The 49,750-nt window shown below is 67.4% G+C and carries 53 protein-coding genes and 1 pseudogene; 17 read left to right on the plus strand and 37 right to left on the minus strand.

Annotated elements, in window-relative coordinates; translation table 11 throughout:
- The 4 genes from ACCC94_RS05605 to ACCC94_RS05620 all read left to right on the plus strand — a co-directional run.
- Nucleotides 1-1,218: aldehyde dehydrogenase family protein (locus ACCC94_RS05605; protein ID WP_413348397.1), on the plus strand; the 1,218-nt coding region annotated here is incomplete at its 5' end.
- 32 nt (nucleotides 1,219-1,250) lie between these two features.
- On the plus strand, nucleotides 1,251-2,441 hold the full coding sequence (locus ACCC94_RS05610) for an MFS transporter (protein ID WP_413348398.1): 1,191 nt from the start codon (nucleotides 1,251-1,253) through the stop codon (nucleotides 2,439-2,441).
- A 302-nt stretch (nucleotides 2,442-2,743) separates the two neighbouring features.
- The gene (locus ACCC94_RS05615) at nucleotides 2,744-2,998 is read left to right on the plus strand and encodes a type II toxin-antitoxin system HicA family toxin (RefSeq protein ID WP_413348399.1); all 255 of its coding nucleotides are present in this window, start codon (nucleotides 2,744-2,746) and stop codon (nucleotides 2,996-2,998) included.
- Entirely contained in the window at nucleotides 2,995-3,339 is a 345-nt protein-coding gene (locus ACCC94_RS05620) for a type II toxin-antitoxin system HicB family antitoxin (RefSeq protein ID WP_413348400.1), read from the plus strand. Before ACCC94_RS05615 ends, ACCC94_RS05620 begins: the two co-directional genes overlap by 4 nt.
- A gap of 264 nt (nucleotides 3,340-3,603) precedes the next feature.
- Here ACCC94_RS05620 and ACCC94_RS05625 read toward each other — a convergent pair whose 3' ends face one another.
- On the minus strand, nucleotides 3,604-4,335 hold the full coding sequence (locus tag ACCC94_RS05625) for a class II aldolase/adducin family protein (RefSeq protein WP_413348401.1): 732 nt from the start codon (nucleotides 4,333-4,335) through the stop codon (nucleotides 3,604-3,606).
- 339 nt (nucleotides 4,336-4,674) lie between these two features.
- Here ACCC94_RS05625 and ACCC94_RS05630 point away from each other — a divergent pair, with 339 nt between their 5' ends.
- From ACCC94_RS05630 to ACCC94_RS05660, 7 genes are all read left to right on the plus strand, one after another.
- Entirely contained in the window at nucleotides 4,675-5,829 is a 1,155-nt protein-coding gene (locus tag ACCC94_RS05630) for an LLM class flavin-dependent oxidoreductase (protein ID WP_413348402.1), read from the plus strand.
- Nucleotides 5,830-5,846: 17 nt separating this feature from the next.
- A complete protein-coding gene (locus ACCC94_RS05635) occupies nucleotides 5,847-6,902 on the plus strand; it encodes an ABC transporter substrate-binding protein (RefSeq protein WP_413348403.1) in 1,056 nt (351 codons plus the stop codon).
- A gap of 85 nt (nucleotides 6,903-6,987) precedes the next feature.
- A complete protein-coding gene (locus ACCC94_RS05640) occupies nucleotides 6,988-8,043 on the plus strand; it encodes an ABC transporter substrate-binding protein (protein ID WP_413348404.1) in 1,056 nt (351 codons plus the stop codon).
- Complete coding sequence (locus ACCC94_RS05645) at nucleotides 8,030-9,241, plus strand: MFS transporter (RefSeq protein ID WP_413348405.1); 1,212 nt, start codon at nucleotides 8,030-8,032, stop codon at nucleotides 9,239-9,241. The genes ACCC94_RS05640 and ACCC94_RS05645 overlap by 14 nt, the downstream gene beginning before the upstream one ends.
- Nucleotides 9,242-10,003, plus strand: a complete 762-nt coding sequence (locus ACCC94_RS05650) for an ABC transporter permease (protein WP_413348406.1) — start codon at nucleotides 9,242-9,244, stop codon at nucleotides 10,001-10,003. It abuts the gene before it with no gap.
- Nucleotides 10,000-10,761: an ABC transporter permease gene (locus tag ACCC94_RS05655; RefSeq protein WP_413348407.1), complete on the plus strand. Its 762-nt coding sequence runs from the start codon at nucleotides 10,000-10,002 to the stop codon at nucleotides 10,759-10,761. The genes ACCC94_RS05650 and ACCC94_RS05655 overlap by 4 nt, the downstream gene beginning before the upstream one ends.
- Nucleotides 10,762-10,786: 25 nt before the next feature.
- Nucleotides 10,787-11,581 carry an ABC transporter ATP-binding protein gene (locus tag ACCC94_RS05660; RefSeq protein ID WP_413348444.1) on the plus strand — a complete coding sequence of 265 codons (795 nt, stop codon included), beginning with the start codon at nucleotides 10,787-10,789 and terminating at the stop codon, nucleotides 11,579-11,581.
- 181 nt (nucleotides 11,582-11,762) lie between these two features.
- Here the strand turns inward: ACCC94_RS05660 and ACCC94_RS05665 are convergent, their stop codons facing one another.
- The gene (locus ACCC94_RS05665) at nucleotides 11,763-13,421 is read right to left on the minus strand and encodes a SulP family inorganic anion transporter (RefSeq protein ID WP_413348408.1); all 1,659 of its coding nucleotides are present in this window, start codon (nucleotides 13,419-13,421) and stop codon (nucleotides 11,763-11,765) included.
- A 463-nt stretch (nucleotides 13,422-13,884) separates the two neighbouring features.
- Between ACCC94_RS05665 and ACCC94_RS05670 the strand changes: the two genes are divergently transcribed.
- Both ACCC94_RS05670 and mdtI read left to right on the plus strand, forming a co-directional pair.
- The gene (locus ACCC94_RS05670) at nucleotides 13,885-14,256 is read left to right on the plus strand and encodes an SMR family transporter (RefSeq protein ID WP_413348409.1); all 372 of its coding nucleotides are present in this window, start codon (nucleotides 13,885-13,887) and stop codon (nucleotides 14,254-14,256) included.
- Nucleotides 14,250-14,579, plus strand: a complete 330-nt coding sequence (mdtI, locus tag ACCC94_RS05675; protein ID WP_017521322.1) for a multidrug/spermidine efflux SMR transporter subunit MdtI — start codon at nucleotides 14,250-14,252, stop codon at nucleotides 14,577-14,579. Before ACCC94_RS05670 ends, mdtI begins: the two co-directional genes overlap by 7 nt.
- Nucleotides 14,580-15,026: 447 nt before the next feature.
- On the opposite strand, the pseudogene ACCC94_RS05680 reads toward mdtI, so the two are convergent.
- The 12 genes and pseudogenes from ACCC94_RS05680 to flgB form a co-directional block, all read right to left on the minus strand.
- Nucleotides 15,027-16,066 (minus strand): annotated as a pseudogene (locus ACCC94_RS05680) (hypothetical protein).
- Between the two features lie 139 nt (nucleotides 16,067-16,205).
- The gene (flgL, locus tag ACCC94_RS05685; RefSeq protein WP_413348410.1) at nucleotides 16,206-17,120 is read right to left on the minus strand and encodes a flagellar hook-associated protein FlgL; all 915 of its coding nucleotides are present in this window, start codon (nucleotides 17,118-17,120) and stop codon (nucleotides 16,206-16,208) included.
- 23 nt (nucleotides 17,121-17,143) lie between these two features.
- Complete coding sequence (gene flgK, locus ACCC94_RS05690; protein ID WP_413348411.1) at nucleotides 17,144-18,511, minus strand: flagellar hook-associated protein FlgK; 1,368 nt, start codon at nucleotides 18,509-18,511, stop codon at nucleotides 17,144-17,146.
- The gene (locus tag ACCC94_RS05695; RefSeq protein ID WP_413348412.1) at nucleotides 18,508-19,548 is read right to left on the minus strand and encodes a lytic transglycosylase domain-containing protein; all 1,041 of its coding nucleotides are present in this window, start codon (nucleotides 19,546-19,548) and stop codon (nucleotides 18,508-18,510) included. Before ACCC94_RS05695 ends, flgK begins: the two co-directional genes overlap by 4 nt.
- 3 nt (nucleotides 19,549-19,551) lie before the next feature.
- Complete coding sequence (locus ACCC94_RS05700; RefSeq protein WP_413348413.1) at nucleotides 19,552-20,655, minus strand: flagellar basal body P-ring protein FlgI; 1,104 nt, start codon at nucleotides 20,653-20,655, stop codon at nucleotides 19,552-19,554.
- A gap of 15 nt (nucleotides 20,656-20,670) precedes the next feature.
- Nucleotides 20,671-21,333, minus strand: coding sequence for a flagellar basal body L-ring protein FlgH (flgH, locus tag ACCC94_RS05705; RefSeq protein ID WP_413348414.1), 663 nt, complete (start codon nucleotides 21,331-21,333; stop codon nucleotides 20,671-20,673).
- Nucleotides 21,334-21,335: 2 nt separating this feature from the next.
- Nucleotides 21,336-22,121, minus strand: coding sequence for a flagellar basal-body rod protein FlgG (gene flgG, locus ACCC94_RS05710; protein WP_413348415.1), 786 nt, complete (start codon nucleotides 22,119-22,121; stop codon nucleotides 21,336-21,338).
- Nucleotides 22,122-22,148: 27 nt separating this feature from the next.
- Nucleotides 22,149-22,877: a flagellar basal-body rod protein FlgF gene (gene flgF / locus ACCC94_RS05715; protein ID WP_413348416.1), complete on the minus strand. Its 729-nt coding sequence runs from the start codon at nucleotides 22,875-22,877 to the stop codon at nucleotides 22,149-22,151.
- A 9-nt stretch (nucleotides 22,878-22,886) separates the two neighbouring features.
- Nucleotides 22,887-24,074, minus strand: a complete 1,188-nt coding sequence (gene flgE, locus ACCC94_RS05720; RefSeq protein ID WP_413348417.1) for a flagellar hook protein FlgE — start codon at nucleotides 24,072-24,074, stop codon at nucleotides 22,887-22,889.
- Between the two features lie 35 nt (nucleotides 24,075-24,109).
- Nucleotides 24,110-24,778 carry a flagellar hook capping FlgD N-terminal domain-containing protein gene (locus ACCC94_RS05725; RefSeq protein ID WP_413348418.1) on the minus strand — a complete coding sequence of 223 codons (669 nt, stop codon included), beginning with the start codon at nucleotides 24,776-24,778 and terminating at the stop codon, nucleotides 24,110-24,112.
- Nucleotides 24,778-25,206 (minus strand): flagellar basal body rod protein FlgC, encoded by a 429-nt coding sequence (gene flgC / locus ACCC94_RS05730; RefSeq protein WP_081518767.1) that lies wholly within the window; start codon nucleotides 25,204-25,206, stop codon nucleotides 24,778-24,780. The genes ACCC94_RS05725 and flgC overlap by 1 nt, the downstream gene beginning before the upstream one ends.
- Before the next feature lie 4 nt (nucleotides 25,207-25,210).
- On the minus strand, nucleotides 25,211-25,576 hold the full coding sequence (gene flgB / locus ACCC94_RS05735; protein ID WP_413348419.1) for a flagellar basal body rod protein FlgB: 366 nt from the start codon (nucleotides 25,574-25,576) through the stop codon (nucleotides 25,211-25,213).
- A 260-nt stretch (nucleotides 25,577-25,836) separates the two neighbouring features.
- Here flgB and flgA point away from each other — a divergent pair, with 260 nt between their 5' ends.
- Nucleotides 25,837-26,448: a flagellar basal body P-ring formation chaperone FlgA gene (flgA, locus tag ACCC94_RS05740; protein ID WP_413348420.1), complete on the plus strand. Its 612-nt coding sequence runs from the start codon at nucleotides 25,837-25,839 to the stop codon at nucleotides 26,446-26,448.
- 398 nt (nucleotides 26,449-26,846) lie between these two features.
- On the opposite strand, the gene ACCC94_RS05745 is transcribed toward flgA, so the two are convergent.
- The 7 genes from ACCC94_RS05745 to ACCC94_RS05775 form a co-directional block, all read right to left on the minus strand.
- Nucleotides 26,847-27,893, minus strand: coding sequence for an ATP-grasp domain-containing protein (locus ACCC94_RS05745; protein WP_413348421.1), 1,047 nt, complete (start codon nucleotides 27,891-27,893; stop codon nucleotides 26,847-26,849).
- A 164-nt stretch (nucleotides 27,894-28,057) separates the two neighbouring features.
- Nucleotides 28,058-28,987, minus strand: coding sequence for a phosphatidate cytidylyltransferase (locus ACCC94_RS05750; RefSeq protein WP_413348422.1), 930 nt, complete (start codon nucleotides 28,985-28,987; stop codon nucleotides 28,058-28,060).
- Between the two features lies 1 nt (nucleotide 28,988).
- Nucleotides 28,989-29,618 carry a lysophospholipid acyltransferase family protein gene (locus ACCC94_RS05755; protein ID WP_413348423.1) on the minus strand — a complete coding sequence of 210 codons (630 nt, stop codon included), beginning with the start codon at nucleotides 29,616-29,618 and terminating at the stop codon, nucleotides 28,989-28,991.
- 14 nt (nucleotides 29,619-29,632) lie between these two features.
- The gene (locus ACCC94_RS05760; protein ID WP_413348424.1) at nucleotides 29,633-30,079 is read right to left on the minus strand and encodes a hypothetical protein; all 447 of its coding nucleotides are present in this window, start codon (nucleotides 30,077-30,079) and stop codon (nucleotides 29,633-29,635) included.
- Entirely contained in the window at nucleotides 30,069-31,409 is a 1,341-nt protein-coding gene (locus ACCC94_RS05765; RefSeq protein ID WP_413348445.1) for a phosphatase PAP2/dual specificity phosphatase family protein, read from the minus strand. Before ACCC94_RS05765 ends, ACCC94_RS05760 begins: the two co-directional genes overlap by 11 nt.
- A gap of 8 nt (nucleotides 31,410-31,417) precedes the next feature.
- A complete protein-coding gene (locus ACCC94_RS05770) occupies nucleotides 31,418-33,175 on the minus strand; it encodes a bifunctional alpha/beta hydrolase/class I SAM-dependent methyltransferase (protein ID WP_413348425.1) in 1,758 nt (585 codons plus the stop codon).
- 63 nt (nucleotides 33,176-33,238) lie between these two features.
- Nucleotides 33,239-33,859: a CDP-alcohol phosphatidyltransferase family protein gene (locus ACCC94_RS05775; RefSeq protein ID WP_413348426.1), complete on the minus strand. Its 621-nt coding sequence runs from the start codon at nucleotides 33,857-33,859 to the stop codon at nucleotides 33,239-33,241.
- Nucleotides 33,860-34,179: 320 nt separating this feature from the next.
- On the opposite strand from ACCC94_RS05775, the gene lafA reads away from it, so the two are divergent.
- The 3 genes from lafA to ACCC94_RS05790 all read left to right on the plus strand — a co-directional run bounded on the left by lafA (nucleotide 34,180) and on the right by ACCC94_RS05790 (nucleotide 36,624).
- Nucleotides 34,180-35,019, plus strand: coding sequence for a lateral flagellin LafA (lafA, locus tag ACCC94_RS05780; RefSeq protein ID WP_413348427.1), 840 nt, complete (start codon nucleotides 34,180-34,182; stop codon nucleotides 35,017-35,019).
- Between the two features lie 289 nt (nucleotides 35,020-35,308).
- The gene (locus tag ACCC94_RS05785; RefSeq protein ID WP_413348428.1) at nucleotides 35,309-36,148 is read left to right on the plus strand and encodes a winged helix-turn-helix domain-containing protein; all 840 of its coding nucleotides are present in this window, start codon (nucleotides 35,309-35,311) and stop codon (nucleotides 36,146-36,148) included.
- On the plus strand, nucleotides 36,136-36,624 hold the full coding sequence (locus tag ACCC94_RS05790) for a hypothetical protein (RefSeq protein ID WP_413348429.1): 489 nt from the start codon (nucleotides 36,136-36,138) through the stop codon (nucleotides 36,622-36,624). Before ACCC94_RS05785 ends, ACCC94_RS05790 begins: the two co-directional genes overlap by 13 nt.
- A gap of 5 nt (nucleotides 36,625-36,629) precedes the next feature.
- Here ACCC94_RS05790 and ACCC94_RS05795 read toward each other — a convergent pair whose 3' ends face one another.
- The 16 genes from ACCC94_RS05795 to ACCC94_RS05870 all read right to left on the minus strand — a co-directional run.
- On the minus strand, nucleotides 36,630-37,694 hold the full coding sequence (locus tag ACCC94_RS05795) for an OmpA family protein (RefSeq protein WP_413348430.1): 1,065 nt from the start codon (nucleotides 37,692-37,694) through the stop codon (nucleotides 36,630-36,632).
- A complete protein-coding gene (motA, locus tag ACCC94_RS05800; protein WP_017521297.1) occupies nucleotides 37,691-38,563 on the minus strand; it encodes a flagellar motor stator protein MotA in 873 nt (290 codons plus the stop codon). The genes ACCC94_RS05795 and motA overlap by 4 nt, the downstream gene beginning before the upstream one ends.
- Before the next feature lie 13 nt (nucleotides 38,564-38,576).
- Nucleotides 38,577-39,347 carry a FliA/WhiG family RNA polymerase sigma factor gene (locus ACCC94_RS05805; protein ID WP_413348431.1) on the minus strand — a complete coding sequence of 257 codons (771 nt, stop codon included), beginning with the start codon at nucleotides 39,345-39,347 and terminating at the stop codon, nucleotides 38,577-38,579.
- Nucleotides 39,348-39,353: 6 nt separating this feature from the next.
- A complete protein-coding gene (locus ACCC94_RS05810; protein WP_413348432.1) occupies nucleotides 39,354-39,839 on the minus strand; it encodes a flagellar basal body-associated protein FliL in 486 nt (161 codons plus the stop codon).
- Nucleotides 39,840-39,883: 44 nt separating this feature from the next.
- The gene (locus ACCC94_RS05815) at nucleotides 39,884-41,035 is read right to left on the minus strand and encodes a flagellar hook-length control protein FliK (RefSeq protein ID WP_413348433.1); all 1,152 of its coding nucleotides are present in this window, start codon (nucleotides 41,033-41,035) and stop codon (nucleotides 39,884-39,886) included.
- A 3-nt stretch (nucleotides 41,036-41,038) separates the two neighbouring features.
- Nucleotides 41,039-41,356 (minus strand): hypothetical protein, encoded by a 318-nt coding sequence (locus tag ACCC94_RS05820; protein ID WP_413348434.1) that lies wholly within the window; start codon nucleotides 41,354-41,356, stop codon nucleotides 41,039-41,041.
- Complete coding sequence (gene fliS / locus ACCC94_RS05825; protein ID WP_413348435.1) at nucleotides 41,340-41,738, minus strand: flagellar export chaperone FliS; 399 nt, start codon at nucleotides 41,736-41,738, stop codon at nucleotides 41,340-41,342. The genes ACCC94_RS05820 and fliS overlap by 17 nt, the downstream gene beginning before the upstream one ends.
- A complete protein-coding gene (fliD, locus tag ACCC94_RS05830) occupies nucleotides 41,735-43,084 on the minus strand; it encodes a flagellar filament capping protein FliD (protein ID WP_413348436.1) in 1,350 nt (449 codons plus the stop codon). The genes fliS and fliD overlap by 4 nt, the downstream gene beginning before the upstream one ends.
- 338 nt (nucleotides 43,085-43,422) lie before the next feature.
- Nucleotides 43,423-43,863 carry a flagellar export chaperone FlgN gene (gene flgN, locus ACCC94_RS05835; RefSeq protein ID WP_413348437.1) on the minus strand — a complete coding sequence of 147 codons (441 nt, stop codon included), beginning with the start codon at nucleotides 43,861-43,863 and terminating at the stop codon, nucleotides 43,423-43,425.
- Nucleotides 43,860-44,144: a flagellar biosynthesis anti-sigma factor FlgM gene (gene flgM, locus ACCC94_RS05840; protein WP_413348438.1), complete on the minus strand. Its 285-nt coding sequence runs from the start codon at nucleotides 44,142-44,144 to the stop codon at nucleotides 43,860-43,862. The genes flgN and flgM overlap by 4 nt, the downstream gene beginning before the upstream one ends.
- Before the next feature lie 170 nt (nucleotides 44,145-44,314).
- The gene (locus ACCC94_RS05845; RefSeq protein ID WP_413348439.1) at nucleotides 44,315-44,737 is read right to left on the minus strand and encodes a flagellar FliJ family protein; all 423 of its coding nucleotides are present in this window, start codon (nucleotides 44,735-44,737) and stop codon (nucleotides 44,315-44,317) included.
- A complete protein-coding gene (fliI, locus tag ACCC94_RS05850) occupies nucleotides 44,737-46,068 on the minus strand; it encodes a flagellar protein export ATPase FliI (RefSeq protein ID WP_413348440.1) in 1,332 nt (443 codons plus the stop codon). The genes ACCC94_RS05845 and fliI overlap by 1 nt, the downstream gene beginning before the upstream one ends.
- Nucleotides 46,069-46,070: 2 nt before the next feature.
- A complete protein-coding gene (fliH, locus tag ACCC94_RS05855; protein ID WP_413348441.1) occupies nucleotides 46,071-46,769 on the minus strand; it encodes a flagellar assembly protein FliH in 699 nt (232 codons plus the stop codon).
- Between the two features lie 6 nt (nucleotides 46,770-46,775).
- Nucleotides 46,776-47,816: a FliG C-terminal domain-containing protein gene (locus tag ACCC94_RS05860; RefSeq protein WP_239744691.1), complete on the minus strand. Its 1,041-nt coding sequence runs from the start codon at nucleotides 47,814-47,816 to the stop codon at nucleotides 46,776-46,778.
- Nucleotides 47,794-49,500, minus strand: coding sequence for a flagellar basal-body MS-ring/collar protein FliF (gene fliF / locus ACCC94_RS05865; RefSeq protein ID WP_413348442.1), 1,707 nt, complete (start codon nucleotides 49,498-49,500; stop codon nucleotides 47,794-47,796). Before fliF ends, ACCC94_RS05860 begins: the two co-directional genes overlap by 23 nt.
- A 9-nt stretch (nucleotides 49,501-49,509) precedes the next feature.
- The coding region (locus ACCC94_RS05870) for a flagellar hook-basal body complex protein FliE (RefSeq protein WP_413348443.1) at nucleotides 49,510-49,750 on the minus strand (241 nt) is incomplete at its 5' end.

Consider the following 49,750-nt stretch of genomic DNA (forward strand, 5'->3'; position numbering starts at 1 on the left):
AGCCTCGCCCGCGCCGCCGAGCGCGTGCGCGAGAACGCCCAGGCGCTGGCCGAACTGATCACCCGCGAACAGGGCCGCCCGCTGCGCTCGACCCTGGAAGAGGTGGCCGGTGTGGCCGCCACTTTCGAGCACCACGCGCACCTCGACCTGCCCGCCGACACCTCGCTGCGCGACGACGGCGAGCGTCTGGTGAAGATCAGCCGCCGGCCACTGGGCGTGGTCGCCGCCATCACTCCATGGAACGTCCCGCTGATCCTGCTGGTGCTGAAGATCGCCCCGGCCCTGCACGCCGGCAACAGCGTGGTCGCCAAGCCGTCGGAGCACACGCCGCTGTCCACCCTGCTGCTGGCGCGCCTGCTGGCCGACGTCTTCCCGGCCGGCGTGCTGAACGTGATCTCCGGCGCAGGCGATGTCGGCGAACACCTCGTCCGTCATCCCGGCGTGCGCCACGTGACCTTCACCGGCAGCGTTGCCACCGGCAAGCGCCTGTACGCCCGCGCTGCGGACGATCTCAAGCGCCTGACCCTGGAGCTGGGCGGCAACGATGCGGCGCTGGTGCTGGAAAATGCCGACCTCGACGCCATCGTCGAACCGCTGTTCTGGGGCGCCTTCTGGAACAGCGGCCAGGTGTGCTTCGCGATCAAGCGCCTGTACGTCCACGAAAGCCTGTTCGCCCCCCTGCTCGCAGCCCTCGCCGAACGCGCGCAACGCACCCGCCTGGGCCATGGTCTGGACCCGCAAACCGAGCTTGGCCCGCTGACCAATCCCCAGCAACTGGAGCGGGTCATCGCCCTGGTGGAAGACGCCAGGCTACGCGGCGCGCGCATCCACAGCGGCGGCGTGCAACCGGAAGGCCCCGGCTACTTCTACCCACCAACCCTGATCAGCGGCATCGGCGCAGGTGTCGCGCTGGTCGACGAGGAGCAGTTTGGTCCGGTACTGCCGGTCATTGCTTTCCGCGACGTGGAACAAGCTATCGCACAGGCCAACGCCAGCCCGTACGGCCTCGGCGCCTCGGTCTGGACCCGCGACCTGGCGCACGGCGAAGCCATCGCCGCGCGGCTGGAGGCGGGCCTTGCCTGGGTCAACCAGCACGGCCACATCCAGCCCGGCGCGCCCAAGGGCGGGCACAAGTGGAGCGGCCTCGGCTACGAGGGCGGCCAGCGCGGCTACGAAGCCTTCAGCGAACTTCAGGTCCTGAACATCTCGCGGCGCTGAGGCGCCGCTTCCCCCTTCAAGAGGATTCCCCGATGCGTGCCGGAAGCTGGCCCTCGATCCTGCTCACCCTGGCCTTCGCCGTGATCATCGCGGCGTGCCACGGCAAGACCATCCTGCTGGTCGCCAACGTCGCCAACGCTTTCTCGGTCAGCCCCTCGCGGGCCAGCTGGGTGGTGTCGGCGGTGGCGGTGGTCGCCGCCCTCGCCTCGCCCTTTGTCACCTGGATAGTGGCCCAGGTCGGCGAGCGCCGCGCCATCGTCTTCGGGCTGTTGCTGGCCGCTGCGTGCAGCTACCTGGCCAGCCGCAGCGAAGACTTCGCGACCCTCATCGCCCTGCGCGTGGTCGAAGGCGCCGGCTACATCAGCGTGGTGCTCGCCGCGCTGGCGCTGCTGGTGCATACCACCGAAGGCCGCCGCCGCACCACGGCGCTGGCGTTCTGGTCGGTGGCCTCGCCCTTGGGCGGCGCCATCGCCATCTTCGCCGTGGCGCCCTATGTCGGCGGCCAGCACGGTGAATGGCGCACGGCGTTCAGCGGTCATGCGGCGGTGCTGCTGGTGCTCCTGCTGGCTACGCCACTGCTGCCGGCGGTCAACCTCGCCAGCCGCAGCGAGCGCCACTCCCTGCGCCAGACCCTGCGGCTCTATGCCGAACCCTCGGTGCTGCGCCTGGCGCTCGCCGTCGGCGCGCCGCTGACCGTCGCCCTGGGCCTGGTGACCATCACCCCGGACTACTTCATCCACAGCCTGGGCGTGGCGCCCTCGACCATCGGCGTGATCTCCACCATCGGCATCCTCTCCAGCGTGCTGGCCGGGTTGCTCGCTGGCTTCGTGCTCAACCTGCGCCTGCTCGGCCCGCTGGCCGTGGTCGGCGGCGCGCTGATCGGCGTGGTGCTGGAAGTGCTGGTGTTCATTCCCGGCATCGCGCCGAGCACCGCCATCGTGGCGAAGATCGTGCAGGGCTTCTTCGGCAGCTTCGTGGTCGCCTGGGTGTTCACCAGCATCCCGCGCATGAGCCGTGGCGGCGACGTGATGGGCGCCGGAGGCGTGGCCGAACAGGCGCTGTACCTGTCGATGTTCCTGGGTCCGGTGCTGCTGTTCCCGCTGTTCAGCCTGCCCTCGCGCCTGCCCTTCTTCGCCGTGCTGATCGTCGCCAGCCTGCTGCCGCTGTTCCTGCTTCCGCTGGGGTTGCGCTGGCGCGCGGCGGAGCCGCCGGTAGCCGCCTGACCGAGTCGGACTCCACAGGACGCTCACAATCGCGCTTTCCATAGGATGGGTGGAGCTTGCGATACCCATCACCCGTAGCCGGACGAAATGCGATGGGTATCGCTTCGCTCCACGCCATCCTGCAAAGGCGCGCCGGAAAGCCCGGTGTGTGAATGTATGCAGGAGCGAGTTTGCTCGCGAACAAACCCGCTGCGGGCTCGGTTCGCGAGCAAGCTCGCTCCTACAAAAGCATCCGAGGTGGCCGGCCCATCCCGAGGAAATGGCAACCACAGAGTGCTATCATATAGAGATAGCATTTGTGAATGCAGAGCCGCCACCGCAAAACCCTCGCCATGATCTTCCGCTCGCCAACCAGTGCATCGATAGTCTTTGCCGACATCGAAGCTCTGGTTCTGCATTTGGGCGGCACCGTGGACGAACGTGAGGGGTCACGAGTGAAATTGGTTCTGCATGGCCAGACCTGGCGCTGCCATCGCCCGCACCCGGGCAAGGAAGCCAAGCGCTACCAGGTCGAGGAAGCCCGCGAGTTCCTGCGCCGGGCGGGAGTGGAAACATGAGCCGCATGACCTACAAGGGCTACACCGCCCGCATCGAATTCGACGACCGCGACGACCTCTTCGTCGGCCGCCTGCTGGGCGTGAACGATATCATCAGCTTCCATGCCGACAGTGTCGGCGGACTGCATACCGCCTTGCAGGCAGCGGTCGAGGACTACCTCGCTGATTGTGCCGAGCGTGGCGTAGAGCCGGAGAAGCCCGCCTCCGGCAAGATCATGCTGCGCATCCGGCCGGAGGTGCATGCCGCCGCCGCGATTGCCGCAAAGGCATCCGGCAAGAGCCTGAATCAATGGGCAGAGCACGTGTTCGAGCGCGCCGCGCGCAGACGCAGCGGCGCTTGAGCGTAAACCCGTAGGAGCGGGTGTGGCGGAGCAGACTTGTGGGAGCGCCCATGGGCGGGATCACGGGCACGGCTTGCTCCTACCGGGCGTGCAATACGTGGCCGAATCTGTAGGAGCGAGCTCGCTCGCGAACAAACCCCGCTGCGGAATCTGTTCGCGAGCAAGCTCGCTCCTACAAAAGATGCGCAATGCGCGCGGCACTCGGAAGAATCCAGGCCAAAAGAAAAGCCCTCGCAAGAGGGCTTTTTTTCGTTCAGCGAAAACTCAGGCCGCCGCTTCCAGCAGCTTCTGACCCTGCTCCCACAGGCCGGTCATCTTCCACTGCTGCTCCAGCACGCCGGGGCCGAATTCCTGGGAGCCGCCCAGGCCTTCGGCGAGGCCCTGGAAGTAGGCGCCTTCCTCGATCAGCAGGATCAGCTTGGACGCCTTGATCAGGTCGTCGCCCCAGAAGGTCGCGCCGCCGTTGGCTTCGAGGATGGCCGGGGTGTTCGGGTTCTCGGCGAGCTTGTCGAGGATGAAAAGCGGTTCGGGCTGGCGGCGGTCGATGTAGATCGGCAGCTCGCGGGCCAGGGTCACGCGCTGCGAGGCGGCGTAGCGGATCGGCAGCACGCGATGGGCGCTGGCCCAGCCGCCCAGGTAGGGCGTGTGTACGTGGATCACCACGTTCACTTCCGGGCGCGCCTGGAAGATCGGCGCATAGCGCTTGCCGTTGCCACCCGCGCCACGGCCGCTGAGCGGGGTCGCGCCGGGAATGCTTTCGTCGAGGATCACCTCGCCGTCATAGGTCGCGACCACCGCGCGGATTTCCTGGTCGTCGGCCCAGGGGCTCGGCGCGTGGACGGCGATCACCTTGTCGCTGCCCGGCACGCGCACATAGGCCTGGTAAGTGTTGGTAGCGGTGAGGGTGCGGCTTTCCTTGAGTACGCGGAAGGCCTTGGCGAAGTCGCGGCGAACCTGTTCGAGCTGGCTGGCGAGTTGCGGGTCGAGGGTGGACATGGAATGCCTCCTGGCAGTCGGGGATGGATGAACCGCGTGGCGGTGTTCCACTGACTGAGCAGGACTTGTGCCACTCAAAAATATATCTACGAATCAACAAGTTAAAAGACATGCAAAGCATCAGCCGGGCTCCAACACTGGCGAAACGGCCGAAATTGCTGCCCGCCCAGCATCCCCTGCTGACCCACTGCTGCTGTACAGACAAACGCCCTGCTGCCACAGCAGCACGCCGCCCTGAAAGCCGCGCCCCGCCTGGCCTGCAGCCTTTGGGCACAGCCCTTGCTCAAGACCCTGCACGAGCAGCACGACGCTGCCCCCGCAAAGCAAAGGAGCATGGCCATGAGCACCGAATTCTTCTGGCGACTGCCGCTGGGCAGCGACGGTCCCTATCTCGCCTCTGACAAGAACAACCGCGGCAGCCACATCGAGCGCCCCGGCAACATTGCCCCGGGCCGCCTGCCCAACGGCGAGCCGGACGGCTTCACCTACATCGACTACATCGCCCAGGTGGCCAAGGCCGCCGAGATCGCCGGCTTCGAGGGCGCGCTGCTGCCCACCGGGCCGGAACCGTGGATCGCCGCCGCCGCCCTGGCCCGCGAGACCCGCCGGATCAAGTTCCTGATCGCCTTCCAGGCTGCCTGGACCCTGCCGGCCTATGCCGCGCAGCAGGCGGCGATCCTCCAGCACCTGTCCCGCGACCGCCTGGAGTGGAACATCATCACCGGCGGCAACCCGGCCGGCCAGCGCGCCAACGGCGACTTCCTCGAACACGACAAGCGCTACCAGCGCACCGGCGAGTTCCTCGACATCATCGACGGCCTGTGGAAGAACGAGCAGTTCTCCTACCAGGGCGAGATCTACCAGCTGGAAAACGGCTCGCTGCCCATCGCGCTGCGTAACGTGCGCAAGCCCGGCGTGTATTTCTCCGGCTTCTCCGATCCGGCGCTGGACGTCGCGGCCAAGCACGCCGACGTCTACCTGAACTGGGCCGAACCCATCGACAAGCTCAAGCCGCATCTCGAGCGGGTGCGCGAGCTGGCGGACAAGCAGGGTCGCGAAATCCGCTTCGGCATCCGCATCGACCTGTTCGCCCGCGAGACCGAAGAAGCCGCCTGGAGCGAGTTGCGCCGCCAGTACGAGCGCATCGACGCACGCACCAGCGCCTTCATCAAGAACTTCGCCACCGGCTCGGATTCCGTCGGCGCCGCGCGGCAGACCGCGTATCACCAGAACGTCGAGCGCTTCGACGACCTGATCATCGGCCCCAACCTCTGGGCCGGCTTCGGCAAGGCCAAGCCGGGGCCGACCATCGGCCTGGTGGGCAGCCACGAGAACGTCGCCGAGCGCCTCGCCGAATACCGCGACGCCGGTTTCTCCACCTTCATCCTCGCCGGCAACCCGCACCTGGAAGAAGCCCTGCGCATCGGCCAGGAAGTCCTGCCGCTGGTGCAGGGCAAACGCGCCGACATCCACGAACTCAAGGCCCGTGCCTGAGCCACAAGGAGCTGAACATGTCCCGTCCCCTCGATACCCTCTGGTACACCCGCTGCCCGGTGCCCACCGGCCTCGGCATCGCCGTGCAGAAAGGCTGGCTGGAAGAAGCCCTCGCCGAGCAGGGCACCCAGATCAAGTCGCTGCGCGAATCCGCCGACCAGGCGGTGCGCGAGTCGCACTTCGACCACACCCTGCAGAACTCGGTGCGCCACGGCGGCAATATCCCGGCCATCTGGGCCCGCGCCAGCGGCCGCGAGACCCGCGTGATCGGCCTGTCCTGGGCCGATGAGGCGCAGCTGATCCTGACCACCGAACAGAGCGGCATCCGCACCGTGCGCGACTTGAAAGGCCGGCGCTTCGGCCTGCCGGACTGGAGCGGCGCGCAGATCGACTTCACCCGCGCCCAGGCCATCCGCGGACTGGAAAACGCCCTCCGCCTGGAGGGCCTGGAAGTGCGCGACCTGGAGCTGGTGGACTTCGGCCTGAAGGGCACCTTCAGCGACGAGGCGCCGGGCAACATCGTCGGCATCACCGGTCATGGCGGTCGCCGTCGCGGCGGGCAGAATCCGGAGCTGGTCGGCCTGCTGCGCGGCGAGGTGGACGCGATCTTCCTCAAGGGCGCCCACGCCGTGCAGCTGGCGCAGCAGTTCGGCCTGCACACGGTGATCGACACCGGCGCGCATCCCGAACCGCTGATCCGCTCCAACAACGGCACGCCGCGCACCCTGAGCGTCGACCTCAACCTGCTGGAGCAGCACCCCGACGCCGCCACCGCGATCCTCGCCTCGGTGCTGCGTGCCGAGGACTGGGCGCACCAGCACCCGGATGACACCCGCCGCTACCTGGCGCGGGAAACCAACAGCAGCGAGTTCTGGGTCGCCACCGCCTACGGCGAGGATGCCCACCTGCGCCTGCGCACCAACCTCGACGAAGGTTCGATCCTCGCCCTGCAGGACTTCACCGACTTCCTGCAGCGCTGGAACTTCATCCCGGCGCGCTTCGACGTGCGCGAATGGATCGACCCGCGCCCGCTGGAAGCCCTGCGCAGCCGCCTTGCGCAAAAGGCTGGCTGATCAACGTCACGAGGGCGCTTCCCTCTGTTTACCGACCCGGCCCCCGCGCGACGGCGCGGGGGCTTTCATCCCCCGACGGACACCCATGAGCACACCGCTGGAAACCCTCTGGTACACCCACAGCCCCGTTCCCACGGGCCTCGGCATCGCTGTCGAATCCGGGCGCCTGGCGCAGGCCTTCCGCCCGTTCGGCACGCGCATCCAGTCGCTGCGCGAGTCGTCCGAACGCGAGGTGCGCGAGGCGCATTTCGACCATCACCTGCCCTGCTCCGTGCGCCACGGCGGCAACATCCCGGCCATCTGGGCCCGCGCCAGCGGCGCGCGCACGCGGGTGGTCGGGCTGTCGTGGAGCGACGAGGTGCAGCTCATCGTCAGCGCGCCGGACAGCGGTGTGCGCAGCATCCGCGACCTGCGCCACCGGCGCTTCGGCCTGCCGAAATGGGCCAACGTGCAGATCGACTTCACCCGCGCCCAGTCCCTGCGCGGACTGGAAAACGCCCTGCGCCTGGAAGGCCTGGAAGTGCGCGACGTCGAGCTGGTGGACTACCCCTACGGCGGCACCTACAGCGACGACCCGGTGCGCCATGTGTTCGGCGCCCAGGTGGCGCTCAAGGGCAACCGCGTGGTGCAGCGCAACAACGAGCTGATCGGTCTGCTGCGCGGCGATATTGATGCCATCTTCCTCAAGGGCGCCCATGGCCTGCAGCTGGCCCACGAGTTCGGCCTGCACGTGGTGCTGGATGTCGGTTCGCACCCCGAGCCGCTGGTGCGTTCGAACATCGGCACGCCACGCACCCTGACCGTGGACCAGCACCTGCTGGACGAACATTTCGATGCCGCCGTGCTGGTGCTCGACACCGTGCTGCGCGCCGAGCAATGGGCCTGGGCACACCCGGAGGAAACCCGCCGTTTCCTCGCCCGCGAGCTGAACACCAGCGAGTTCTGGGTCGCCAGCGCCTATGGCGAGGATGCCCACCTGCGCCTGCAGACCAATCTGGCGGAACGCTCGGTCAACGCCCTGCGCGACCTCACCGCCTTCCTCCAGCGCTGGGACTTCATCGGCGCCGACTTCAGCGTCGACGACTGGATCGACCCGCGGCCGCTGGAAGCCCTGCTGGGGAAGATCGATGTCGCCATCTAGCCCGGCGCGGCCCGCCGCCTTCCTGCTCAACTTCATGCTGCTGGCGGCGTTCAGCGGCGCCACCATCGGCATGGCGAAGATCGTCACCACGCTCTATGCGATCAGCATCGGCGCCAATGCCATGCAGATCGGCATCATCTCGGCCATGGAAGCCCTGGGCATGGTGATCCTCACCTTGCCCGCCGGCTTCGTCATCGCCCGCTTCGGCGCGCGCCGGGTGTACTTCCTCGCCAGCCTCGGGCCGATGCTGCTGAATCTGGCCATCCCGCTGTTCGGCGGCTGGCTGTGGCTGGCGTTCGCGCGGCTGCTGATCGGCCTGTGCATCCCCTTCCGCATCGTCGCCATGAACAGCGCCTTCCTGCGCCAGCTCAAGCGCATCGGCAACGACAAGGCCGGCTGGTACCGCGGCTCACTGACCCTGGGCATGGGTCTGCTCGGGCCGCTGCTGGGCAACTGGCTGAGCGGCGCGGCGAGCTTCACCTGGGGCTTTGCCGCCATCGGCCTGTGCTTCGGCCTGATGGCCTTCTACAGCCTTGGCTTCTGGGAAGGCGAAGCGCCCAGCGAGGAGGTTCCCGTGGCCGCCGCCACCGGCGGCCTGCTGCAACAGGTCGGCGCCATGCTGGCCAACGTCGAGATCGCCGAGAGCTGCCTGGTCGAACTGCTCAGCGCCGCCACCAGCGCGCTGTTCGGCACCTTCATCCTGCTGCTGGCGATGGAAGTCGTCGGCCTCTCCCAGGGCCAGGCGGTGAGCCTGGTGATGATCCAGGGCCTGGCCTCGGTGCTCGGCCTCTTCGGCTTCGGCTACCTGATCGAACGCAGCGGCCGGCGCCTGGCCTACATCGGCAGCCTCACGGCGGCGCTGGCCGCGCTGCTGCTGCTCGGCATCGCCCGCGACTACTGGCTGCTGGCCCTGGGCGGCGTGCTGCTCAGCGCAGCGGCGGCGCTCATCCATCTGGTGAACATGGCCCAGCTGGGCGAGCACGCCATGGACAAGAGCAAGATTTCCGGGCTGTTCAACCTCGCCTCCATGTCCGGCAGCTTCTCCGGCGCGCTGCTCGGCGGGGCGATCAGCCACTTCGTCGGGCTGGGCAACCTGTTCCTCTGCTGGATTCCCCTGGTGCTGCTCGCCGCGCTGTTCTGCTGGCAACGCAAGCTGCGCCGCCAGAGCGCCGGGCCATTGCTCGGGCAGGAGGGCTGAATGCTCAATCGCACCCTTGATCGCCTGAGCTGGTTCGCCTCGCCGCTGCTCCTGCTGCTGGCCTGGTTCGTCGCCGCCCGCGGCGGCTGGTTCCCGCCGCAACTGCTGGTGCCACCAGTGGAGGTCTGGGCGAGCTTCCAGGACCTGCTGGCCAGCGGCGAGCTGCGCGAGCACGTGGCGAACAGCCTGTCGCGCCTGGCCATCGGCTTCTCCATCGGCGCCATCGGCGGGCTGCTGTTCGGCACCGCCATGGCCCTGTCGAAGACCGTGGAAGCCTACTGCGCGCCGCTGTTCCACACCCTGCGCCAGGTGCCGTCGATCGCGCTGATCCCGATGTTCATCCTGTTCTTCGGCGTGGAGGAGACCTTCAAGATCCTGATCGTCACCAAGGCTGCCTTCTTCCCCGTGGCGCTGGCCGCCAGCGAAGGCGTGAAGGGCATTCCGCGCGGCTACTTCGAGGTCGCCAGCGTCTACCGCCTGCCGCTCTGGAGCCTGCTGCGCGACGTTGCCTTCCCCGCCGCCGCACCGCCCATCGTCACCGGCCTGCGCATCAGCCTGAGCCGCGCCTGGATGGTGCTGGTGGCCGCTGAACTGCTCGCCGCCGACAGCGGCCTGGGGCAGATGATCGAGCTGAGCCGGCAGATGCTGCGCATCGACATCGTGATGGTCGGCGTGATCGTCACTGGGGCCATCGGCTTCGTCCTCGACTTCGCCTTCCGCCTGCTGGAGAAGCGCCTGCTGCGCTGGAGACCGACGCCATGATCGATCACCTCAGAAAGCTGCGCGGGCTAGTGCTGCCAGCGCTGCTGATCGCCGCCTGGCACTGGCAGTCGCAACAGGGCGCCAGCGCGGCCTACGCCTTCGTTCCGCTGGAGCGCATCGGCGCCGGCTTCGTCGAGTTGATCAACACCGGCGAGCTGTGGCTGAGCGTTTCCGCCAGCCTGCAACGCACCTGCCTCGGCCTGTTGCTGGGTGTGCTCGCCGGCTTCGCGCTGGGCGCCGGCATGGCGCTGTCGAGGCCGCTGGAAAGGCTGTTCGCACCGCTGTATCACACCATCCGCCAGGTGCCGATCCTCGGCCTGATCCCGCTGATTGCCCTGTGGTTCGGCAGCGGCGAGCCGTCCAAGGTGCTGATCGTCAGCCTCGCCGCCTTCTACCCGATGACGCTGAACGCCTTCGAGGGCTTCCGCGACGTGGAGAAGCGCTACCGTGAAGTCGGCCGCCTGTATGCCTTCGGCCCCTGGCAGCAGTTCCGCGAAGTACTGCTCCCCGGCGCGCTGCCCAGCCTGAGCAATGGTGTGCTGCACGCGCTGGCCTTCGCCTGGGTCAGCTCGGTGGGTTGCGAGCTGTTCCTCTCCACCGGCATGGGCCTGGGCAACCTGATGATGAACGCCGAGACCGGCTCGCGCATGGAGATCGTGGTGATCGGCGTGCTCAGCATCGGCCTGCTCGGCTACGCCATGAACCAGCTGTTCGCCCGCGCCGCGCGCCACCTGCTGCGCTGGCGCAACCTGCGCTGACCCTTTTGCCATGAGTGCCCAGACCATGAACGCGATCCTCGACCCCGCCGTCCTGCCGGCCCAGCAGGCGCAACCCGGCGCGCTGGCCATCCAGGGCCTGAGCAAGGCCTACTCCATCGACGGCCGCAGCCTGCCGGTGCTGGAGAACATCGACCTGGCGGTGCGCCCCGGCGAGTTCGTCAGCATCGTCGGCGCCAGCGGCTGCGGCAAATCCTCGCTGCTGCGGCTGATCGTCGGCCTGGAGAACGACTACAGCGGGCGCATCCTGCTCGACGGCCAGACCGTGACCGGCACCAGCCTGGAGCGCGGCATCGTGTTCCAGGACCACCGCCTGTTCCCCTGGAAGACCGTGCAGGAAAACGTCGCCCTGGCGTTGAAGAACCAGAAGCTCAGCCGCGCCGAGAAGCGCGAGCTGGTCGCCGACCACCTGGAGCTGGTGGGCCTGACCGGCTTCGAGCAGGCCTACCCGCACCAGCTCTCCGGCGGCATGGCACAGCGCGCCGCTATCGCCCGCGCGCTGATCACCCGGCCCAAGGTACTGCTGCTGGACGAACCCTTCGGCGCCCTCGACGCCCTCACTCGCGTGCGTCTGCAACACGAGCTGCAGCGCATCTGGGTACAGCAGCGCAGCACCATGATCATGGTCACCCACGACGTGGAAGAGGCGCTGTACCTGGGCGACCGGGTGATCGTCATGGACGCGCGGCCGGGGCGGATTCGCCACGAGGTGCGCGTGGACCTGCCACATCCGCGGGAGCGCGGGCATGCGCTGCTCGCCAAGCTCAAGGAAGAACTGCTGGCGGAGCTGATGCAGGGTTGATGCTCGTGTAGGGCGCATAACCCGGAACGGGTTATCCGCCATCGGCGTATAACGCCTGGGGCGTTATGCGCCCTACTCAATCACCGAGCGCCAGGGGCATCAACGTAGGATGGCGTGGAGCGCAGCGATACCCATCGATCTGCCGCACCGGTGGCGATGGGTATCGCAAGCTCCACCCATCCTACGTCCGTGTTTCGCCGGCAACCTCCGCGCTGGCGGCGGAAAGCGCCGCCGGGAAATCCGCGTGATACCCCGCCCCAATCTCCCCCAGCACCCCTGCCTTGCGCAGCTTGCCGAGCACCCGCGCGTTAGCCTCGCACAGCCGCACCTCGATGCCGCGCCGCTGCAGTTGCTCGATCACTTCCTGCAGGGTCTGCAACCCGGTGATGTCCATGAACGGCACATGGCGCAGGCGGATGATCAGCACCTTCGGATCGGTGTGGGTCTTGGCCAGGGCACGCTCGAAGGTTTCCGCCGCGCCGAAGAACAGCGGCCCCTCGATGCTGTAGACCAGCACGCCGGGCGGCAGCTCGCCCAGGCCGCGGCCGCGCAGTTCCACTTCCAGCTCCGGGCCGTCGTCCGCATGCACTTCCACCGAGGACGCCATGCGCCGCAGGAAGTGCAGCATGGCGAGGATCACGCCGATGTTCACCGCGATCACCAGGTCGCTGAACACGGTGAGCAGGAAGGTCACCAGCAGGATGGCTACGTCGGCTCGCGGCGCGCGCTTGAGCATGAACAGGAAGTGCCGCGCCTCGCTCATGTTCCAGGCCACCACGAAGAGGATCGCCGCCAGCGCGCAGAGCGGGATGTTCGAAGCCAGCGGCGCGAGGAACAGCAGGATCAGCACCAGGGTCGCGGCATGGGTGACGCCGGCCAGCGGGCTGTTGCCGCCGTTGCGGATGTTGGTCGCGGTGCGCGCGATGGCGCCGGTGGCGGCGATGCCGCCGAACAGCGGGGTGACCAGGTTGGCGATGCCCTGGCCGATCAGTTCCTGGTTGGAATCGTGGCGGGTGCCGGCCATGCCGTCGGCGACCACCGCCGAGAGCAGCGACTCGATGGCGCCGAGCATGGCGATGGCGAAGGCCGGGCCGATCAGTTCGAGCACCCGCGGCAGGGTCACTTCCGGCAGGCTGAAGCTGGGCAGGCCCTGGGGAATGCCGCCGAAGGCGCTGCCAATGGTGGCCACGCCGTCGAAGTGGAACAGCGACTGGACGGCGGTCACCACCACCATCGCCACCAGCGGGCCGGGCACCCGGCGCAGCGCGGCGATACGCGGGGTGAACAGCACCAGCGCCAGGCTCAGCAGCGCCAGCAGGGTAGTCGCCAGGTGCAGTTGCGGCAGCGCCTGGAGCAGATGCCAGAGCTTCTGGTGGAAGTGCTCGCCGGTCACCGCCGGCAGGCCGAAGAAGTCCTTCCACTGGCCAACCCAGATGATCACCCCGATCCCGGCGGTGAAGCCGACGATCACCGGCGCAGGGATGAAGCGGATGATGCTGCCCAGCCGGCTGACGCCCAGCAGCACGAGGATCGCGCCGGCCATCAGCGTGGCGATCTGCAGGCCGTCCACGCCGTATTTGGCGGTAACGCCGGCGAGGATGACGATGAAAGCGCCGGTGGGCCCGGCGATCTGCACGCGGCTGCCGCCCAGCAGCGAAACCAGCGCGCCGGCGAAGATCGCCGTGTAGATGCCCTGCTCCGGCTTCACCCCGCTGGCGATGGCAAAGGCCATGGCCAACGGCAGCGCGACCACCCCGACTATGACCCCGGCCACCAGGTTGCGCGTCCAGTGCTCGCGACCGAAGAGTCCGGCCTTCCAGGCTTCTCGCAGGGCGATCATCGCAGTCTCCGACAGGATTTCGAGCCAGGATGCTAGCAGGAAGGCGCCTTCGGCAACCCGGCGCAGGTCATGCCTGTGGCGCGCTGTCGCAGGCCGAACGCAGTGAACAAAATATTGCACAACCCTCATGGCACGCCGGCTCCAGCAGGGTTTAAAGACGCCAATCCATGGGCATCCGTGACGAAAAACCACCGCCCCGATTTGCCAGCGAAGCGGAAAAACGGCACAATGTGTTCATTATGTTGAACATCAAGGCTCTACCTCTCCTCACTTCCCGCCTGGTTTCGCGCGAGCGTCACTGGACCGGCGACCTCTAGCTCCTCCCTTCGGCCACCACCTTCTGGTGGCGCCAGGCGCGGCGAAATCCGCCGCCCGAGTCGGCGCCGCCGAACCCGAACCGAAAACCGCCGCAAGGATGCTCTGTTGCGAGACTGCGCGCGGCTGCCCGTGGGAGGGCTTTACCATGCGTTCCTGGATCTATCTGTTTGCCGCCATCGGCTTCGAAGTCGTTGGCACCACCTCGATGAAATTCACCCACACGCTGTTCCCGGTCGCCGGGCTGCTGCTGATGTACCTGATGATCGGCCTGTCGTACTACTTCCTGTCGCTGGCCATCAAGCGCGTGCCGGTCGGCGTGGCGTACGCGTTGTGGGAAGGCATCGGCATCGTGCTGATCACCCTGGTCAGCGCCTTCTTCCTCGGCGAGCACCTGAGCCTGGACAAGGCCCTGGGTCTGGCCGTGATGATCGCCGGCATCCTGCTGGTGAAATCCGGTACCCGTACCGGCCAGCGTGAAGAGCGCGATGAACTGAATGGGGAGGCCGTGACATGCTGAACCATGACCTGATTCCGATGGCCTGGCTGGGCCTGGCCATCGTCCTGGAAGTGATCGCCAACCTGCTGCTGAAATACTCCGACGGTTTCCGCAAGCGCCTGATCGGCGTGGCCTCGATCCTCTGCGTACTGGGTGCGTTCACCGCGCTGGCGCAGGCGGTACGCGGCATCGAACTGTCGGTGGCCTACGCCATCTGGGGCGGCTTCGGCATCCTCGCCACCGTCGCCATGGGCTGGGCCCTGTTCGGCCAGCGCCTCGTCTGGCGCGGCTGGGTCGGCCTGGCGATGCTGGTGCTGGGCATGGGTCTGCTGAAGCTGGCCTGATGACCGAGTGATACGAAAAAGGCGGAGCTGGGCTCCGCCTTTTTTATTGTCTAGGGATAGGTGCCGTGCGGTTCGCGAGCAAGCTCGCTCCTACAGGTTTGCCGCAGCGTGCTCTTCGTAGGAGCGAGCTTGCTCGCGAACCGCCCCCACACAGCGCAAACCCGTAGGGCGCATAACCTGGAACAGGTTATCCGCCACAACCCGCACGGCGGATAACGCTGGCGCATCATGCACCCTACGCACTGGAGAGTCGGTGCCGTGCGTTCGCGAGCAAGCTCGCTCCTACAAGGTTTGCCGCAGCGTGCTCTTCGTAGAAGCGAGCTTGCTCGCGAACCGCCCACACACAGCGCAAACCCGTAGGGCGCATAACCTGGAACAGGTTATCCGCCGCACTGCCCGGCGGATAACGCTGGCGCGTTATGCGCCCTACGAGAGCCCGCGGACGCTTCAGGCCAACAGGCTGACCACCGCGAAGCGGCTGAGGTTGGCCTGGGCCACCACCGTCTGCGCTGCCGCGCTGTAATGCGTGGCGCTGCGCCCCATGCGGTCGAGCATCGAGGCGGCGAAATTGTGAGCCCACTCGCGCTCATCCTCGCTGGCATGGCGGTCGAGGAAGTCGCGGATATCGTCCTGGCGATGACGCAACTGGTCGCGCAGGCCGCCAATGCGATCCAGCGCCGACACCACCGAATCGAGCAACTGGCGCTGTTCGCGGAAGGCATCGGACTTGATCTCGGTGGGGAACGCCAGCAGCCCTTCTTCCTGGCTTTTCAGCCGGGTGTTCCTGCCCTTGGCGAACAGCTTGCCCTCGCCCTGCACCGCCAGCTGGCCCTTGAGCTGCTGCCAGTCGGCCTCGGGGGCGGAGAACTTCAGCGCGCCATCGCTATCGAGCTCGGCGCGGATGCCGGCCTGGCCCAAGGTTGCGTTGAAGCGGCGCAGCACCTGCTCGGTGCTCATGCCGTCGTCCAGCACCACCGCCGCCAGCTCGGCGAGCCGGCACTGAACAGCAGGGTTTCCTTGCCCGAGCGCTGGATGGCTTCCACCGACTCCAGGCCTTCGAGGCTGAAGCGGCTGCGCACCGGCTCGTTGAGGCGCAGGCGGAAGTTGGCGTCCAGGCTGCCGTCCGAGCGCTGGGCGCGCTGCTCCAGCAGTTCGTTGACCTGCCGGGTGGCCTGGCGCACGCCTTCGCGGTCCTGGGACTGCGGCGCACTCAGCTCGCGGCTGAGGTTGAGCTTGAGCCCGCCGAGACGATCCTGCAGGTCGCCCAGGTAGCTGTCGGCCGACTGCATGGAGGACAACTGCTGGTTGAGCTGCAGGTTGAAGCTGCCGCTCTTCTGCGCACCGCGCGCCATCTGCGCGGCGTTCTCGCCCTTGTCCTCGCCCTTGCGCAGCGCGTTCTGCCGCTCGCCGGTGGAGGGCAGGATGACGTCGCGGCGGGCGCTGGGATCGAAGACGGCGGCGGCCGGCAGTTGCTTGATGACCTTCATGGCGACCTCTGCACCGGATGTGCTTCCGCCCGGCACGGGCCGGGCGGAGGCGGGATAAAAAGTAGGGGAACCGGGCGCTGCGCCGCCGATTGGCGTCCAGACCTCCTTGCGGCGCGGCCCGGCTCCCCTACGAAGAAACTTACAGGCGGCTGAACAGCGACAGGTCGTTGAGCTTCAGGTAGGTCTTCTGCGTGGCCTGCAGCGCCAGCTGGTAGGTGTTCAGGTCGATGCTCGCGCCCGCGTAGTCCAGCTGCGACAGCTCGCCGTTGATCTTCTGGTTCACCAGCGACACCTCCTCGTTGCTCGAGTTGAGCATGCTCAGGGTGTTCTGCCGGCCGCCCAGTTCGGTGATGGCGCCGAGCACGCCGTCGTGGCCGCTGTCGAGGCTGTCGATGGTCGCGGCGATCTGCGCCTGCACCGCCGGGTCGGTGGTATCCAGGGCCGGGTCCTTGAGCAGCTTCACGGTGGCGTGAAGCTGGTTGAGGAAGTCCATGCTGCTGCCGAACATGCCCAGCGCGGTGACGTTCTCTTCCACCTGCACGCCGTTGGCCACGGCAGCCTGACGCGATTTGTCGTTGCCGGTGGCGACGTAGGTGTCGGTCAGCGGTTCGTAGGTCACCGCCGCGGTGTCGCTCAGGGTGCCGGAGAACAGGAAGCGACCTTCTTCGTCACGCACGTTGACGAAGCTGACGATGGTCTTCTCGATGCTCTCCAGCTCGCCGGCCATGGCGTTGAGGTCCTTGGGCGTATTCGAGCCGTTGGCCGCCCAGAGCAGCAGGTCGCGCACGTTGAGCATGGAGTCCGAGGTGGCCTGCAGGTTGGCTTCCTGGGTGGACAGGTTGCCCGAGACGTTGCTGATGTTGGTGCGGTACTGCGCCAGGCTCGCTTCCTCGCGCTGGATGCGCAGCATGCGCACGCTGGCGATGGGGTCGTCGGAGGGCTGCAGGATGCGCTTGCCGGTGGACATCTGCTGCATCAGCTTGCCCAGCGCCGCCGAGTTGCTGTTCATCGAGCCGCTCATCAGCGCGGTGATCTGTGCGTTGGTAATGCGCATGGTGCTTTCCCTGGCAATGGCCCTTAGAAGGCGGCGAGCATCGAGTCGAACAGCTCCTTGGCGGTGCTGATGACTTTCATGTTGGCCTGGTAGGCCTGCTGGTAGGTGATCAGGTTGACCGCCTCTTCATCCAGGCTCACCGCGCTGACGCTGTCGCGCTGGGCCTGGGCCTGGGTCGCGACGGTGGTGGCGGTCTTCTGGTCGGCCTGGTTCTGCCGGCTGGCACTGGCGACCTTGCCGAGCAGGCCGGCGAAGGCATCGTTGAGTGTCACCTGGCTGCCGCCGACGGTGATGGTCTGGCCCTTGAGCTCCAGCAGGTCGAGCAGGTTCCTGTTGTTGCCGCTCTCGCCGGCGGTATCCGACAGCGCCAGCTCCTCGGGCTTGAGGCCGTTGACGCTGAGCATGGCCGTGGTGCTGCCGGCGTTGTAGCTGAGCAGCGCCTGGCCGGCGTTGCCGTTGAGATCGAAGCCATTGGCGAGGGTGTCGTTGACCATCTGCGCGAACTGCCCGGCCATCTCGTGCAGGGCGGTCTGGTTCGGTCGCAGGGTGTCGTACTCGGTGTCGTACAGCGCGCCGAGGGAGCCGCCCATACCGTCCTGGGACAGCGGGAAGCTGGTGCCGGCGAAGGTCAGGGCGATTTCCTGCTCGCCGCTGGCGGTGCGGCTGATCGCCAGCTGCCCGGCGGAGTTGCCGGCCACCAGCGGCTGGCCGTTGGCCAGGGAAACGGTGAGCGAGCCGTCGGCCACTTCGTTGACGCGGATCGAGGCGTACTTGGACAGGTCCTGCACCAGGCTTTCACGGTGGTCACGCAGCGCGGTGGTATCGCCGCCGGAAGAGCCGACTTCGACGATCTGCTTGTTCAGCGCGGCGAGGTTGGCGGTCAGGCCGTTGATCTCGCCGACCATGGCGCCGCGCTGCTCCTGCAGGGCGCGCAGCTGGCTGTCGATGTTGCCGGACAGGCCGTTGAAGCGCTGGGCGAGGTTCTTCGTCTCGTTGACGATCTGCTGGCGCAGGGCGATCGAACCGGGAGTGGCGGTGGCCTCGCTGAGCGCGGCGAAGAAGTTGTCCAGGCCGACGCTGATGCTCGAACCTTCGCCGCCCATCAGGCCTTCCAGCGCCGACAGGTACTGCTGGCCGCTGTCGTAGTAGCTCTGCTCGGTGGTGGCGCGCCACAGCTGCTGGTTCTGGAAGTCGTTGGCCATGCGGCGGATGCTGGTCACCGTCACGCCGCCGCCGACGTTCAGGCCACCTTCGCCGGCCAGCGAGGCGAGCACCGGGCTCAGCCGGCTGAACCCGGGGGTGTTGGCGTTGGCGACGTTCTGGCCGGAGGTGGCCAGGGCGATCTGCGCCGCGCGCAGGCCGCTGTAGCCGATCTGGCTCAACATACTCAAGAGGCATTCTCCTTCGACTCGAGGCGAATCGGCTGGGCAAAGGCCGCCGAGGCCGGTCGGGAAACAAATTCAGGCTGTTGTCCCTGATAGGCGACGAAATCGGCGTGGCGCTTAAATCCTTCCTGCGGCGCGTGTTTCAGGCCGCTCTCCGGCGACAGGCCGCTGCCGGGGATGCGCGCCGGCGCCTGGGCCTCGCGCACGCGACGGAGCACGCCGAGGGTGTAGTCGCGGGTTTCGTCATAGGGAATGCTGCGCACCCAGTCGGCCATGCCGATCTGCCCGGTGCGCGGATCGCCGTTGTTCTTCAGCCACTCGTCCACCTTGCCGGGGCCGGCGTTGTACGCGGCCAGGGCGAGCACGTGCTGGCCGTCGTAGCGGTCGAGCATCTTGCCCAGGTAGGCGCTGCCCAGGGCCTTGTTGTAGGCCGGGTCGCTGGTCAGGCGCTGCTCGTCGTAGGGCAGGCCGAGCTCGCCGGCCACTTCGCGGGCGGTGTCGGGCATCAGCTGCATCAGGCCGCGTGCGCCCTTGGGCGAGACGGCGGTGGCGTTGCCCCCGGACTCCTGGCCGATCACGCTGTCCACCAGGGTGCGGAAGCCCGCCGTGCCCTGCTGCCAGGCGTGCGACAGGCGCTCGACGCCGCGCTGCCAGGTATCCACCAGCGGATTGCGGCTGGACACCGACGGCCGGCGCAGTGCCTCGCCGCCGTCGGCCAGCGCTACCGGTTCGGCGGTGTCAGTCGGTTCAGCAGAGAGCTGGCGCACCAGCAGGTCGGCTATGCCGGTCTGCTTGCGCGAGGCCAGGTGCTCGGCCAGCGCTTCGTCGTAGAAGTCGCGCATCGTATCGAGGTCGCGGCTGCGCATCGGGCTGCCGGCGGAGAGCACGTCGCCGGCCTTGCGCATCTGCTTGAGGATCTGCTGCAGGAACATCGCCTCGAACTGCTCGGAGGCCGCCTGCAGCTGCTCGCGGCGGACCTGCTCGGGCGACTCGCCGGGCTGGCCGGTGGGTACGATGGGACGGTTGAGCGAGGTGATACTCATGCTTTAGATCACCACCAGCTCGGCATTCAGCGCGCCGGCCTGCTCCAGCGCCTGGAGGATGCTCATCACGTCATCCGGCGTGGCGCCCAGGCTGTTCACCGTGTTGATGATGCTTTCCAGGCTGGTGCCCTCGGGCCACTTGAACATCGGTTTCTTGTCCTGGCTGACCGAGACGTCCGACTGCGGGGTAACTGCCGTGGTGCCGTTGGAGAAGGGCCCCGGCTGGCTGACCTGGGGGTTCTCGCTGATGGTCACGGTGAGCGTGCCGTGGGCGACGGCGGCGGCCTTCACGCGCACGCCCTGGCCGACCACCACGGTGCCGGTGCGGCTGTTGAACACCACCTTGGGCCGGGTGCGGCCTTCCTGCACTTCCATGCCTTCGAGCATGGCCATGAAGCTGGTGCGCTGGGCCAGGCTGACCGGCGCGCGCACGGAAACCCTGGTGCCGTCCAGCGCGGTGGCGGTGCCGGAGCCGAAGCGTTCGTTGACCGCGTTCATCACCTGGGTGGCGGTCTGGAAGCTCGGCTTGCGCACGTTGAGCATCACGTCCGGGCGCTGGGCGAAGTCGCTGGGGATCATCCGTTCGATGGTCGCGCCGTTGGGGATCAGGCCGCTGTTGGCGCTGTTGATCGACACGCTGGAACCGCTCTGGCCCTGCGCATGCAGGCCGCCGACCACCAGGTTGCCCTGGGCCAGCGCATAGACTTCGCCGTCCACACCCTGCAGCGGCGTCATCAGCAGCAGGCCGCCGCGCAGGCTCTTGGCATCGCCCAGGGAGGACACGGTGACGTCGATGGTCTGTCCGGCGCTGTAAGACGGTGGCACGCTGGCGGTGACGCTCACCGCGGCGACGTTCTTCAGTTTCGGGTCGACGTTCGGCGGCAGGTTCACGCCGAACTGCTTGAGCATGTTGGCCACCGACTGGTTGGTGAACTTCACCTGGTTCTTGTCGCCGGTGCCGTCCAGGCCGACGACCAGGCCGTAGCCGATCAGCTGGTTCTCGCGCACGCCCTCGATGTCGACCAGGTCCAGCAGCGGAATGGCCAGCGCCTCGGCCTGCCAGAACAGGCAGAGGCTCGCCAGCAGGCGGGAAAGTTGTCTACGCATGGAGTGCTCGCCTGCTTACATCGGGAACAGCGGATGGGTGAAGAAGCGCGTCAGCCAGCCGGCCGAGTTGCTGTCGTTGAGCACGCCGCGCCCGGCGTAGGAAATCTTGGCGTTGGCGACATTCTGCGAGGACACCTGGTTGGAGCGGTTGATGTCGTCGATGCGCACAAGGCCGGTGAGGCGGATGAACTCGTCGCCCTGGTTCAGGCGCAGGGACTTCTCGCCCTTTACCAGCAGCACGCCGCCGGGCAGCACCTTGTGCACGGTCACCGCGATGGAGCCGGTGAGGGTGTTCTGCTGCGAGCTTTTCGCCGAGCCGTTGAAGTCGCGGTTGGCCGTGGCGGAGCTTTCCAGGCCGCCGTACTCCTTGGTCAGGATGGTCGGTACCGGCACGTCCAGGCTGGATTTCTTGCCGAAGCTGGTGCCCGCGCTCTTGCTCGACTGGGTGGACTCGCTGAGCACCACGGTGACGATGTCGCCGACGCCGATGGCGCGCTTGTCGCGGATCAGCGAGCCGCCGTAGCCGGAGCGGAACAGGCCGCCGCTGGTGGTCGGCGGCAGGCTGTAGTCCAGCTCCGGCGGCTGGTAGACCGAGGAGTCCTCGTCCGGCAGCATCTCGTCGAAGCTCTGGCATCCGGCGAGCAGCGCCAGGGCGAGCAGCAGGGCAAGGCGCGTCATGGTCAGACCGTCTGGTTGAGGAACTGCTGCATGCCCGACGCGGCGTCGAGCACCTTGGCGTTGGCCTCGTAGGCGCGCTGGATGGCGATCATGTTCACCATGGCTTCCACCACCTGCACGTTGGACCCTTCCAGCACGCCCTGCTTGAGGGTGCCCAGGCCTTCCTCGCCCGGCGTGCCTTCCTGCGGCTCGCCGCTGGCGGCGGTTTCCTTGTAGAGGTTGCCGCCCAGGGCTTCCAGGCCCGCCGGGTTGGTGAAGCTGACCAGGGTGATCTGGCCGAGCTCGGTGGGCAGGGTCTCGCCCGGCAGCACGGCGGTGACGATGCCGTCGCTGCCGACGGTGAAGCGGCTGGCGCCGGCCGGCACTTCGATGTTCGGCGTCAGCGGCAGGCCCTGGGCGTTGACCACTATGCCTTCGTTGTTCAGCTGCAGCTGGCCGTTCTCGGTGTAGTAGGTGTCGCCGTTGGGCGCCTCGACCTGGAAGAAGCCGCTGCCGACGATGGCCAGGTCCATGGGCTGGCCGGTGGTCTGCATGCTGCCTTCGGTGAACACCTTCTGCGTGCCGACGACGCGCACGCCGCTGCCCAGCTGGATGCCCGAGGGCACGGTGTTGACCTGGTCGGCCTGGGCGCCGGGCTGCAGCTGCACCTGGTAGAACAGGTCCTCGAAGACCGCGCGGTCGCTCTTGAAACCGACGGTGTTGACGTTGGCCAGGTTGTTGGCCACGGTGGACATCGCGGTGTCCTGGGCTGCCAGGCCGGTCTTGCTGACCCAAAGTGCCGAACTCATGTTGTGCTCCTGTCTGCGCGCCGCGCGTTAGCCGCCGCGGATCATGCGGTCGCCGGCCTCGGCGAGATCCGAGGCGGCCTTCATCATCTTCACCTGGGCCTCGAACCGGCGGTTCAGGCTCATGGTGCCCACCAGCTGCTCGATGGCCGAGACGTTGCTCTGCTCCAGGTGCCCGGAGACCAGGCGCACGTCCTCGCTGGCGGCGACGTTCTGGCCGTCCTTGCTCACCAGCAGACCCTGGGCGTTCTTCACCAGCGAGGCCGCCGGTGCGTCCACCAGCTTGAGGCGGTCGACGTCGGTCATCATGAAATCACCGCGCGGCATCACCGAGATGGTGCCGTCGCTGCCGATGGCGATGGCGTCGTACTCGGGCAGGGTGATCGGGCCGCCCTCGCCGAGCACGACGCGACCGTTGATCATCAGCTGGCGGTCGGCGTCGATCTCCAGGTTGCCCTGGCGCGTGTAGGCCTCGCCGTTGCCACTCTGCACGGCGAACAGGCCCTGGCCCTGGATGGCGACGTCGAGGTCGCGCCCGGTGGCCATCAGGGTCCCGGCGCTCATGTCCACGCCGCTGCTCTCGATGCGCGCGAGGTGACGGCTGTCATAGCCGGCGCCGCTCACGTCCACCGCGGTGGCGTGTTCCAGGTCGGCGCGAAAGCCGGGGGTGTTGACGTTGGCGAGGTTGTTCGCGCGCACGTCCAGCGCCGCCATGCTGCGGCTGGCGGCGGTCATTGCGGTGTAGCCGAGGCGATCCATGACGAGTCCTTAGATGGCCGAGAACAGAACCTGGGTGAGTTCCTTGTCGGTGGTCATCACCTTGGTGTTCGCCTGGTAGTTGCGCTGGCCTTCCATGAGGCCCACCAGTTGCTGGGTGATGTCGACGTTGGAGCCTTCCAGGTTGCCGGCCGAGAGCGAGCCGAACTGGCCGATGCCGGGTACGCCGATCAGCGGCGCGCCGGACGCGGAGGTCTCGGTCCAGGCGGTGCCGCTCTGGTTCTGCAGGCCGCCCGCGTTGATGAAGTTGGCCAGGGCGACCTGGCCCTGCAGCATGCGCTGGCCGTTGCTGTAGTTGACGTAGACCTTGCCGTCGTTCTCCACCGCGATACCGGTCTGCTCGCCGGCGGCGTAGCCGGTGGTGCGGTTGGTGGTGACGACGAAGTCCGAGCCGTACTGGCTGGTGCCGGTGTAGTCCAGGGCGATGTTCATCGGGTCGACCCCCGGCAGGGTGAAGCCCACCGGCACCGAGGCGATCGGCGAGGACAGCGAGCCGTCCGGGGCGAAGGTCAGCGACTGGGTGGCGCCGACGGCGTTGCCGTCCACTGCGTAGTGCGCGTCCCAGGTGTTGGTGCCGGTCAGCACGAAGTACTGGGTCAGGGTGTGTTCCTTGCCCTGGGAGTCGTAGATCTTGCTGGTGTAGGTGGAGTTGTAGGTCGCCACGTTCTGCGGATCGAACGGCGCGACGGTCGGCACCTTCTCGTTGGAGTCGAGGTTGGCGACGAACTCCAGCTTGTCGGTGGCCTTGGCCGGCAGGTTGGCGGTCTTCACCTGCAGATCGGAGACGGTGCCCACCAGCAGGTTGCCGGCGGCGTCGGTCGGGTAGCCCTGCAGGCGCTGGCCGGTGGCGTTGATCAGGTAGTTGCTCTTGTCCTGGCCGAACACGCCGGCGCGGGTGTACTGGGTGTCACCATTGCCGCTCTTGACCACGAAGAAGCCGCCACCGGAGATGGCGAGGTCCAGCGCGCGGTTGGTCGACACCAGCGAACCGCCTTGGCTGATGCTCTGGGTGGTGCCGGTGACTTCCACGCCCATGCCCTTGCTGTCGGCGTAGACGCTGCCGAACTCGGTGCGCGAGGACTTGAAGCCGACGGTGCCGGAGTTGGCGATGTTGTTGCTGATGGTGTCCAGCTGCTGGGTGACGGCGTTCAGGCCGGTCAGGGCGATGTTGAAGCTCATGGCGTTAGCTCATCCTAAGAGGGGGAAACAGGCGCTCAGGCGGCCTGGCCCTGGCTGAATTCGACGATCTTGTAGAAGGGCACCGAACCTGCGCCCTCGACTTCCAGCACCGGGCCGTCGGCGCTGACGCGGACGCTCTGCACCAGGCCGGACACCTCGATGCCCGGTGTCTCGCCGCTCTCGGTCTTGACCGCCAGGCTGTACTTGCCGGGCTTCAGGCCCAGCGCTTGCGGGTCCACGGTGAAAGGCACGGCGCCGGCTTCCTGCGGGCCGAGGGTGATGTCGGTGCGCACGCCGTTGGCATCGGTGAGCTGCAGCACGGTGGTAGCCGAGGCATGTTCCAGGGTCACCTGCCCGCTGACCTTGTCGCCGTCGAGCTGCAGGCTGTCGGCGCTGACCTTCACTTCCTGGCCCACCAGGCCGGCAGCGGTGAGCGTCTGCAGGTTGTCCATCAGCACCAGGTTGTTCTGCTGCAGGGTGGTCATGTTCTGCATGCTCTTGACCTGCGCCATGGCCGAGTACTGATTGATGAACTCGGTGCTGTCCACCGGCTTGGTCGGGTCCTGGTACTGCACCTGGGCGACCAGCAGGGTGATGAAGCTGTTCTCCATGTCGGTCATTTCGCTGAGGTTGACCGCCTGCCGGGGCGCATCGGACGAGGTTCCGCTGGTGACGCCGCTGGCGTCGTTAGTGACCGTGCTCATCAGGCGTCTCCCAGTTTCAACAGGCTGGACTGCATGCTCTTCACGCGGTTGAGCACTTCCACGCCGGTCTCGAAGCTGCGGGTGGCGGACATCATGTCGGTCATCTCCTCGATCTCGTTGACGTCGGGGTAGTAGACGTAGCCGGTGGCGTCGGCCAGCGGGCTGCCGGGCTCGTAGCGGCGTTGCGGCGAGCGGCCGGAAGTCACCACGTCGAGTACCTGCACGTGGGCGCCGCCCATTCCCGCGCCGCGGGTGAGCTGGTCGTTCTCGTAGACGGCGGCGAACATCGGCTTGCGCGCCTGGTACACGGCGTCCGGACTGTTGGCAGCGGAATCGGCGTTGGCCAGGTTGCTCGCCACGGTGTTCAGGCGCACGGTCTGCGCATTCATCGACGAACCGGCGATGCGGTAGATGGAATCGAATGCCATGGCGTCAACGTCCCTCGATGGCCTGCTTGAGGCCGCGGAATTTCATGGTCAGGAAAGTCAGGCTGGTCTGGAAATCCATCGCGTTGCGCGAGAACTCCGCCTGCTCGGTGGACAGCTCGACGCTGTTGCCGTCCTGCGAGGGTTGGTTGGGGATGCGGTACTTCAGGTCCGGGCGCGCGGTGCCGGTGCTGGCCAGCAGGACGCTGGAGCTGTCCTGGCGCTGCATCTCCGCGGCGAAGTCGATGTCCCGCGCCTTGAAGCCGGGGGTGTCTTCGTTGGCCAGGTTGGAAGCCAGGATTTCGCTGCGCTGCATGTGCAGCGAGAGGGCTCTCTCGTGGATACCCAGGGTCTCGTCAAACCGTATACTCATCCGCAACCCACTCTTGTCTTTTCGGCGTGCGCAGCGACAGAGCACAAAGCATGCCGACCCCTGAAGGCCGCTTCATGTCTTTGATTTGCAAGGCTTTACGCACAGGAACGAAAGGCCTGTGCAACGCGGCTTTTCCGCTTTCGACGCGCCGGGCGACGGGATGCGGAAAGGTCCTTTCCGCCTGCTTCCTCCTGCTTCTTCCCACCCTGGCGCAGGCCCAGGATGCGCGTGCGCAACTCGACGCCGCGGCGCAGCAACAGGTGGCCGCCGAGCTGAAGGAAGCCGCGCGCAAGGCCGGCTGGAAAGGCATGACTTTCATGGTGAACAACAACCTGCCCAACAGCCTGGGCAAGCTCGCTGCCTGCCCCGGCGGTCCGCAGCTGCGCTTGCTCGAAACTCCCGCCGCGGTCACCGCGCGACGGCGCTTCGAAGCCTCGTGCGCCGGGCAACCTGGCTGGCCGGTGAGTTTCACCAGCCAACCCACGGTGTACCTGCCCACCGTGGTCGCCAGCGGCGAGATCGAACGCGGCCAGACGCTGGACGCGGCGCAGCTCAAGCTTGCGCCGGTGGAAATCGGCAAGAGCTCGCGGAGTTACTTCACCGACATTGCCGAAGTGACCGGCAAGACCGCCCGCCGCCGTATCCGCGCCGACCAGCCGCTGACCCCGGCGCTGCTCGATGGGGCCCTGCTGGTACGACGCGGCCAGCAGGTGAAGATCGTCGCCAGCCAGGACGGCATCCAGGCCAGCGCCGTCGGCGAGGCGCTGGCCAACGGCAAGCAGGACGAGGTGATCCGCGTGAAGAACCTGCGCAGCCAGAAGATCATCGAGGCGAAGGTGACGGCTTCAGGCGAGGTCAGCAGCATCTTCTGATACTGCCCGCTCCGCGGCTCCGCTACGCCCATCGAGCGGGGCGATCACATCGCGGACGAAGTCCGCTCCTGCGCAGTATCGGGCTTTCGTAGGAGCGGACTCCGTCCGCGATGGCCCGCGCGGCGGACTTCGAACCCACAGCGAGCACCCGCCTACTCCCGCAGGGAAATCCTCGCTCAACGCTGCAGCCCGTAGGGCGCATAACCCGGAACGGGTTATCCGCCGGTTACCTCCTGGCGGATAACGCTGGCGCGTTATGCGCCCTACGATCTGCGCCTATTGAGCAGGGCGCCAGCATCGCGGACGAAGTCCGCTCCTACGCGGCATCTGGCTTCGTAGGAGCGGACGCCGTCCGCGATTTGCCAGCGGCGGGCTTCGATGCGTAGGGGAACACCCCATCAACGCTGCAGCGGCGTCAGGACATCGCGGACAAGGTCCGCTCCTACGGGGGCATCCGGCGCGCAACAGGTCGTCACCTCCACCAGCCGCCGCGCGTGGATGCTCGGCGCCGGCAGCACCGGAGCATCCAGCGGCGCCTCGCGGAAGCAGCGCAGGTGGTTGGCCACCATGTCGTAGCCGGAGAGGTGGCTGAAGGCGATACCGCCGGAAAAGCGCGGATTGACGTCCATCAGCAGCGCCTCGCCGTCCTGCACCAGGAATTCCATGTTGATGCAGCCATTGACGCCCAGCACCTCGGCAACCCGCCCGGCCATCTCGACCAGCCGGGGCTCCGCCAGCATCCGCACGGTGAGCCCCGCGCCGGTGGGCGTGCGCACCAGCTCCTGGCGCGCCATGGCCGCCCAAGCGCCGGTGCTCTGCTGGCGCACCACGTCGACGACGCAGACATCGCCCGGCAGCAGCGGCTGCACGATGTAGTCGCGGTCCGAGAAGCGCTTGCGCACGTAGTGCAGGAAATCCTCATCGCGCACCTGCATCAGCCCTTCGCAATTGCGTCCGTCGCGCGGCTTGGCGATCAGCGGCAGGCCCAGCCCCGGCACGGGCAGGTCTTCCAGGCGCCAGGTGGGAATGGTGCGGATCAGCGGGTCGTCCTGGAAGGCCTGGTGCACCAGCCATTTGTCGCGGGCGACACGAATGGTCTCCAGCGGCTGCATGCACAGCGCGATGCCCCGCTCGGCGAAGACCTCGTGGTGCAGCGCGAAGGCGTCCACCTCCGGGTCGATCAGCGGCAGCACGTGCGTAACCCGCTCGGCCTCGCAGATCTCCAGCAGGCGCCCGATATAGGCCTCGACGCCGCGCGCCGGCGGCACCGGGTAGAAAGCGTCCAGCAGCGCCGAAGTGGCACACCAGTCGCGCGGCTGGATATTGGTCCCGACGACCCGCGCGCCCCAATGTTCGCGCAGCGAGGCGATCACCGATTCGGCCGAATAGGAGCCGATCGCGGTGACCAGACAGGTAAAGGGAAAACCGCTCGCCGGGGCGCTCAAGATGCAGCCCCGCCGGTGATTCGCGCCAAGAGAGTGTTCATCGTTCAATCGCCCCAGAAGATTCGAATGCCTGCGCCCCCGGCAATCCATGCCCTACAAGCGTAGCCACGAACCGACGCTGCGCAGCGGTCACCGCGCAGCGTCTGGCCGATTTCCGACGAAAATCAGGTCCACCAGTAACGAACGAAGTGGAAGAACACCGGGGCAGCGAAGCACACCGAGTCCAGGCGATCGAGCATGCCGCCGTGGCCTTCGATCATGTGGCCCCAGTCCTTCACTCCGCGGTCACGCTTGATCGCCGACATCACCAGCCCGCCGAAGAAGCCGAGGATGTTGATCATCAGGGCGATCAGCAGCGCCTGCCAGAAGCTGAAGGGCGTGATCCACCACAGCGCGCCGCCGATCAGCGTGGCCAGCGTCACGCCGCCGACGAAGCCTTCCAGGGTCTTGGACGGCGACAGGTTCGGCGCGATCTTGCGCTTGCCCATCAGCTTGCCGCAGACGTACTGCAGCACGTCGGACAGCTGCACGACTATGACCAGGAAGGCGATCAGCAGCAGGTTGCGGCCCTCGTAGCCGGCGATCTCCAGGGTCAGCAGCGCCGGCACGTAGGAGATGCAGAACACCGCCAGCATCAGCGCCCACTGCACCTTCGAGGCGCGTTCGAGGAAGTGCTTGGAGTCGCCGCCCAGCGAGGCGAGGATCGGCAGCAGCAGGAACACGTAGACCGGGATGAAGATGGAGAACAGCCCGTACCAGCCGATGCCGATCAGCAGGTACTGCATCGGCAGCACGAAGTAGAAGGCCGCCACCAGTGCCGGATAGTCGCTGCGGCGGGTCGGCATCAGGGTGAGGAATTCGCGCAGCGCGTAGAAGGAAACCCCGTAGAACAGCAGGATCACCGCCCAGTAGCCGAGGGCGAAGGCGCAGCCGATCACCGCGACCATCACCCACCAGGCGTTGATCCGCGCGTTGAGGTTGTCGATCACCGCGTGCGGTCCGGGCGGGGCTTTCCAGCGCAGCAGCGCGCCGACCAGGGAAGCGAGGACGAGGATGGCGCCGATGCCACCGAAGAGCAGCCAGGTCTGGTTCATGTCAGCGACCCTCCGGCGCGGCAAGTTTCAGCAAGGCCTCGCGGGCGCGTTCGAGGAAGGCTTCCTTGGCCTCGCCCTCCTCCACCGCCAGCGGCGCGCCGAAGCTCAGGGTGCACAGCAGCGGCAACGGCAGCGCGCGGCCCTTGGGCATCACGCGGTTGAGGTTGTCCAGCCACACCGGCACCAGTTCCACCTGCGGGTGCGCCCTGGACAGGTGGTAGATGCCGCTCTTGAACGGCAGCAGGCGCACTTCCTCGTCGAGGTTGCGGGTGCCTTCGGGGAACAGGATCAGCGAATCGCCGTCGGCCAGCGCACGCTCGACCGGCTCCAGCGGGTTGCCGCCCTCGGCGCCGCGCGTGCGGTCGATCAGCACGCCGTGGAATACGCGGTTGATGATGAAGCCACGCAGGCCGCCCTTGCCCCAGTAGTCCATGCCGGCGACCGGCCGCGTGCGGGAACGCAGCTCCGGCGGCAGCGAGGCCCAGAGCAGGACGAAATCGCCATGGCTGCTGTGGTTGGCGTAGTAGATGCGCTGTGCCGGGGTCGGCGTGGTGCCGATCCACAGGCTGCGCAGGCCGGTCACCGCGCGGGCGCCGGCGATGATGGCGTAGGCGAAGAGTCGTTCCAGCATTGCGGGTTCGTTCCTCAGGATTGGAAGGTCAGGGTGATCAGGCACAGCAACGCGATCAGCCACTGCGCCGCGCAGAGCAATACCTGCCGCCGCAGCAGGGCCAGCGCGCCACGGCTGCGCTCGCTCCAGGGGCGGCCGGCCTTGTCGGCAGGCACACCGGCGTAGGTGGCCAGTGCGTCGTCGAGCTGGCGGGTTTTCTCCGGCAGCGCATCGCCGGCATTGGCCATGGCTTCGAACAGGTCGGCGTCCAGCGCCACGCGCATCGCGTAGAACTTCTGCACCAGCCCGAGCAGCACCAGCAGCGCCATGCTCAGGCTGAACGCCAGCGTCGCGCTGGCCATCAGCACGCCGTAGAAGCCCAGCGCCAGCGCCAGCACAGTGAGTGCGGAGGACAGGCCGTTGAGGCTGCTGCCGCGACGCAGCAGGCTGGCGACCAGGATCAGACCGGGATCAACCGACATGGCTCAGCTCCTGCGGCAGGTGCGGCTGGCCGGCGACCTGCGCCAGCACCGCCAGTTGTTCGGCCTTGAGCACCACCTGCGGGCGCGCCCGGCGAACCTGCGCCAGCGCCTCCTCAAGCGTGGCCGCACGGCCGGAAATCAGCAGCCACGCCGCCACCAGCGTGGCGCTGCGCGAATAGCCCAGCGCGCAGCAGACCAGCACCGGTCCCTCGGCGTGCAGTCGCTGGATCAGCTCTGCGCCCTGCCGGCACTGCTCGACACTCGGCGCGACCAGGTCGAGCAGCGGCAGGCATTCGTAGCGGCGCGTGGGCGCGGTGCAGGGCAGTTCGGCGCACAGGTCGAGGATCGCCAGACTGGGCAGATGCCGGGGCTGGTACCAGTCCGGCAGTCGGCCGAGCCATAGGCCCGGCAGGACTTCGTCGGGCTGCGGATGGCGACGGGTCCACCAGCGCGCGTTGAGCCACGCGCCGAGCCAGTAGGGTGCCAGCAGCCAGGAGACCGCCACCGAATGGCGTCCGTCCAGGCGCTTCTGGAATCCCACCGTACCGATGCCCAGGTAGCAGAGCGCGACCAGCGCCAGGGACACCGCCGGCCAGCACAGCCAGAGCCACAGGCCACCGCCGGCCTGGGCCAGCAGCAGACAGAGCAGCGCCCCGCCCGCGTAGATTGCGGCCAGCCGGCGCCGCTGCGGATCAGGGCTCAGGCGCCACGCCTGCCACGGCGAGCGAACCTCCCGAGGCCACAGCCAGACGCAGAGGAAGCCCAGCAGCGCACCGGTCGGCACGTCGATGAAATGGTGCTGCCAGGTGGTCAGCACCGACAGGCCGATCAGCGCGAACCAGCCGTGCAGCAGCCAGCGCCAGGCGCCACTGGCATAGCGGCCGTAGGCGACCCAGAGGATCACCAGCAGCGCGATGTGCAGCGAAGGCGCCTGGTTGAAGGGCTTGTCGAAGCCCATCAGCAGGTCGAACAGCACGCCGAAGAAGCCCTCCTGCATGGGCCGCTCGAAGCTGAAGCGCAGCGGGAACAGCAGGAAGCAGGCCACAGCGATGACCTGCGCGGTGAGCAGGCGCAGGGCATGGCAATCCAGCCCGCGCCGCGTGCGCGGCAGCAGGAAGGACAGGCCGTACAGCAGGTCGATGGACCAGTAAGGGATGATCGTCCAGGGCCACAGCGGCGTGCTGCGCTCCCAATCGAACACCAGCACGCCGACCGATTCACGCTGCCCCGCCACCCAGTTGGCGAAGCCGTAGCTGAGGAAGAAGAACGGCCCGAGGCAGAGCAGCCAGATCACCGCGCGCCGCAGGACCCCGGCACCGCGCGGCGGCATCGATGCCATCAGCTGCGCTCCCGGCGGGCCAGGGAGACGGTGAAGATGCCGTCCTCGTCGATACGCTGGGCCAGCTTGCGGAAGCCGGCGGCGGCCACCAGCTGGTCCATCTCCAGCTGCGTGCGGCGGCGCATCACCCAGGCCTGCCCGGCGCGGTGGCTGGTGAGGGCGCGGGCGATCAGCTCCAGCTGCGGGTGCCAGGGCTGGCCGGTGTAGATCAGGTAGCCGCCCTCTTCCACCGCCTCGCCCAGGCCGGCCAGCGAGCCGCTGACCAGGGCGTTGTCGGCGAACAGCTCATACAGGCCGGAGACCACGGCCAGCGTCGGTTTCGGCTCCACGGCGGCGAGATCGGCGCCATCGAAGGCGTCGCCCTGCACGAAGCGCGCGCGTTCCTTCAGCCCCAGGCGCTCGATCAGCGCCGAGCCTTCGCGCACGTTCAGCTCGCTGTAGTCGCGCAGCAGCACGCTTTCGGGCAGCGGCTCGACGCCCTGCAACGCTTCGAGGATGTAGCGCCCATGGCCGGCGGCGATGTCGAGGATGCGCACCTCGCGACCCTGTTCGCGCAGGCTGGCCATGGCCTGGCGCAGCAGCTCCTCGATGTTCACCTTGCGCTGGCGGATGCCGCGCCAGCCGGCGGACTCAAGATAAGTGCGGTCGATCATGCGGCCCACGGGCCCTGCGCCGGCCGGCTGGTTGCGGTAGACGTAGTCCAGCGTGCTGCCGGAGTCGAAGCCGGTCTGGAAGCCGAGGTTGATGCCGTCGGACAGCAGCCGGCCGAGGCGCATGTTGGCGCGGGTGGCGCGCCAGTAGAGGTCGCGGATCGACCAGGCCGGCAGCGGCGTTGCCAGTGCTTCCGCCTCGGCGCAGGTGTAGCCGAAGCGGTCGGCGTCGCGCAGGTCCGCACGTTCTGGCTCGCGGGCGAAGCATTCGAGGATGAAGCGCCGCGCGCGCGTGGTCGCCTGCTCGCGATTCAGCTCGCCGAGCGTGTCATGGAAGAAGCCGGGCAGGACGTGCAGTTCCTTGCGCGCCGTGCCGAGGTTGTCGAAGAAGCGCTGCTGCGGCTTGCGGTGCACCACGAAGTCGGAGCCGGAGATCAGCAGTTGCGTGGGCACCCGGATCGCCTGGGCGTCGGCGACCACGCGGTCGGCCGCTTCATACAGGCCGAGCAGCACGTTCACCGAGATGGCCTTGGCGATCAGCGGGTCGCTGTCGTAGGAGGCAATGCGCTCGGGGTCGTGGGTGAGGAACTTCGCCTTCACGTAGCTGTTGACGAAGAAGTTGCCGCGCCACCAGCGCGCCAGCTTCAGGCCCGGCCGGGCGAAGGGCACGTAGAGCTTGACCTTGAACGCCGGCGAGGCGAGCACCAGGCTGCGGATCGGCGGGGCATAGTCGTGCACCCAGGTGGAGGCAACCACCGCGCCGACACTCTGCGCCACCACCGCCATGTCGCTGATGGCGATGCCGTAGGTCGAGGCGATGTGCTCGACGAAGGTCTGCACGTCGCGCACGCTGGTGCCGAAACTCGGGCTGTCGCCGCGCGCTCCGGGCGACTGGCCGTGGCCGCGGGCGTCCCAGGCGAAGACGTCGAAGCCGGGCAGGTCGAGCTCGTCCGCCAGGTGGCCGATGCGCCCGGAATGTTCGTGGCCGCGGTGGAACAGCAGCACCGCGCGACGCGGCTCGTCGCTGGCGGCAGCAGCCGGCCATTGGCGGTAGAACAGCTCGACGCCGTCGTGGGTAACGAAGTGGTGATTCGAAGACTCGCGCATAACTTCCTCTGTTCGATGGCTTGCGGGACTGTCCGGTCCCCGTCCTGACATGGCGGCCGCGGTTCAGCCGGCCGGTTGTTGCTTCTGCTCGGCCAGCCCCTGGCGCACCCGGTTGACGATAGTCAGCACCAGCAGCAGCGCCAGCAGCACCAGCAGCGGGTTCAGCCAGACCAGCGGCAGTTGCCCGACCGCCACGGCCGCGCCGAAGACGCCGAAGCACAGCGCGCGGTCGCTCTTGCCCATCGGCCCGTCGTAGCGCCGGGAAGCCCCCACCATTACGCCGAGCACGCCGGCGTACTCGCTGATCACCGCCAGCACGACCACCAGCACCACCAGCGCCGGGCTCACCCCGGGCAGCAGGGCGAACGGCAGGTAAAGCGCGCTGTCGGCGATCACGTCGGTGAGTTCGTTGAGGTAGGCGCCCAGCTTCGACTGCTGGCCGAACTCGCGGGCGAGCATGCCGTCCATGGCGTTGAGCGCCATGCGCAGGAACATCCACAGCGGGATCAGCAGGAAGACCCAGGCATGGCTGGCGAGCAGGGCAACGCTGAGCGCGACCAGCAGCGAGAGGCCGCAGGCCGCCAGCGTCACCTGGTTGGCGGTGATGCCGCGCTCGTACAGGCGGGTGACTTGCGGGCGGAGCAGGTTCTGGAAGCGGGATTTCAGCTGGTAGACGGAGATCATGAGGTTCCTTTCTCACAGTTCGGAACGAAGGGTTCGGAACAAGGCGTTCGGACGAACGATCCACAGCCCTGTGGACCCAGGGAGCTTAGCCGCACCCCGGCGTCAGGGCTGTCAGATAAGTCTCAACTCCATAGATGATCGATCGGGGGCAAAAGGGCACATGGCGTAGGCCTTTGCTGTACGCGAGGCGCCGGGCGGTATTGTCGGAATCCCCGCGCCAAAAATTTTTCCACGGCCCTTAATCCTTCCCCGCGAGCTGTCGCCTTACCCCTTCAGCAGGCACAACGCCGGCTTCATTCAGCTCATACAGGAAGTCCACCATGGCCTTGTCGATCCAAACCAACTACTCCTCCCTGATCACCCAGACCAGCCTGAGCAAGACCAACGGCCAGCTGGCTACTTCCCAGCAGCGCCTGGGCACCGGCCTGCGCATCAACTCCGCCGCCGACGACGCCGCCGGCCTGCAGATCGCCACCCGCCTGAACGCCCAGACCCGCGGCATGAACATGGCCATGCGCAACACCAGCGACGCCGTCTCCATGCTGCAGACCGGCGAAGGCGCCTTCAGCGAAGCCACCGACATCCTGCAGCGCATGAAGGACCTGGCCACCCAGTCCGCCAACGGCACCAACTCCGACAAGGACCTGGACGCCCTGAAGTCCGAGTTCACCGAGCTGGGCAAAGAGCTGACCAACATCGTCACCAACACCAAGTATGCCGGTGACAGCCTGTTCGGCACCGGCGGCAAGCTGGCAGCCGACATCAAGTTCCAGATCGGCTCCGACTCCGCCGAAGTGATGACCGTCAGCGCGACCGACACCGACATCGCCGCCACCGTCACCGCGCTGGGCACCACTGTCCAGGGTCTGGACCCCAAAGGCGCCGCCGCGGCTGCCATCGACGGCCTGAACAGCGCCCTGGACCAGGTCGGCAAGACCCGCGCCGCCTTCGGTGCGGCGATCAACCGCCTGGGCCACACCTCCAACAACCTGGCCAACATGAAGGACAACACCGACATGGCCAAGGGCCGCATCATGGACGCCGATTTCGCCAGCGAAACCGCCAACATGACCAAGAGCTCCATGCTGATGCAGTCCGGCATCTCCATGCTCAAGCAAGCCGGCCAGATGCCCAGCATGATCATGGGCCTGCTGGGCTGAGCCCGGCCAGCGCGAGGCGCCCCCCGCCTCGCGCGCCTGATCCGGATGCGCCCCGCCTCGGCGGGGCGTTCTGCTGTCTGCGGGTACGCTGACAGGCGGCGTTGCGACCCTGGGTCGCGGCGCAGCCCTTCTGCGTCAGCAGTTCCGAGGCTTGTGTGAAAATTGCAAGCACGGGTGTGCAAAATTCAGAACTTGCACGCACATTTTTCTGACGCCAAAATAATGCCTCTGCCTCCATTAACCGATGGAGTTCCCCGCGACCGTCAAGGGAGCGGCTCGCAAGGGCAAGATGAACACACTCACTTCCACGCCAGCGGACAGTCGGCCGATCGCCTGCCTGACCCTCCGCACCGGGCGCTCCGATTGCGTTGCGCAGTTCTATCCCGCGCTCTATCAACTCGACCTCGACCGTGACGGCCAGGTGGAGCGTATCGACCTGGGCTTTTCCGGCAGCCGCGTGCTCGAACGCCTGCTGCAGAGCCCGGGCGACGTGGTGGCGCGCGACGAGCTGCTGACCCATGCATGGTCCGACCGCGTCGTCGGCCAGGGCAGCCTGAACCAGCAGATCTATACCCTGCGCCAGGTGCTGGCGGACGAAAAACAGCGGCAGATCATCCAGACGCTGCCGCGCCGCGGCTACATGTTCAACCCGCAATACCTGGTCGCCCCCGCCGGCGAGCCGGACGCGGAGATCGCCGACGCCACCCCGGAAGTCATTCCGCTGGGCACCGCGCCTTCCGCTGCACTGCCATCGACGCCCAATCCCCGGCGTCTGAAAGCCGTCGCCGCCAGCCTCTGCGTGCTTGGCCTGCTGGGCCTCTCCGGCGCGTTCTACTACACCCAGGTGCGCAGTCCGGTGCTTACCGCCGAAGAGAAAGTCGGCTCCCTGCAGATCACCTACGTCGAGGACAACGAGCGCGACCTGCAGCGACTCATCAGCAACACCCGGCCCCTGGCCCACCAACTGGCCGACCTGGCCAGCCGGCCCATCGGCCTCATGCTGCACATGACCTCCGGCTTCTACGAACTGGTCTGCGTGCAACCCGAAGGCAATTCCAACTGGCTGCTGATCCACGAAAGCCAGGTCGCCCGGATTCCCCAGGAGCAGCTGCGCAAGTGCCTGAACTGAACCTACGCCGCCAGTCCGGCGTGGCCCGCCGCTGCCTGGTGATCTCGCTGTTCGGCGTCGTCTGCCTGGCCCTGGCCCTGGGCATGCTGTGGAAACATGCGCACAACACCTCGGCCATCGACGGGCGCTACGCCTCTTCCGGCCAGGTGGTGCTGGGCAGCGGCAGGGTGCTGCAGATCGCCCAGACCACCATGTTCCACGAGGGGCGCTTCTACTCGATGATCCAGCAGGACGCCAATATCCTCGAGGTGTCCGGGCAGGTCGGCAACGACCTGGGCGGGCGCTACCAGCTGCAGGTGGAAGAGAACAGCATCAGCAACCTGCAGGCCGACAGCGGCCTGGACAGCGAGCTGATCTTCAACCTGCTCTACGGCCGCCAGCGTGGCGCCCGCATCACCCTCGAACGCCTGGGCGGCTGCCTCTACGGCGTGGAGACGCGCCAGGTGTTCTGCCCGCGCCAGCTGCGCAATCGCTGACCGGCTCACAGCTTCAACGTCGGCTCGGCCGCCGGGGCGGGAGCCGCTGCTTCGACCGCCGCTGAAGTCGGCGTTTTCACCTGCGTCTCCTGCGGCTGCGGCTGCGGCTGCGGCTGCGGCTGCGGCTGCGGCTCGACGAGTTTTGCGCCCGACTTCGAGTAGTGCACCTGCGCATAGCTCTCGCCGAAGATTTCCCGGTACAGGCTCTCCGCGCGATGGGTCAGCAGAAGGATCTCGATGCGCCGGTTGGCGCCGTTCTCCGGGTCTTCCGGGCGCAGCGGCATGACGTCGGCCTGGGCCGCCACCTGCAATACGTGCGCAGCCGGCAGGCCGCTGTCGACCATCACGTTGCGCGCGCGCAGGGCGCGGTCGCCGGAGAGGTTCCAGTTGTTGTAGCCATCGGCACGGCGGTACTGCACCGCGTCGGTGTGGCCGCTGAGGATCAGCTTGTTCTGCACCTTGGCCAGCACGCCGGACAGCGCGCCCAGCAGGGTCTGGAAATGCGGGTCGAGGGTGGCCTGGCCACGGGCGAACATGAAGCGCTGCTGGTCGTCCTTGATCAGGATGCGCAGCCCCTGCGGCACCACCGTCACCTCGATATTGGCCAGGGCGTCGACCTTGCCGGATACCTCGCGGATCAGCTCGGCCAGCTCGCGCAGGTCCTCGTTGCTGTCGTATTGGCGGCCTTCGCCGTCCTGCTGCACGGCACTGTCTCCGGCCTGCTCGCCTGCCCTGCCCTGCCGGCCGGCATCGAGCGCGAGCTGCGGCGCGGGCTTTTCCGGGGTCTTGATCGGCTGCGGCATGCCGTCCAGCTCGACGGGCGTGCGGCTGGCGCCATCGAACACGCCGGCGCCGCCATCGACCACCGGGTTGGCGTCCTGGTCGCCCACTGCCACCGGCTGCGGCTCGGTCTGCGGATGGACGATCCACAGCACCATGAACAGCGCCATCATCGCCAGGGTGAAGTCGGCGAAGGCTACTTTCCAGGCACCGCCATGTTCATCATCGTGGCCCTTCTTGCTTCGGCGCTTGATGATGACTTCGCTGTGCTTGTCGGCGCGTTTCTTCATGCTGCGTCCCGCTCTTCCTCATAGCGGGTGACCCAGGTCTCCAGCTGCTTGAAGGCCGGCTTGACGTCCTGCTCGATCAGCTTGCGGCCGGCGTCCACCGCCAGCAGCGTGGGCTTGCCGGCGACGTGGGCGACCAGCGTGGTGCGCACGCACTCCAGCGCCGACAGCTCGGTCTTCACGCGCTGCGACATGGCGTTGGACAGCGGGTCCATCAGGCAATAGCAGACGAAGATGCCGAAGAAGGTACCCACCAGCGCGGCAGCGACGTGGGCGCCGATTTCCGCCACCGAGCCGCCGATGTTGCCCATGGTGATGATGATGCCGAGGATCGCCGCGAGGATGCCGAAGCCGGGCATCGCCTCGCCGACCTTGTGCAGCGACTTGGACGGCTGCAGCAGGGCGTGCTCCATGGCGTCCAGCTCCTGTTCGAGGAAGCCTTCCAGCTCGTGGGCGCTGATCTTGCCCATGGCCATCAGGCGGAAGTTGTCGGCGATGAACGCCATCAGGTTCTTTTCCTGGAGGATCAGCGGGTAGCGGGCGAACAGGTCGCTCTGCTCCGGCTCCTCGATGTGCGCGTCGAGTACCTTCAGGCCGCCGACGTCGACCATCTCCAGCAGCTCGTAGAGCAGCATCAGCAACTGGCGCTGGAACTCCTCGCCACGGCGCTTGAAGACGAACACACCCTTGATCTGCGAGCACATCTCCAGCAGCACTTCGCGCGGGTTGGCGACGACCAGGGTGCCCAGGCCTGCGCCGAGGATGATGACCATCTCCGCCGGCTGCCAGAGTGCGCGCATGTCGCCGTGGGCCATGGCGTAGCCGCCGAGCACGCAGGCGATGATGATCAGGGCGCCGATGATTTTCTGCATGGTTATGGGTTCTTCAGAGAGGGTCGGGGTCGTTGAGGAAACGGCTGCACTTGCCGATCGCCTGCTTCATCAGCTGGCAGATGCGCGCATCGGTCAGCTCCAGCACCAGGGCGATTTCCTTGAGGTTCAGCTCGTGCTGGTAATACAGGTTGAGGATCAGCCGCTCGCGCTCATTGAGGCGCTCCAGCGCCTGGGCCAGCAGGCGCTCCTTGAGCACCCGCTCCTCCAGCGCGTCGCCGCTGCCCTGCACGCCGTCGTGGCCGTTCTGCAACAGCGCGTCGAAGCTCTCGATGGCCTCGGAGGATTCGGCGCGCAGGTAATCCTGGTAGCCCGCTTCGTCGAGGCCGGTGGCGGCGAGCACTTCCTCGTCGCTGGGCACGCGGCCGAGCTGGCGGGCCAGCGAGCGGATCGCATCACGCACCTTGTGCGCCTGCTGCCGCACCTGGCGCGGGCGCCAGTCCTGGCGACGCAGTTCGTCGAGGATCGCGCCACGAATGCGCAGCGCGGCAAAGCGGCCGAACTGCTCGTCCGGCTCGCCGTAGCGGCGCAGGCCTTCGAGCAGGCCCATCAGGCCGATCTGCTCCATGTCCTCGCGATCCAGCACCTGGTTGGCCTGCAGCGACAGCTGGCTGACGATGCGCCGCACCAGCGGCAGGTACTGCATCATCCAGCGCTGCTCGGCCGCCGGCGACAGGCGCGCATGGCCGCCGTCCGGGCTGTCGTAGCCAGCCAGGCCAGCGGGGCCGGGGGCGTAGCCGAGTGCGGGATCGCGAAGGGCGTGCATGGCGGCTTACTGGACGATCATCTTGCTGAGCATCACGTGCTCGAAGGGCACTACCACCTTGCGCGCGGCGAAGTCGTCGATCACTGCCTTTTCCAGGCGCGCCTGCACTTCGCCGATGGGCATCGCGCGCAGCACTTCGAACTTCTCCGGGGTCAGGTTGGCGACCACCGAGCTGCGCACCATCGGCGCGACGCTCTCGAGCTTCTTGCGCTCCTGCTCGGCCTTGGCCTGCAGCACCAGGTCGATCACGAAGTAGTGCTCGCGATCCTCGCCACGGGAGCTGACGATGATCTTCTCCACCGGCACGAAGAGGTATTCGGCGCTTTCCTGCTCCTCTTCCTTGGCGTCTTCCTTGCCGCCCTCCTTGTCGGAAGCAGCGGCCGCCGGGGCGAGGCTGGCGGACTTGATCATCTTGTAGTTGACGAACACGCCACCCAGCACGACGGCGATATTCACGATGAGCATCAATAGAACGAGACGCGGCGTGGACATGGGGTTTCTCGAAAAATCCTGTGGGAGTGCGGGCCGCTGGCGACCTACACGGTAATCAATACGTCGCTGTCGCCACGCGGCGAAGAGCGTTCGCTTGCCTGCGCATCGCGCGGGTTGGCGGCGACCGCGAGCTGCTCCTCGGCGAAGCGCTGGCGGTGCTGCTGGCCCTGCTGGCCGGGCTGCGAATCGGAAGAAACCTGCACGTTGACCTGCAGGAAGTTCTGCCCGACCAGTTCCTGGCGCAGGCGCTCGCTGGTGTTCTGCAGCAGGCGCACCACGTCGCCGTTGGACGCGGAGATCTGCACGTTGAGCTGGCCGGCCTCGTGGCGCACGAGGATTTCCATGGCGCCCAGCTCCGGAGGATCGAGGCGGATCGTGGCGTTCTGCACGCGCTGGCCCAGCTGCAGCTCGACGTTGTCGCGCAGCGCACCGACCATCTGCTCGCCCCAGTGCGCCTCGTTGCTGCCCTTGAGGTGCAGCGGCCTGTCGAACAGCGGCGAGGCCGGCGTCGTGGCCGACGGCTGGGCGTTGCTGTCGGCTGCCGGCAGACGCGGTTCGAGTGCAGCAGTCGACAGCGCTGGCACGCTGGAATCCGCGGCCGGCGCGGCAGCGCCCAGGTGTTGTTGCAGCAGTGTCTGCGCCTGGCTCTGGGTCGCCTCGCGGGGCGCCGGTGCCGTGGCCTTGGCGGGCTCATCCGGAAGCTCGGCCGGAGGCAGCAATACGTCCTCCGCCTGCACGGCGGCGGGCGCTGGCTGCGCAGGCGAATCGGCCGCCTGGGTAGCGAAGCCGGCGACGCGGGCGCTGCTCTGCCCGGAGGGATTGTCCCGTGCCTGCACCACCAGGCCGGCCTGGCTGAGCATGCCGGCGAGCCAGTTCTCCGCGCCGGAAGGCGAAGCCTCTGCGGCTTGCGCGGCCTGCGCGGCGCTTTCGCGGGTTTCCGTGGGCAGCGCCTCCTCCTCAAGCGGAGGTACAGCGGTGGCCTGCTGCACGAGCTCACCGACCTGCGCGGTGTCGAACTGTGCGAGGAAGGACTGCACGCTGAGGGTCCGCTCGCCGGATTTCGACTGCGTCGAGGGTTGCGCGCGGAAACCGGCGGCTCCGCCATCGTCGCGGCGCACATCCGGCTGGCGCGCCTCGGCCACCGGGTGCGCGTCGCGGTCGGTGGTCGGCAGGGATTGGGTCGGTAGCTGGATCACGGTCTATCGACCCTCCTGGTAGGTATCCACCTGCATGTACGCCGAGCGGCCCTCGGCATACTCCAGGTGCGAGAGCAGGAGGCGGCGCAGGCGCTCGCACTCCTCGGCGCAGGCCTGCGACGCCTGCTCGTGCAGGCGCTTCAGATGCTTCTTGGCCAGCAGCACGTCAGCGGCCAGCCCGGCCTGCGACGACATCGCCACCAGTTGTGCGCGGATCGCCAGGTCGACCTGTCCCATGGCTTTCCAGTCCTTGCGCTGCAGCGCCGCGCCCAGTCGTTCGTACAGCTGGAGCAGGCGCTGGCGGTCATCCACGGGTGGCACTGACGCCCTCCCAGCCTTCGCGCAGGATGCCCAGCAGGCGCACCACTTCGTCGATGCCGGCGACATCCAGCGAGATGCTCACGTCGGAGATCCGGTAGATGCAGTAGTCGTACAGGCGCGCCAGGCCCTGCACGGTCTCGCCGCCACCCTCGTAGTCGAGGGCGCCGTTGAGGCCATTGAGGATGTTCAGGCACTTCTCCAGGGAGCGGCCCTTCTGCTGGAAGCGCTTGTGCTCGATGTGCCCGCGGGCGCGGGCCAGTTCGTCGAGCAGGCCGTCGAACAGCACCAGCACCAGCTCATAGGGGGAGGACGAGGCGGCCTTGGATTCCAGGTCGATCATCCGGTAGCTGTCGTAGCTTTCGTTCATGCCGTAGGCGGTCATCCGAACATCCCGCTGGTCTGGTCCATCGACTGCATGGTCTGCATCATCGAGGTGTATTGCTTGAGGTAGCGCGCGTAGTAGGTGTCGTACTGCTTCTGCAGGTTGTCGTAGTCATCGTTGACCCGTTTCAGGCTGCTGTTGAGCGACTCCTTGCGGTTCTTCAGCACGCCGTTGACGCTGCTGGTGTAGAGCGACAGCGCCTTGTCGGTGCTGTCGAGCAGGTTGCCCTTGCCCATGAACAGCTTGTCCAGGCCTTCCGGGTCGGCGGCGATGGCCTTCTCGAAGCGCGTCGAGTCCAGGGTCAGCTTGCCGTTGCGGTCGGCACTGATGCCGAAGCTGATCAGGTTGGCGCCGCCGAAGGTGGTGCGCAGCATCTGGTTGAGGCTGTTCTCGATGGCCCGCACGCTGGAGTCGCCGGCCAGGGCGCCGCGGGAGTTGCCACTCTGGTCGCCCGAGGCGGTCAGGCTGTCGATCTGGCTGGCCAGGGCGTTGAATGCGTCGATGAAGGTCTGCACCTTCTTCTTCGTCTCGCCCTGGTCCTGGGAGATGGTCATGGAGATCGGCTGCTCGCCGGACTTCTGCGCCTGGGTGAAGGTGACGCTGACGCCATCGATGATGTTGTCGAAGGTGTTGCTGGCGTTGGTCAGCAGCATGCCGCTCTCGCCACCCAGGCGAACGCGGGCGTCCTGCGCCTTGGACAGCTCCTGCGGATTGCCGATGGCGGTCTCGAACGCGCTGTTGGTGCCGTCGGTGCCGCTCAGCGACAGGCTGATGGCGTTGGCCGCGCCGGATTTCTCCGCACCCAGCACCAGCGAGACCTGGCCGTTGCTGCGCACCAGGGTGGCTTTCACGCCGGTGTTGTCGGTGGCCTTGTTGATTGCCGCGGCCAGCTCGTCCATGGAGTTGGCGCCATCGCCATCGGTGTCGACCTTGCTCAGGTCGATGTCGAAGGACTTGCCGTTCTGGGTCAGGGTCAGGGTGCCCTGGGTGTCGATGTCGCTGGTCTGCAGGCCGGAGAACGACAGCTGATGGCTGGTGGCGAGCTGCTCGACGAAGAAATCGTAGCGGCCGGCCACGGCGCTCTTGCCGACGGTGGCGGTGAGGTAGCCGTCCTTGCTCAGCTTGGCGCTGTTGACCAGCATGCTGGTGTTGCTGCCGGTGGTGCCCTGCAGCCCTTTCACCGCGGTGGAGAAGGTCTTGAGCGCGGTTTCCAGCGAGGTCACGGCGGTCAGCTGGGCCTGGTACGACGCCTTGTTGCGGTCGGCCTTGTTCAGCCCGCTCTGCACATCGTAGGTCGCCAGCTGCTGGGCCATCTGTTTGACGTAATCGGAATCTATGGTCGCCATCTGAATCCACCTCTTTGGGTCGGAAGAGCAATTACGGTGCCAATGCCGGAAGTCCCGTCGTACGGGGCTTTGCGGATTTTTCGGGGAGAAGTTCCACTTCCGCCCGGCGGGCTCTGGCGCGCAGCGGGAAGCGGCATTTCCGCCTGCCGGCGCACGCCCTGATGCAGAGGAAAGGCGACCGTGGGGAGGGATTCGTTAAGGGGTTTCGGTGGGGGTTTTTCGTGAGCGACGACGGGATTGGGTGCCGTGCGGTTCGCGAGCAAGCTCGCTCCTACGAAGAGCACGCCGGCCTCAGCCTGTAGGAGCGAGCTTGCTCGCGAACAGCGTCCCGCCGCAGGTCAGTACAGCTGCCGCGAATACACCGGCTGTTCGCGCGGATCGCCCATCAGCTGGCTGAGGATGTCGTGGTGCATCGCCAGCAGCTTGCCGTTGCGCTCGTTGAGGCGCTTGCACTGGGCGGTCAGCTGGCCCAGCTGCAACCACTCCTGCTGGAGTTCCTCGCGGCGCGGCGGCTTGTAGTTGGATAGCAGCGTGCGCATGCCGTCGGCGTCCATCGGCAGGTGGAAGGCACGCAGCACGCGGCTGCGGCGCTGGGCGCGTGCGGCGACGGACTCGAGCAGTGCCTGGATGTCCGGGTTCAGCGCTTCGATCTGCGCGCTGTCGCGCGCCAGCAGGTGGCGATGGAGGTCCTGCAGGCGGTCGCGCAGCGCCAGGCAATCGCGGCCATCCTGCTGGATGTCCTGCTCGATTACCTGCAGCAGCCGCGCGCGCTGGGTCATGCGTCGCTGCCGCGATGGTAGGAGAGGATGCTGGTGGCGAGCACGCTGGTATCGCTGCCCAGCTCGCCGTTCATCAACGCGCGGCGGATTTCGGCGACGCGGTTCTGGTCCACGTCGGGCATGGCGCGCAGGGTTTCCTGCATCTCGTCCAGGCGCAGCGAATCGCTGACCGGCGCGCTCGCGCTGGTCTCCGCCACCGGGGCGACGCGCTCGCTGCGCGCACTCTTGGCGGACTCGCTGGTGGCCAGCGGGAGGCTGGTCAGTTGCCGGGTGATTTCCATGGTCGGTATCCGAATTTTTTGGGGCTTTCCCTCAGAGGGCGACCGCCTTCGAGGGAAACTTAAATGCTGTTTTACACAGGCCGAAGAGCCGGCGGATAACCGCAAGCGGTTATTCGCCCTACGACCCCGTGTAGGGCGCATGACGCGGAACGCGTTATCCGCCATTGCCTTCACCCCTGCGCCCGCCACCAGGACTGCGCGGCGAGGCCATCCTGGATCTTCTGTTCCTGCTGCGCCAGCTGCAGCTGCCATTGGCCGAGCTTGGCCTCGATCACCTGGGTCAGCACCTTTTCGCTACGCATGGCCGCCATCAGCTCGCCCTGGATACGCGCCAGGGCCTGTTCGGCGACCTCCAGCTCGCGGCGCTGCAACTGCAGCATCTTGTGCAACGTAGCTTTGTACTGCTGCTGGTTGTGCCGCTGCAGCGGCGTGCTGGTGGCCACGCTGAAGCCGCACAGGCGGTCCAGCCCGGTGATGTTGTTGCGGTAGCGCTGGCAGAGGTTCTGCTGGTAATTCACCCGCCCCAGCAGCTCGCGGACCTTGCCGCCGCGCACGTCGGCCAGGCGCCCGAGCATGTCGATCTGCGCTTTCATCAGCGGCCCCCGACGATGCTTTGCAGGGTGGCGACGCTGTTGACCAGTTCGGCGCCGTCGGCGGTCTCCTGGCGCAGGTAGCGCTCCAGCATCGGCGCCAGCTGCACGGCGCGGTCAGTCTTCACGTCCATGCCCGGCGTGTAGCCGCCCAGCGGGATCAGCTCGCGGATGCGCTCAAAGGTGCCGCTGAATTCCTTGAACTGGCGCGCCGCGGCGAGGTGCAGCGGGTCCGCCACCTGGCTCATGCAGCGACTGACCGAGGCGCCGATGTCGATGGCCGGGTAGTGCCCGACGTCCGCCAGCCGGCGCGACAGCACGATGTGCCCGTCGAGGATGGCACGGGCGCAGTCGACGATCGGGTCCTGGTGATCGTCGCCCTCGGCCAGCACCGTATAGATGGCGCTCAGGCTGCCTGTCTCGCCCTCACCGTTGCCGGCACTTTCCACCAGTTCCGGGAGCATGCCGAACACCGACGGCGGATAGCCCTTGGTGGCCGGCGGCTCGCCGAGGGCCAGGGCGATCTCGCGCTGGGCCATGGCGTAGCGGGTCAGGGAATCGACCAACAGCAGCACGTCCTTGCCCTGGTCGCGGAAATACGCGGCGATGCTGTGGCACAGCTCGGTGGCCTTCAGGCGCATCAGCGGTGATTCGTTGGCCGGCGCCACCACCACCACGGCTTTCTGCAAGCCTTCCGGGCCGAGGGAATGCAGGATGAATTCCTGCACCTCGCGGCCGCGTTCGCCGATCAGCCCGACCACCACCACATCGGCCTTGGTCTGCCGGGTGATCATCCCCAGCAGCACGCTCTTGCCCACGCCGCTGCCGGCGAACAGGCCGACGCGCTGGCCCTTGCCCAGAGTCAGCAGGCCATTGATGGCGCGCACGCCGACATCCAGCGGCTCGGACACCGGACGCCGGCGCAGCGGGTTCACCTGTGGCAGTTCGGTGGGTAGCGGGTGGCGGCCGGCTAGCTTGCCAAGGCCGTCCAGGGGTTCGCCGAGGCCGTTGACCACGCGCCCCAGCCAGGAATGATCGATGTGCAGCACGGCTTCGTCCGGCGCCGGGAAGACCCGCGAGCCAGAGGTCAGGCCGACGGGTTTCTTGAAGGGCATGAGATAGGTGATGTCCCGGTTGAAGCCGACCACCTGCGCTTCCAGGCGCTCGCCGTCGGCGACTTCCACGTAACAGCGCTGGCCGGTCATGCGCCGGCAGCCGAGGCTTTCCAGCAGCAGGCCGGAGACGCGCACCAGGCGACCGCTGACCCGCGCCAGCTGGACAGAGTCCAGCGAACGCAGCGCTTCTTCGAGCTTGAAGCCGTCGCCCAGGGCCATCTTCAGTCTTTGTCCTGCAAGTGCGTGCTCAGCGCTTCCATGCAGCTGTCCAGGCGCTGCTGGCAGCCGATGTCGGCTTCGGCCTGGGCGGTGACGACGCGGCATTCGCCCAGCGCCAGGCGCTCGTCCGGCACCAGCCGCCACCTGGCGGCGCGTTCGGGGTTCAGCTCGCGGATGCGCGCGCATTCTTCCGGGTTGAGCAGGATCTGCACCTCGCCCTGCTCGCCCGGCATGGCGGCCAGGGCCTCCTCGGCCAGGGTCAGCAGTTGCGTCGGGTTGAGCGTGAGCTCGACGCGGATGACCTGCTTGGCGACCTTCTGCACCAGCTCCAGCAGTTCTTTCTGGCGGCTGCGCTGGAAGGCCTGGTGGTACTCGCCGAAGGCCTCCGCGGCGGCCGAAAGCGGCGCGCTGGCTTCGTCGAATGCCTGGCGGCCGGCGGCGCGACCTTCCTCGCGGCCCTTGCGCAGGCCGTCCTGGCGACCGGCTTCGAAGCCTTCGCGCAGGCCGGCTTCACGGCCTTCGGCCACACCGTCCTGGTAGCCCTTCTCCAGGCCTTCCTGGAAGCCATCGGAGATGGCGCGCTGGCGCGCCGCCGGGTCGCTGTCCCAGCCGTGGTTGTCGGCGCTGGCGGTGGCGCAGCGCGGTGGGAAGCGGTACGGACGCCAGGCGCGGCTGTCGGCCTTGATGACTTTGATCGCCATGCCCGGTTACTCCACCGTCTGCTCGCGGAACAGCTGCACCTGCAGGTCGCCCTCGGCGGCCAGCTCGCGCACCACGCCCATGATGTCCTTGCGCACCTGCTCCACGCGGCTCAGCGGCACCGGCCCCTGGCGGCGGTTGATCGACTCCATCTGCTGCGCCTGGCGCTTGGGCATGGCGCCCTGGATGGCGCGGACCAGCTCGGGTTCGGCGCCCTTGAGGGCGACCACCCACTCGTCCAGCGGGATGACTTCGAGCAGGGTCTGCAGCACTTCCTGGTTCTGCCGGGAGAGGATGAAGAAGTCGTACATCTCGTCTTCGATCCTGCCGACCAGGTCGTCGTTGTGGGCGCGCAGCAGCTCGAACATCTGGTTACGGTCGCCCTTGAAGCGGTTCATGATGTCCGCCGCCTGCTTGACCCCGCGCACCTGCGAGCCCTGGGTGGAGAGCACGCGCAGGCTGCGGTCGATCAGCTGCTCCAGCTCGGCGATCACGTCGCTGTTCACCTCGCTGAGGTTGGCGATGCGGAACAGCAACTCGTCCTGGCGCTCGGCGGGCATCGCCTCGAGCACGTCGGTGGCCATGCCCGGCGGCAGGAAGGCGAGGAACACCGCCTGCATCTGCGCGTGTTCCTTGGCGATCAGCGCGGCGAACTGCTTGGGATCGATCCACTCCATGCGCGCCATCTTGGCGCGGATTTCCTCGCCGTAGATGCTGTCCAGCAGGTTGCGCGTGATGTCGCTGCCCAGCGCCTTGCCGAGCATGCCGGCGAGGTAGGAACGCGAGGCGCCCTTGATGCTGGACTGCAGCTTGTAGTCGTCGAAGAACCGGCCGATCACGTCGGAGACGGTGTTCTGCTTGACGTTGGACAGCCGCGCCATCGCCTGGCTGATGCTGACGATCTCCTCGCGGCTGAAGTTGCGCAGGATGCCCGCGGAGGCTTCGTCGCCCATGCTCAGCATGAGGATCGCCGCCTGTTCCAGGGAGCTCACGGCGCGCATCTGCGGGCCGCGCTTTTTCGTTTCTTCAGGCAGGCTCGTGTCGGTCATTGCGGCCAATCCAGTGCTTGATCACTTCCGAGACCCGTTCCGGGTCGTTCTTCGCCAGCATCTGCAGATGCTCGATCTGGTGCTCCAGGCCCGAGCCCGGCGCCGGCAGGCGGATTTCCGAGAGCGGGTTCAGCTCGCCGAGCACGTTCAGCCCGCCGACGCTCTCGCTGCCCAGCGCCAGGCGCCGCTCGGCGTCCAGGGCCAACGGATACTCGGCGCCGCCCTCGGACAGCTCGGCGGTAACCGTCGGCTGCGCGCGCTGAGTGAGGCTGCGCACCGCCGGGCGTACGCCGAACAGCAGGAACAGCAGCGCGATCAGGCCGAGCACCGTGTAGCGCACCAGCGATTGCAGCGCGCTGCTCTCCCACCAGCTGGCGCTGGACTCCTGCACCGGCGTGGCGGCGAAGGGGAACACGCTGACAGTGATCAGGTCGCCGCGCTGGGCGTTGAAGCCCACGGCGCTCTTGACCATGGTCTCGAGATCGGCGCGGGCCTTGTCGGTCCAGCCGCCCTCGGGCGCGGAGGAGGCGTTGATCACCACGGCGACGCTCTGCTGGCGCAGGGCGAAGGCCGGGTACTTGATGTGGGTGACGCTCTGGTCGAAGTCGTTCTGCCGGGTGGCTTCCTCGCGGGTCGAGGTCGCGGCCTTGTTGTCGGTGCTGGCGACCTTGCCGTTGCCCGGCGGGTTGCCATTGGCCTGGTTGTTGCCCTGGGCATTGTTCTGCCCTTGCTGTTGCGGCGGCGGTTCCGGCGGACGGTTGCTCAGCGAGCCGGGAACGCCGAGGGCGAGCTGGTCCAGCGTGCTCTCGTTGCGCAGCACTTCGCTGCGCAGGCGCGGAGCTTCGCCGTAGGCCTGCAGGGTTTCTTCCTTCTGGCTGAAGTCGATATCGGCGGACACGCTGATGCGGTAGTTGCCCAGGCCGAGCACCGGCGCCAGCACTTCCTCGACGTTGCCCACGGCCTTGCGCTGGTACTCGTCCACCGCCTGCCAGTTCTGCGAGGGACCGCCCACGCCGCTGATGCCGCGCGAGAGCAGCACGCCGTTCTGGTCGACCACGCTGACGTCTTCGGGTTTGAGCTGCGGCACGCTGCCGGCCACCAGGTTGACGATGGCGCCGACCTGTTCGGGGCTCAGCCGCTGGCCGGGCGCCAATTGCAGCAGCACCGACGCCTTGGCCGGGTCGCGCCGGCCGACCACGAAGGAATTGCTGTCTTCGCGGGCGACGTGCACGCGCGCCTGCTCGATCCCCTTCAGGCCCATGATGGTGCGGGCCAGCTCGCCTTCCAGGCTGCGTTTCAGGCGAACGTCCTGGAGGAAGTGGCTGGTGCCCAGCGGCTCGTCCTTGTCGAACAGCTCGTAGCCGGCCGGCATGGACACCTTCACACCCTTGGCGGCCAGCAGCATGCGGGCGCGCGCCAGGTCCTCCTCGCGCACCAGCACCTGGCCGCTCTGCGGGTGCAGGCGGTAGTCGAAGGCTTCGGCGTCCAGCACCTGCATCACGTCGGCGGCCGGGTATGCTTCGCCGGCGCCGTACAGCGGGCGGTAGGCACCCTGGTCGCGCCACAGGTAGAAGACCACCGCAGCGGCCAGCAGGGCGGCGCCCAGGGCGATGCCGAGCAGCCCAAGGCGAGGGTCGAGCTTGAGTTTGTCGAGCGGCAGGCGCCCTTTGAGATTCTGCAGCACTGTCAGTCCTTACAGCGGCATGCGGATGATGTCGTCGAAGGCGCCGGTGAGCTTGTTGCGCACCTGCAGCAGCGCGGAGAACGACACGCTGGCCTTCTGGCTCTGGATCATGGCGCCGACCAGGTCTTCGCTCTGGCCGCTGTCCACCGCGGCCATGGCGGCGCTGGACTTGTGCTGTTCGGCGTCCACCGCGCGCAGCGCCTGCTCGAAGCTCGCGCCGATGCCCTGTGCCGGCGCGTTGCCGGAGGGC

It is taken from the genome of Pseudomonas sp. Pseusp97 (genome assembly GCF_047304025.1).
GTDB lineage: Bacteria > Pseudomonadota > Gammaproteobacteria > Pseudomonadales > Pseudomonadaceae > Pseudomonas.

What these genes read in the sequence shown, in the direction of transcription:
- flgM (WP_413348438.1), bottom strand. Translation starts at nt 44,144, where the DNA reads ATGGAAATCACCCGGCAACTGACCAGCCTCCCGCTGGCCACCAGCGAG.
- flgL (WP_413348410.1), bottom strand. Translation starts at nt 17,120, where the DNA reads ATGCGCATTACCAACGCACAGATCACCGCGCTGATGAGCGGCTCGATG.
- fliD (WP_413348436.1), bottom strand. Translation starts at nt 43,084, where the DNA reads ATGGCGACCATAGATTCCGATTACGTCAAACAGATGGCCCAGCAGCTG.
- ACCC94_RS05645 (WP_413348405.1), top strand. Translation starts at nt 8,030, where the DNA reads ATGTCGCCATCTAGCCCGGCGCGGCCCGCCGCCTTCCTGCTCAACTTC.
- flgF (WP_413348416.1), bottom strand. Translation starts at nt 22,877, where the DNA reads ATGGATCGCCTCGGCTACACCGCAATGACCGCCGCCAGCCGCAGCATG.
- ACCC94_RS05725 (WP_413348418.1), bottom strand. Translation starts at nt 24,778, where the DNA reads ATGAGCACGGTCACTAACGACGCCAGCGGCGTCACCAGCGGAACCTCG.
- ACCC94_RS05860 (WP_239744691.1), bottom strand. Translation starts at nt 47,816, where the DNA reads ATGACCGACACGAGCCTGCCTGAAGAAACGAAAAAGCGCGGCCCGCAG.
- ACCC94_RS05795 (WP_413348430.1), bottom strand. Translation starts at nt 37,694, where the DNA reads ATGAAGAAACGCGCCGACAAGCACAGCGAAGTCATCATCAAGCGCCGA.
- ACCC94_RS05770 (WP_413348425.1), bottom strand. Translation starts at nt 33,175, where the DNA reads ATGCGCGAGTCTTCGAATCACCACTTCGTTACCCACGACGGCGTCGAG.
- ACCC94_RS05775 (WP_413348426.1), bottom strand. Translation starts at nt 33,859, where the DNA reads ATGATCTCCGTCTACCAGCTGAAATCCCGCTTCCAGAACCTGCTCCGC.
- ACCC94_RS05615 (WP_413348399.1), top strand. Translation starts at nt 2,744, where the DNA reads ATGCAGAGCCGCCACCGCAAAACCCTCGCCATGATCTTCCGCTCGCCA.
- ACCC94_RS05670 (WP_413348409.1), top strand. Translation starts at nt 13,885, where the DNA reads ATGCGTTCCTGGATCTATCTGTTTGCCGCCATCGGCTTCGAAGTCGTT.
- flgN (WP_413348437.1), bottom strand. Translation starts at nt 43,863, where the DNA reads ATGACCCAGCGCGCGCGGCTGCTGCAGGTAATCGAGCAGGACATCCAG.
- ACCC94_RS05665 (WP_413348408.1), bottom strand. Translation starts at nt 13,421, where the DNA reads ATGATCGCCCTGCGAGAAGCCTGGAAGGCCGGACTCTTCGGTCGCGAG.
- ACCC94_RS05635 (WP_413348403.1), top strand. Translation starts at nt 5,847, where the DNA reads ATGTCCCGTCCCCTCGATACCCTCTGGTACACCCGCTGCCCGGTGCCC.
- ACCC94_RS05650 (WP_413348406.1), top strand. Translation starts at nt 9,242, where the DNA reads ATGCTCAATCGCACCCTTGATCGCCTGAGCTGGTTCGCCTCGCCGCTG.
- flgB (WP_413348419.1), bottom strand. Translation starts at nt 25,576, where the DNA reads ATGAGTATACGGTTTGACGAGACCCTGGGTATCCACGAGAGAGCCCTC.
- mdtI (WP_017521322.1), top strand. Translation starts at nt 14,250, where the DNA reads ATGCTGAACCATGACCTGATTCCGATGGCCTGGCTGGGCCTGGCCATC.
- ACCC94_RS05845 (WP_413348439.1), bottom strand. Translation starts at nt 44,737, where the DNA reads ATGAAAGCGCAGATCGACATGCTCGGGCGCCTGGCCGACGTGCGCGGC.
- ACCC94_RS05640 (WP_413348404.1), top strand. Translation starts at nt 6,988, where the DNA reads ATGAGCACACCGCTGGAAACCCTCTGGTACACCCACAGCCCCGTTCCC.
- flgE (WP_413348417.1), bottom strand. Translation starts at nt 24,074, where the DNA reads ATGAGCTTCAACATCGCCCTGACCGGCCTGAACGCCGTCACCCAGCAG.
- ACCC94_RS05760 (WP_413348424.1), bottom strand. Translation starts at nt 30,079, where the DNA reads ATGTCGGTTGATCCCGGTCTGATCCTGGTCGCCAGCCTGCTGCGTCGC.
- lafA (WP_413348427.1), top strand. Translation starts at nt 34,180, where the DNA reads ATGGCCTTGTCGATCCAAACCAACTACTCCTCCCTGATCACCCAGACC.
- ACCC94_RS05750 (WP_413348422.1), bottom strand. Translation starts at nt 28,987, where the DNA reads ATGAACCAGACCTGGCTGCTCTTCGGTGGCATCGGCGCCATCCTCGTC.
- ACCC94_RS05610 (WP_413348398.1), top strand. Translation starts at nt 1,251, where the DNA reads ATGCGTGCCGGAAGCTGGCCCTCGATCCTGCTCACCCTGGCCTTCGCC.
- ACCC94_RS05785 (WP_413348428.1), top strand. Translation starts at nt 35,309, where the DNA reads ATGAACACACTCACTTCCACGCCAGCGGACAGTCGGCCGATCGCCTGC.
- ACCC94_RS05810 (WP_413348432.1), bottom strand. Translation starts at nt 39,839, where the DNA reads ATGTCCACGCCGCGTCTCGTTCTATTGATGCTCATCGTGAATATCGCC.
- ACCC94_RS05805 (WP_413348431.1), bottom strand. Translation starts at nt 39,347, where the DNA reads ATGCACGCCCTTCGCGATCCCGCACTCGGCTACGCCCCCGGCCCCGCT.
- flgH (WP_413348414.1), bottom strand. Translation starts at nt 21,333, where the DNA reads ATGACGCGCCTTGCCCTGCTGCTCGCCCTGGCGCTGCTCGCCGGATGC.
- flgC (WP_081518767.1), bottom strand. Translation starts at nt 25,206, where the DNA reads ATGGCATTCGATTCCATCTACCGCATCGCCGGTTCGTCGATGAATGCG.
- ACCC94_RS05700 (WP_413348413.1), bottom strand. Translation starts at nt 20,655, where the DNA reads ATGCGTAGACAACTTTCCCGCCTGCTGGCGAGCCTCTGCCTGTTCTGG.
- ACCC94_RS05755 (WP_413348423.1), bottom strand. Translation starts at nt 29,618, where the DNA reads ATGCTGGAACGACTCTTCGCCTACGCCATCATCGCCGGCGCCCGCGCG.
- fliS (WP_413348435.1), bottom strand. Translation starts at nt 41,738, where the DNA reads ATGACCGCCTACGGCATGAACGAAAGCTACGACAGCTACCGGATGATC.
- ACCC94_RS05630 (WP_413348402.1), top strand. Translation starts at nt 4,675, where the DNA reads ATGAGCACCGAATTCTTCTGGCGACTGCCGCTGGGCAGCGACGGTCCC.
- fliI (WP_413348440.1), bottom strand. Translation starts at nt 46,068, where the DNA reads ATGGCCCTGGGCGACGGCTTCAAGCTCGAAGAAGCGCTGCGTTCGCTG.
- ACCC94_RS05660 (WP_413348444.1), top strand. Translation starts at nt 10,787, where the DNA reads ATGAACGCGATCCTCGACCCCGCCGTCCTGCCGGCCCAGCAGGCGCAA.
- ACCC94_RS05620 (WP_413348400.1), top strand. Translation starts at nt 2,995, where the DNA reads ATGAGCCGCATGACCTACAAGGGCTACACCGCCCGCATCGAATTCGAC.
- ACCC94_RS05625 (WP_413348401.1), bottom strand. Translation starts at nt 4,335, where the DNA reads ATGTCCACCCTCGACCCGCAACTCGCCAGCCAGCTCGAACAGGTTCGC.
- motA (WP_017521297.1), bottom strand. Translation starts at nt 38,563, where the DNA reads ATGCAGAAAATCATCGGCGCCCTGATCATCATCGCCTGCGTGCTCGGC.
- ACCC94_RS05655 (WP_413348407.1), top strand. Translation starts at nt 10,000, where the DNA reads ATGATCGATCACCTCAGAAAGCTGCGCGGGCTAGTGCTGCCAGCGCTG.
- ACCC94_RS05765 (WP_413348445.1), bottom strand. Translation starts at nt 31,409, where the DNA reads ATGCCGCCGCGCGGTGCCGGGGTCCTGCGGCGCGCGGTGATCTGGCTG.
- ACCC94_RS05695 (WP_413348412.1), bottom strand. Translation starts at nt 19,548, where the DNA reads ATGAGTATCACCTCGCTCAACCGTCCCATCGTACCCACCGGCCAGCCC.
- fliH (WP_413348441.1), bottom strand. Translation starts at nt 46,769, where the DNA reads ATGGCGATCAAAGTCATCAAGGCCGACAGCCGCGCCTGGCGTCCGTAC.
- flgG (WP_413348415.1), bottom strand. Translation starts at nt 22,121, where the DNA reads ATGAGTTCGGCACTTTGGGTCAGCAAGACCGGCCTGGCAGCCCAGGAC.